General features: G+C 71.2%; 47 protein-coding genes (1 of these 47 running past the window's edge). 24 read left to right on the forward strand and 23 right to left on the reverse strand.

Annotated elements, in window-relative coordinates; translation table 11 throughout:
- Positions 1–78: 78 nt before the first annotated feature.
- Together B2K11_RS03000 and B2K11_RS03005 are read right to left on the reverse strand one after the other, a co-directional pair.
- Positions 79–1137, reverse strand: a complete 1059-nt coding sequence (locus tag B2K11_RS03000; protein WP_163616710.1) for a hemolysin family protein — start codon at positions 1135–1137, stop codon at positions 79–81.
- The gene (locus B2K11_RS03005; protein ID WP_163616712.1) at positions 1134–2465 is read right to left on the reverse strand and encodes a hemolysin family protein; all 1332 of its coding nucleotides are present in this window, start codon (positions 2463–2465) and stop codon (positions 1134–1136) included. The genes B2K11_RS03000 and B2K11_RS03005 overlap by 4 nt, the downstream gene beginning before the upstream one ends.
- Before the next feature lie 202 nt (positions 2466–2667).
- On the opposite strand from B2K11_RS03005, the gene B2K11_RS03010 reads away from it, so the two are divergent.
- Complete coding sequence (locus B2K11_RS03010; RefSeq protein ID WP_163616714.1) at positions 2668–3780, forward strand: YihY/virulence factor BrkB family protein; 1113 nt, start codon at positions 2668–2670, stop codon at positions 3778–3780.
- 51 nt (positions 3781–3831) lie between these two features.
- On the opposite strand, the gene B2K11_RS03015 is transcribed toward B2K11_RS03010, so the two are convergent.
- Positions 3832–5289: a GuaB1 family IMP dehydrogenase-related protein gene (locus tag B2K11_RS03015; protein WP_163616716.1), complete on the reverse strand. Its 1458-nt coding sequence runs from the start codon at positions 5287–5289 to the stop codon at positions 3832–3834.
- A 177-nt stretch (positions 5290–5466) separates the two neighbouring features.
- On the opposite strand from B2K11_RS03015, the gene B2K11_RS03020 reads away from it, so the two are divergent.
- On the forward strand, positions 5467–9243 hold the full coding sequence (locus tag B2K11_RS03020) for a multifunctional oxoglutarate decarboxylase/oxoglutarate dehydrogenase thiamine pyrophosphate-binding subunit/dihydrolipoyllysine-residue succinyltransferase subunit (RefSeq protein WP_163616717.1): 3777 nt from the start codon (positions 5467–5469) through the stop codon (positions 9241–9243).
- A 238-nt stretch (positions 9244–9481) separates the two neighbouring features.
- Here B2K11_RS03020 and B2K11_RS03025 read toward each other — a convergent pair whose 3' ends face one another.
- Together B2K11_RS03025 and B2K11_RS03030 are read right to left on the reverse strand one after the other, a co-directional pair.
- Complete coding sequence (locus tag B2K11_RS03025; RefSeq protein WP_163616719.1) at positions 9482–11041, reverse strand: glycerol-3-phosphate dehydrogenase/oxidase; 1560 nt, start codon at positions 11039–11041, stop codon at positions 9482–9484.
- A 72-nt stretch (positions 11042–11113) separates the two neighbouring features.
- On the reverse strand, positions 11114–11698 hold the full coding sequence (locus B2K11_RS03030) for a TetR/AcrR family transcriptional regulator (RefSeq protein ID WP_163616722.1): 585 nt from the start codon (positions 11696–11698) through the stop codon (positions 11114–11116).
- Between the two features lie 34 nt (positions 11699–11732).
- Between B2K11_RS03030 and B2K11_RS03035 the strand changes: the two genes are divergently transcribed.
- A complete protein-coding gene (locus B2K11_RS03035; protein ID WP_163616724.1) occupies positions 11733–13400 on the forward strand; it encodes an FAD-binding oxidoreductase in 1668 nt (555 codons plus the stop codon).
- Positions 13397–14302 (forward strand): diacylglycerol kinase, encoded by a 906-nt coding sequence (locus tag B2K11_RS03040; protein ID WP_163616725.1) that lies wholly within the window; start codon positions 13397–13399, stop codon positions 14300–14302. Before B2K11_RS03035 ends, B2K11_RS03040 begins: the two co-directional genes overlap by 4 nt.
- A 44-nt stretch (positions 14303–14346) precedes the next feature.
- Here B2K11_RS03040 and B2K11_RS03045 read toward each other — a convergent pair whose 3' ends face one another.
- Both B2K11_RS03045 and B2K11_RS03050 read right to left on the reverse strand, forming a co-directional pair.
- Positions 14347–14589: a zf-HC2 domain-containing protein gene (locus B2K11_RS03045; protein WP_163616727.1), complete on the reverse strand. Its 243-nt coding sequence runs from the start codon at positions 14587–14589 to the stop codon at positions 14347–14349.
- Positions 14586–15194, reverse strand: a complete 609-nt coding sequence (locus B2K11_RS03050) for a sigma-70 family RNA polymerase sigma factor (protein ID WP_204259993.1) — start codon at positions 15192–15194, stop codon at positions 14586–14588. The genes B2K11_RS03045 and B2K11_RS03050 overlap by 4 nt, the downstream gene beginning before the upstream one ends.
- Before the next feature lie 192 nt (positions 15195–15386).
- On the opposite strand from B2K11_RS03050, the gene aroA reads away from it, so the two are divergent.
- From aroA to bcp, 3 genes are all read left to right on the forward strand, one after another.
- Positions 15387–16757 carry a 3-phosphoshikimate 1-carboxyvinyltransferase gene (aroA, locus tag B2K11_RS03055; protein WP_163616729.1) on the forward strand — a complete coding sequence of 457 codons (1371 nt, stop codon included), beginning with the start codon at positions 15387–15389 and terminating at the stop codon, positions 16755–16757.
- Positions 16758–16820: 63 nt separating this feature from the next.
- Entirely contained in the window at positions 16821–17882 is a 1062-nt protein-coding gene (rsgA, locus tag B2K11_RS03060; protein ID WP_163616731.1) for a ribosome small subunit-dependent GTPase A, read from the forward strand.
- Positions 17883–17960: 78 nt separating this feature from the next.
- Positions 17961–18431 (forward strand): thioredoxin-dependent thiol peroxidase, encoded by a 471-nt coding sequence (gene bcp, locus B2K11_RS03065; protein ID WP_163616733.1) that lies wholly within the window; start codon positions 17961–17963, stop codon positions 18429–18431.
- Positions 18432–18479: 48 nt separating this feature from the next.
- Here the strand turns inward: bcp and B2K11_RS03070 are convergent, their stop codons facing one another.
- Positions 18480–18899: a histidine kinase gene (locus B2K11_RS03070; RefSeq protein ID WP_239525667.1), complete on the reverse strand. Its 420-nt coding sequence runs from the start codon at positions 18897–18899 to the stop codon at positions 18480–18482.
- 257 nt (positions 18900–19156) lie between these two features.
- Between B2K11_RS03070 and B2K11_RS03075 the strand changes: the two genes are divergently transcribed.
- Complete coding sequence (locus B2K11_RS03075) at positions 19157–19405, forward strand: WhiB family transcriptional regulator (RefSeq protein ID WP_018171995.1); 249 nt, start codon at positions 19157–19159, stop codon at positions 19403–19405.
- A gap of 345 nt (positions 19406–19750) precedes the next feature.
- Here the strand turns inward: B2K11_RS03075 and B2K11_RS03080 are convergent, their stop codons facing one another.
- Genes B2K11_RS03080 through B2K11_RS03090 form a run of 3 tightly spaced genes read right to left on the reverse strand, consistent with a single transcriptional unit; the run spans position 19751 to position 23201 of the window.
- Positions 19751–21235 carry a PAS domain-containing sensor histidine kinase gene (locus tag B2K11_RS03080; protein WP_163616737.1) on the reverse strand — a complete coding sequence of 495 codons (1485 nt, stop codon included), beginning with the start codon at positions 21233–21235 and terminating at the stop codon, positions 19751–19753.
- A gap of 23 nt (positions 21236–21258) precedes the next feature.
- The gene (locus B2K11_RS03085; RefSeq protein ID WP_239525668.1) at positions 21259–22554 is read right to left on the reverse strand and encodes a P-loop NTPase; all 1296 of its coding nucleotides are present in this window, start codon (positions 22552–22554) and stop codon (positions 21259–21261) included.
- 14 nt (positions 22555–22568) lie between these two features.
- Positions 22569–23201 (reverse strand): SAF domain-containing protein, encoded by a 633-nt coding sequence (locus tag B2K11_RS03090; RefSeq protein ID WP_163616741.1) that lies wholly within the window; start codon positions 23199–23201, stop codon positions 22569–22571.
- A gap of 98 nt (positions 23202–23299) precedes the next feature.
- Between B2K11_RS03090 and B2K11_RS03095 the strand changes: the two genes are divergently transcribed.
- Positions 23300–23581 (forward strand): helix-turn-helix domain-containing protein, encoded by a 282-nt coding sequence (locus B2K11_RS03095; RefSeq protein ID WP_204259989.1) that lies wholly within the window; start codon positions 23300–23302, stop codon positions 23579–23581.
- A gap of 58 nt (positions 23582–23639) precedes the next feature.
- Here the strand turns inward: B2K11_RS03095 and B2K11_RS03100 are convergent, their stop codons facing one another.
- Positions 23640–24248 carry a hypothetical protein gene (locus B2K11_RS03100; RefSeq protein ID WP_163616743.1) on the reverse strand — a complete coding sequence of 203 codons (609 nt, stop codon included), beginning with the start codon at positions 24246–24248 and terminating at the stop codon, positions 23640–23642.
- Between the two features lie 129 nt (positions 24249–24377).
- Here B2K11_RS03100 and B2K11_RS03105 point away from each other — a divergent pair, with 129 nt between their 5' ends.
- Positions 24378–24815 (forward strand): Rv3235 family protein, encoded by a 438-nt coding sequence (locus tag B2K11_RS03105; RefSeq protein ID WP_163616745.1) that lies wholly within the window; start codon positions 24378–24380, stop codon positions 24813–24815.
- Between the two features lie 81 nt (positions 24816–24896).
- Here B2K11_RS03105 and B2K11_RS03110 read toward each other — a convergent pair whose 3' ends face one another.
- From B2K11_RS03110 to secA, 3 genes are all read right to left on the reverse strand, one after another.
- Positions 24897–25253, reverse strand: a complete 357-nt coding sequence (locus B2K11_RS03110) for a hypothetical protein (protein ID WP_163616747.1) — start codon at positions 25251–25253, stop codon at positions 24897–24899.
- A 114-nt stretch (positions 25254–25367) separates the two neighbouring features.
- Positions 25368–26594, reverse strand: coding sequence for a pyridoxal phosphate-dependent aminotransferase (locus B2K11_RS03115; protein ID WP_163616749.1), 1227 nt, complete (start codon positions 26592–26594; stop codon positions 25368–25370).
- 251 nt (positions 26595–26845) lie between these two features.
- The gene (gene secA / locus B2K11_RS03120) at positions 26846–29680 is read right to left on the reverse strand and encodes a preprotein translocase subunit SecA (RefSeq protein ID WP_163616750.1); all 2835 of its coding nucleotides are present in this window, start codon (positions 29678–29680) and stop codon (positions 26846–26848) included.
- Between the two features lie 232 nt (positions 29681–29912).
- Here secA and B2K11_RS03125 point away from each other — a divergent pair, with 232 nt between their 5' ends.
- From B2K11_RS03125 to B2K11_RS03155, 7 genes are all read left to right on the forward strand, one after another.
- Complete coding sequence (locus B2K11_RS03125) at positions 29913–30842, forward strand: biotin/lipoyl-binding protein (RefSeq protein ID WP_163616752.1); 930 nt, start codon at positions 29913–29915, stop codon at positions 30840–30842.
- Positions 30830–31786 carry an ABC transporter ATP-binding protein gene (locus B2K11_RS03130; protein ID WP_239525670.1) on the forward strand — a complete coding sequence of 319 codons (957 nt, stop codon included), beginning with the start codon at positions 30830–30832 and terminating at the stop codon, positions 31784–31786. Before B2K11_RS03125 ends, B2K11_RS03130 begins: the two co-directional genes overlap by 13 nt.
- Positions 31783–32991, forward strand: coding sequence for an ABC transporter permease (locus B2K11_RS03135; RefSeq protein ID WP_163616756.1), 1209 nt, complete (start codon positions 31783–31785; stop codon positions 32989–32991). Before B2K11_RS03130 ends, B2K11_RS03135 begins: the two co-directional genes overlap by 4 nt.
- 35 nt (positions 32992–33026) lie before the next feature.
- The gene (locus B2K11_RS03140; protein WP_163616758.1) at positions 33027–33674 is read left to right on the forward strand and encodes a PadR family transcriptional regulator; all 648 of its coding nucleotides are present in this window, start codon (positions 33027–33029) and stop codon (positions 33672–33674) included.
- A complete protein-coding gene (locus B2K11_RS03145; RefSeq protein WP_163616760.1) occupies positions 33671–34426 on the forward strand; it encodes an ABC transporter ATP-binding protein in 756 nt (251 codons plus the stop codon). Before B2K11_RS03140 ends, B2K11_RS03145 begins: the two co-directional genes overlap by 4 nt.
- An 11-nt stretch (positions 34427–34437) precedes the next feature.
- Positions 34438–37302, forward strand: coding sequence for an FtsX-like permease family protein (locus B2K11_RS03150; RefSeq protein ID WP_239525671.1), 2865 nt, complete (start codon positions 34438–34440; stop codon positions 37300–37302).
- Positions 37303–37471: 169 nt separating this feature from the next.
- Positions 37472–39241 (forward strand): DEAD/DEAH box helicase, encoded by a 1770-nt coding sequence (locus tag B2K11_RS03155; protein WP_163616852.1) that lies wholly within the window; start codon positions 37472–37474, stop codon positions 39239–39241.
- A 121-nt stretch (positions 39242–39362) separates the two neighbouring features.
- Here B2K11_RS03155 and B2K11_RS03160 read toward each other — a convergent pair whose 3' ends face one another.
- The gene (locus B2K11_RS03160) at positions 39363–39770 is read right to left on the reverse strand and encodes a hypothetical protein (protein ID WP_163616762.1); all 408 of its coding nucleotides are present in this window, start codon (positions 39768–39770) and stop codon (positions 39363–39365) included.
- A 211-nt stretch (positions 39771–39981) separates the two neighbouring features.
- Here B2K11_RS03160 and B2K11_RS03165 point away from each other — a divergent pair, with 211 nt between their 5' ends.
- Positions 39982–41355 carry a hypothetical protein gene (locus tag B2K11_RS03165; RefSeq protein WP_163616764.1) on the forward strand — a complete coding sequence of 458 codons (1374 nt, stop codon included), beginning with the start codon at positions 39982–39984 and terminating at the stop codon, positions 41353–41355.
- A 221-nt stretch (positions 41356–41576) separates the two neighbouring features.
- Here the strand turns inward: B2K11_RS03165 and B2K11_RS03170 are convergent, their stop codons facing one another.
- The 6 genes from B2K11_RS03170 to mtrA all read right to left on the reverse strand — a co-directional run bounded on the left by B2K11_RS03170 (position 41577) and on the right by mtrA (position 48684).
- Positions 41577–42806: an amidohydrolase family protein gene (locus tag B2K11_RS03170; protein ID WP_163616766.1), complete on the reverse strand. Its 1230-nt coding sequence runs from the start codon at positions 42804–42806 to the stop codon at positions 41577–41579.
- Positions 42807–42969: 163 nt separating this feature from the next.
- Complete coding sequence (gene raiA / locus B2K11_RS03175) at positions 42970–43629, reverse strand: ribosome-associated translation inhibitor RaiA (RefSeq protein WP_163616768.1); 660 nt, start codon at positions 43627–43629, stop codon at positions 42970–42972.
- Between the two features lie 120 nt (positions 43630–43749).
- The gene (locus B2K11_RS03180; protein WP_163616854.1) at positions 43750–44466 is read right to left on the reverse strand and encodes a phosphoribosyltransferase family protein; all 717 of its coding nucleotides are present in this window, start codon (positions 44464–44466) and stop codon (positions 43750–43752) included.
- Between the two features lie 93 nt (positions 44467–44559).
- Entirely contained in the window at positions 44560–46269 is a 1710-nt protein-coding gene (locus B2K11_RS03185; protein WP_163616770.1) for an LpqB family beta-propeller domain-containing protein, read from the reverse strand.
- A complete protein-coding gene (gene mtrB / locus B2K11_RS03190) occupies positions 46266–47996 on the reverse strand; it encodes an MtrAB system histidine kinase MtrB (protein WP_163616772.1) in 1731 nt (576 codons plus the stop codon). The genes B2K11_RS03185 and mtrB overlap by 4 nt, the downstream gene beginning before the upstream one ends.
- Before the next feature lie 7 nt (positions 47997–48003).
- A complete protein-coding gene (gene mtrA / locus B2K11_RS03195) occupies positions 48004–48684 on the reverse strand; it encodes an MtrAB system response regulator MtrA (protein ID WP_163616774.1) in 681 nt (226 codons plus the stop codon).
- A 222-nt stretch (positions 48685–48906) separates the two neighbouring features.
- Between mtrA and B2K11_RS03200 the strand changes: the two genes are divergently transcribed.
- The 6 genes from B2K11_RS03200 to aqpZ all read left to right on the forward strand — a co-directional run bounded on the left by B2K11_RS03200 (position 48907) and on the right by aqpZ (position 55628).
- Positions 48907–50454 carry a glycerophosphoryl diester phosphodiesterase membrane domain-containing protein gene (locus tag B2K11_RS03200; protein WP_204259990.1) on the forward strand — a complete coding sequence of 516 codons (1548 nt, stop codon included), beginning with the start codon at positions 48907–48909 and terminating at the stop codon, positions 50452–50454.
- Positions 50445–51131 (forward strand): DUF4129 domain-containing protein, encoded by a 687-nt coding sequence (locus B2K11_RS03205; protein ID WP_163616778.1) that lies wholly within the window; start codon positions 50445–50447, stop codon positions 51129–51131. The genes B2K11_RS03200 and B2K11_RS03205 overlap by 10 nt, the downstream gene beginning before the upstream one ends.
- A complete protein-coding gene (locus tag B2K11_RS03210; protein ID WP_239525672.1) occupies positions 51128–52351 on the forward strand; it encodes a DUF4350 domain-containing protein in 1224 nt (407 codons plus the stop codon). Before B2K11_RS03205 ends, B2K11_RS03210 begins: the two co-directional genes overlap by 4 nt.
- Positions 52352–52446: 95 nt before the next feature.
- Positions 52447–53376: a MoxR family ATPase gene (locus B2K11_RS03215; protein WP_163616858.1), complete on the forward strand. Its 930-nt coding sequence runs from the start codon at positions 52447–52449 to the stop codon at positions 53374–53376.
- A gap of 5 nt (positions 53377–53381) precedes the next feature.
- On the forward strand, positions 53382–54686 hold the full coding sequence (locus tag B2K11_RS03220) for a DUF58 domain-containing protein (RefSeq protein WP_163616780.1): 1305 nt from the start codon (positions 53382–53384) through the stop codon (positions 54684–54686).
- Positions 54687–54830: 144 nt separating this feature from the next.
- The gene (aqpZ, locus tag B2K11_RS03225; protein ID WP_163616782.1) at positions 54831–55628 is read left to right on the forward strand and encodes an aquaporin Z; all 798 of its coding nucleotides are present in this window, start codon (positions 54831–54833) and stop codon (positions 55626–55628) included.
- A gap of 81 nt (positions 55629–55709) precedes the next feature.
- Here aqpZ and katG read toward each other — a convergent pair whose 3' ends face one another.
- Positions 55710–57671, reverse strand: the 3' portion of a protein-coding gene (gene katG / locus B2K11_RS03230) for a catalase/peroxidase HPI (RefSeq protein ID WP_163616784.1). 348 nt of this gene lie beyond the right edge of the window; the window shows 1962 of its 2310 coding nt (coding positions 349–2310); the start codon falls outside the window, past its right edge — the gene reads right to left on this strand; it ends in the stop codon at positions 55710–55712.

Here is a 57671-nt window from a genome sequence, read left to right on the forward strand (position 1 = left end):
CGCTCAACGACCGGGACCTGCCGGTCGTCGAGCGAGCGAGGGACGGGCGAGACCAAACGGCCGAACCCGCCGGCGACCTCAGAAGCCGCGTCGGCGGGTCGCGTCCTGCACCTCTCCGATGAGCTCCTCGATGATGTCCTCGAGGAAGAGCACCGCTGTGATCTCTCCGGCCTCGTCGCGCACCTGGGCGAGGTGACGCCCGGCGCGGCGCATGACGGCGAGTGCGTCCTCGAGATCAGTCGACTCCAGCACGGGCACCATGTGGTGGATGCGCTTGGTCGGGATCGGGAGGGCGACCTCGGTGGCGGCATCCGGTCCCTCCGCCGCCCGCAGGATGTCCTTGAGGTGCACGTAGCCGACCGGCACGCCGACCTCATCGACGATCACGTAGCGCGAGAAGCCGTGCTTCGCCACCGCGCGTTCGATCTCGGCGGGTGTCGTCGTCTCGGGGAGCGTCACGAGCTGCGACAGCGGCACCGCGACGTCGGCGGCCTTCTTGTCGGTGAACTCCAGCGCAGCCGACACGGTACCCGCCGCATCGTCGAGCACCCCCTCGATGCGCGACTGGTTCACGATCGTCGCGACCTCCTCGAGCGTGAATGTCGAGGCGGCCTCGTCCTTCGGCTCGACGCGGAACAGGCGCACCACGTGGTTCGCGATCCAGTTGAGGGTCACGATGATCGGGTGGAACAGCTTCGACACCCACACCAGCGGGGTCGCGAGCATGAGCACCGCGCGGTCGGGCACCGAGAACGCGAGGTTCTTCGGCACCATCTCGCCGAAGACGACGTGGAGGTACGACACCAGCAGGAGCGCGATGGCGAACGCGACGCCGTCGACGACCCCCTCAGACCAGCCCGTGAGGGCCAGGGGCCCCGCGAGGAGATGGTGGATGGCGGGCTCGGACACGTTCAGGATCAGCAGCGAGCAGATCGTGATGCCGAGCTGGCTCGTCGCCAGCATGAGCGTCGCGTGCTCCATCGCATACAGCGCGGTCTTGGCCGACCGCGATCCCTTCTCGGCGAGCGGCTCGATCTGCGAGCGGCGGGCCGAGATGACGGCGAACTCGGCGCCGACGAAGAAGGCGTTGGCGATGAGCAGCACCACCAGCCAGGCGATTCCGGCCCAGTCGTTCATCGGCGATCACCCGCCTCGGTGGTCGCGTCGTCGTGGGGCATCGGCGTGGGCGTGAACCGCACGCGGTCCACCCTGCGTCCTTCCATGCGCTGCACCTCGAGAGATCCGTCCTCGATCTCGAGGGTGTCGCCGGCGACGGGAATCCGTTCGAGCACGCTCATGATGTAGCCGCCGACGGTGTCGTAGACGTCGCCTTCCGGAATGCGGATGCCGGTGCGATCGCGCACCTCGTCGGGCCGCAGCTCGCCCGGGAAGATCACGGTGTCGCCGACCCGCACGATGCCCGCGCGACGGAGGTCGTGCTCGTCGAGCACCTCGCCGACGATCTCCTCGACGAGGTCCTCGAGCGTGACGACGCCCGCCGTGCCGCCGTACTCGTCCACGACGACGGCCATCTGGTACCCGCGGGCGCGCAGCTCGGCCACGAGCGCATCGAGGTGGACCGCCTCGGGAAACCGCAGCGGCTCGGTCGCCAGCGCGGCGGCGGGAACGTCGGCCCGGCGCTCGCGGGGCACGCCGACGGCGGCCTTGAGGTGCACGATGCCCGTGATGTCGTCCATGTCCTCGCCGTACACGGGGAACCGGCTGTGCCCGGTGCGGCGGGCGAGCTGGATGACGTCCTCGGCCGAGTCATCGGCGGCGAGGGCGTGGATGCTGGGCCGCGGCGTCATCACGTCGGCCGCAGACAGGCGGGCGAAGGTGAGGCTGCGGTCGAGGAGCGACGCAGTGTCCTCCTCGAGCACGCCGGCACTGGCTGAGCGTCGGACCAGGCTCGACAGCTCCTCGGCCGTGCGCGCGCCCGACAGCTCCTCCTTGGGTTCGATGCCGGCCGCACGCAGCACGCCGTTCGCGCTGCCGTTGAGGACGACCACGGCGGGACGGAACACCGTCGTGAACGCCACCTGGAACGGCATGACCAGCTTGGCGGTCTGGCGCGGGATGGCCAGCGCGAAGTTCTTGGGCACGAGCTCGCCGAGGATCATCGAGAACACGGTCGCGATCGAGACGCCGATGACGGCGGCGAGGGGCCGAGCGATGCCGGACGGGATGCCCCACGCGTCGAACACGGGTGCCAGCAGGTTCGAGATCGCCGGCTCCATTGTGTAACCGGTCAGCAGCGTGGTCAGTGTGATGCCCAGCTGCGCGCTGGAGAGGTGCGTGGATGTGATCCGCAGCGCGCTGATCGTGAGCGAGAGCCGCGTTTCGCCCGCCTCCTGGCGGGATTCGAGATCGGCCCGGTCGAGGTTGACGAGCGCGAACTCGCTCGCCACGAAGAGTCCGGTGCCGATCGTGAGCAGAAGCCCCACGCCCAACATGACGTAATCCATCACGCATCACCCCCCTGGGATCGGGGAGCGGGTCGGTGGGGCGATTGTCTGCAACTAGGAGGGTCGTCCATCGTGCCGACAAGTCTACGGCAGGGGTGCGGAGCCCAACGGGCCGATGTCAAGCCCCTCGCCGCCTCCGATCCGCCCTCGCACGATGGCTCTCCAGGCGCTTCCGCCGAGGGCAGAAGGAATCGGAGAGGTCATGACCACGACGGACCACGGACTCGATGACCGGCACGCACCGGATCCCGAGCATCCCGACAAGCCCGACACCCCACGCGAGATCGAGAAGCGCTCGTGGAAGTACGTCTTCGTCAAGACCGCACGCGAGTTCACGGCCGACGAGTGCACCGACATCGCCGCCGCGCTGACCTACTATTCGGTGCTGGCCATCTTCCCCGGGCTCATCGCCGTCTTCTCGGTCTTCGGGCTGATCGGCCGCAGCAGCCAGGCCACCGACCAGATCATCGGCATCGTCGACACCGTCGCCCCCGACGCGGCGGACGCCCTGCGAGGCCCCCTCGAGCAGGCGGCGGACTCCCCCGCCGCGGGCTGGGGTCTCGTCCTCGGCCTGGCGCTGGCGATCTGGTCGGCGTCCGGCTACGTGGGCGCCTTCAGCCGAGCGATGAATCGCATCTACGAGATCGAGGAGGGCCGGCCGTTCTGGAAGCTCAAGCCGGCGCAGATCCTCATCACGCTGATCGGCGTCGCGCTGATCGTCGTCGCCCTGGTGATCCTCGTCGTGTCGGGGCCGGTGGCCGACGCCGTCGGGTCGGCACTCGGGCTCGGGGAGGTCGCCACGACCGTGTGGGAGATCGTCAAGTGGCCGGTGCTCGCGGCGATCGTCGTGCTGATGGTCGCGATCCTCTACTACGCCACGCCCAACGCCAAGCAGCCGAAGTTCCGGTGGATCAGCCTCGGGTCGCTGCTGGCCATCCTCATCCTCGCCGTCGCGTCGGTGGCCTTCGGCCTCTACGTCGCCAACTTCTCGAACTACGACCGCACCTACGGGTCGCTGGCGGGCGTCATCATCTTCCTGTTGTGGCTGTGGATCGCGAACATCGCGCTGCTGTTCGGCGCGGAGTTCGACGCCGAGCTGGAGCGCGGGCGCCAGCTGCAGGCGGGCATCGCCGCCGAAGAGGACATCCAGCTGCCGCCGCGCGATACCCGCAAGAGCGACAAGGCGGCCGAGAAGGAGCGCCACGATGTGGAGGAGGGTCGGCGCATCCGCAGGGCGCACGAGGAGGACGAGAACGACGATGACGACGCGGATGCGAACGGCGCCGACCCCACCTCGTCCCGCCGGACGGGATGACCGATGCCCGCGCGCGTCGTCAGGTCGCCGGAGCGGCTCGCTCCGGCGCCTTCACCAGCTGACCGGGAGCGCCTTGCCCTCGTCGTAGCCGGCGGCGGACTGGAGGCCGACGCGGGCGCGGCCGTGGAACTCGGCCACGGTCGACGCGCCGGCGTAGGTGAACGACGAGCGCACCCCCGAGGTGATCATGTCGAGCAGGTCCTCGAGGCCCGGGCGGAGCGGGTCGAGGTAGATCTTCGACGACGAGATCCCCTCGGCGAACAGCTCCTTGCGGGCGAGCTCGTAGGGGTCGAGGCGGCCGAACCGCTCGTGGACGGCCTTCGTCGAAGCCATGCCCCACGATTCCTTGTAGGAGCGGCCGGCCTCGTCGACCTGCAGCTCACCGGGCGCCTCGATGGTGCCCGCGAACCACGAGCCGATCATCACGGATGCCGCGCCCGCCGCGAGCGCCAGCGCCACGTCGCGCGGGTACCGCACGCCGCCGTCCGCCCACACGTGCGCGCCCATGAGTCGCGCGGCCTCGGCGGTCTCGAGGACCGCGGAGAACTGCGGCCGGCCGACAGCCGTCATCATGCGGGTCGTGCACATCGCGCCCGGTCCGACGCCGACCTTGAGGATCGTCGCGCCGGCGGTGACGAGGTCGTGCACGCCCTCGGCAGTGACGACGTTGCCGGCGGCGATCGGGATGCCGAGGTCCAGGTCGGCGACCGTGCGCAGCGCGCGCAGCATGCCCTCCTGGTGCCCATGCGCGGTGTCGACGACGAGCACGTCGACCCCCGCCGCCGCGAGCGCTCGAGCCTTCGCGGCGACGTCGCCGTTGATGCCGACTGCGGCGGCGACGATGAGGCGTCCCGATGCGTCGACCGCGGGCCGGTAGAGCGTCGAGCGCAGAGCGCTGCGGCGTGAGAGCGTTCCGACCAGGTGACCGTGGTGCAGGACGCAGACCGTGTCCGCCTCGGCGGCGACGATGACATCGAACGCATGGCGCGCGCTCTCGATGTCGTCGGCGTCGACGGATGCCGCACGCCCGCGTGCGAGGTCACCCAGGCGCGCGTCGGGCAGGGCCGTGCCGAGTCGCGTGGCCGGCACGATGCCGAGGATGTCGTCGGCGTCCACCCGGCCGGCGGCAGCGTCCGCGACTACGATGCCGTGACCGTCCGTCGCGGGCAGCAGCCGGGCGGCGTCGGCGACCGTCGCGTCGGCGGGCAGGACCAGCGGCGTGTCCCACTCGACCGGCTGCGCCTTGACCCAGCGGATCGCGGCATCCAGCTCCTGCAGCGGCATGTCCTGTGGCAGCACGCCGAGACCCCCGCGACGAGCCAGGGTGGCCGCAAGGCGTGCACCCGTGACGGAGTTCATGTTGGCCGACACCAGCGGCAGCGTGGCCGTCGTGCCGTCGCCGGGCGAGAGGTCGACGTCGAGGCGGCTGGTGATCGCCGAACGCCGCGGGACGAGGAAGACGTCCGAGTAGGTCAGGTCGACGTCGGGTGTTTCGCCGTAGAACTCCATGACCGCCAAGGGTAGTGACAGTTCCTGTGCGGATAATCATGCGGGTTCTTTCAGGAGCCTCACCCCTTCAGGCCGGAACGGCCCACGCAGACTGGGCTAGGCTTAACTGTCGCGTGTGCGGGCTCGCAAGCCCCGCGCGCATCCCAGAACTTCACCGATGAAAGCAGGCGATTCAGCGTGTCGAGCCAGGTGACGGGCGTCGGGGTTTCGAACGAGGGAGAGTTCGGAGCCAACGAGTGGCTCGTCGAGGAACTGTACGAACAGTTCAAAATCGACCGGAACTCCGTCGACAAGGAGTGGTGGCCCATTCTCGAGGCCTACCACCCTGCCGACGGCGCAGCACCGACGGCGCCCCCCGCGCCGGCAGCAGCAGCGGCGCCGGCTGCAGCCGCAGCGCCGGCGGCGGCACCCCCGGCCGCCGCAGCACCGGCAGCACCCGCGCCGGCGGCACCAGCAGCGCCGGCCGCGACATCCGAGCCCCGCCCGGTGACGGCGCCGATTCCGGTGATCGGCGCACAGCCCGTGGCACGCACCACGGCACGGCCCGCAGCCCCGCAGCCCATCCCGGCGCAGGCGCCCAAGTCCCAGCCCTCGTCGGCTGAGGCCGAGGCCGAGGCCGACGTCGTCACGACACTGCGCGGCATGCCGAAGACCCTCGCGGCCAACATGGACGAGTCGCTGACCGTCCCGACCGCGACCAGCGTCCGCACCGTGCCGGCGAAGCTGATGATCGACAACCGCATCGTCATCAACAACCACATGGCGCGCACGCGCGGCGGCAAGGTGAGCTTCACGCACCTCATCGGGTGGGCGATCATCCAGGCGCTCAAGGAGTTCCCCAGCCAGAACGTGTTCTACGCAGAGATCGACGGCAAGCCGTCGGTCGTCGCCCCGGCGCACATCAACCTCGGCATCGCGATCGACCTGCCGCGGCCGGACGGCACCCGCGCGCTGCTCGTGCCGAGCATCAAGCGCGCCGACCGGCTGACGTTCAACGAGTACCTCACGACGTACGAGGACCTCGTCACGCGCGCACGCGGCAACAAGCTGACGGCAGCGGACTTCCAGGGCACCACGATCTCGCTCACCAACCCCGGCGGCATCGGCACCGTCCACTCGGTGCCGCGCCTCATGAAGGGCCAGGGCTGCATCGTCGGCGCCGGCGCGCTCGAGTACCCCGCCGAGTTCCAGGGCGCGAGCGACAAGACGCTCAACGAACTCGCCATCGGCAAGACGATCACGCTCACCAGCACCTACGACCACCGCGTCATCCAGGGTGCGGGCTCGGGCGAGTTCCTCAAGAAGGTGCACGAGCTGCTCATCGGCCAGCGCGGCTTCTACGACGACATCTTCGCGGCGCTGCGCATCCCGTATGCCTCGATCCACTGGGCCGCCGACATCAATGTCGACCTCGCCGAGCGCGTCGACAAGACCGCCCGCGTGCAGGAGCTCATCAACTCCTTCCGCGTGCGCGGCCACCTCATGGCCGACACCGACCCGCTGGAGTACCAGCAGCGCACCCACCCGGATCTCGAGATCGAGAACCACGGGCTCACCTTCTGGGACCTCGACCGCGAGTTCGTCACCAACGGGTTCGGCGGCAAGCGCCAGATGAAGCTCCGCGACATCCTCGGCGTGCTGCGCGACTCGTACTGCCGCACGATCGGCATCGAGTACATGCACATCCAGGACCCCGGGCAGCGCGCGTGGTTCCAGGAGAACGTCGAGATCAAGTACCAGAAACCCGGTCACGACGAGCAGCTGCGGATCCTCGACAAGCTCAACCAGGCCGAGGCATTCGAGACGTTCCTGCAGACGAAGTACGTCGGGCAGAAGCGCTTCAGCCTGGAGGGCGGCGAATCGCTGATCCCCCTCCTCGACGAGATCCTGCAGGGCGCGGCCGAAGCCGGCCTCGACGGCGCCGCGATCGGCATGGCCCACCGCGGTCGCCTCAACGTGCTGACCAACATCGCGGGCAAGACCTACGGCCAGGTCTTCCGCGAGTTCGAGGGCTCCGTCGCCATCGGCTCGAAGAGCGGATCGGGCGACGTCAAGTACCACCTCGGCACCGAGGGCACGTTCGTCGCCGACAACAAGGCCGAGCTGCCGGTGTACCTGGCCGCGAACCCCTCGCACCTCGAGACGGTCGACGGAGTGCTCGAGGGCATCGTCCGTGCGAAGCAGGACCGCAAGCCGATCGGCACGTTCACCTGGCTGCCGATCCTCGTGCACGGCGACGCGGCCTTCTCGGGCCAGGGCGTCGTGGTCGAGACGCTGCAGATGTCGCAGCTGCGGGGCTACCGCACGGGCGGCACGGTGCACGTGGTCGTCAACAACCAGGTCGGCTTCACCACCACGCCCACCGACGCGCGGACCTCGGTCTACGCCACCGATGTCGCCAAGACGATCCAGGCGCCGATCTTCCACGTGAACGGGGACGACCCCGAGGCCGTGACACGCGTCGCGCAGCTGGCTTTCGCGTACCGCGAGCGCTTCCACCGCGACGTCGTCGTCGATCTGGTCTGCTACCGCCGCCGCGGACACAACGAGGGCGACGACCCCTCGATGACGCAGCCGCTCATGACCAACCTCATCGAGGCGAAGCGCTCGGTCCGCCGGCTGTACACCGAGGCCCTCGTCGGCCGCGGTGACATCACCGAGGAGGAGTACGAGAAGGCGAAGCAGGACTTCCAGAACCGCCTCGAGATCGCTTTCGCCGAGACGCACGCGGCCGAGACCGGGTCGTCACCGGTGGTCGTCCCGGATGCCGCGGCCGAACCCGCGGCCGGGGAGCCTGAGACCACCGGGGTCGCGCGCGAGATGATCAGCCTGATCGGCGAGACCTTCGTGAACAAGCCCGGCGGCTTCACGGTGCACAACAAGCTGCAGCAGCTGCTCGACAAGCGCCTGGACATGAGCCGGAACGGCTCGATCGACTGGGGTTTCGGGGAGCTGCTGGCGTTCGGCTCGCTGCTGCTCGAGAAGACCAACGTCCGCCTCGCCGGCCAGGACTCCCGTCGTGGCACTTTCGTGCAGCGCCACGCGGTGCTGCACGACCGTGCGAACGGCCAGGAGTGGATTCCGCTGACGAACCTCAGCGAGGACCAGGGCCGCTTCTATGTCTACGACTCGCTGCTCAGCGAGTACGCGGCGATGGCGTTCGAATACGGCTACTCGGTCGAGCGCGCGGACTCGCTGGTGCTGTGGGAGGCGCAGTTCGGCGACTTCGGCAATGGCGCGCAGTCGGTCGTCGACGAGTTCATCTCGTCAGCCGAGCAGAAGTGGGGCCAGCAGTCGAGCGTGGTGCTGCTCCTGCCCCACGGCTACGAAGGCCAGGGTCCGGACCACTCGTCAGCCCGCATCGAGCGCTATCTGCAGATGTGCGCGCAGGACAACATGACCGTCGCGCGCCCGTCGACGCCGGCGTCGTATTTCCACCTCCTGCGCCGCCAGGCGTACGCGCGCCCGCGCCGCCCGCTCATCGTCTTCACGCCGAAGGCGATGCTGCGCCTGCGCGGCGCGACCAGCCCGGTCGAGGACTTCCTCAACGGCAGGTTCGAGCCGGTGCTAGACGACGATCGCGTGACCGACAAATCCGCTGTCAAGCGCGTGCTGCTGCACGCCGGCAAGATCCACTGGGATCTGCGCGCCGAGCTCGACAAGAACCCGAACCCGGCGATCGCGCTGGTGCGGCTGGAGCAGTACTACCCCGCCCCGGTCGACGAGCTCAACGCCGTCATCGACTCGTACCCGAACGCCGAACTGGTGTGGGTGCAGGACGAGCCCGAGAACCAGGGCGCCTGGCCGTTCATCGCGCTGGAGGTCGTGAAGCATCTGCGCGGTCGCACCATCAGCCGCGTGTCGCGTGCCTCCGCGGCATCCACCGCCACCGGCTCGCCGAAGGTGCACGCCGCCGAGCAGGCCGCCATCATGCAGCAGGCGCTCACCGTCTAGGCGACGCGTCTGACCGGTCCGGCCCCGGACGCCCCTCTCCGTAGGCGCGTCCGGGGCCGGTGCCGTCACACGGGCGCCGCCGTCGTGCCCACTCGAGGAGATCGTCGCCCGTCCTCAGATGAGGAGATCGTTGCCCGTCCTCAGATGGGGAGATGAGCCGAGATGCGGACCCTCACCGGCGCGCCGCCTCTCATCTCCGCTCAGGTCCTCAGTTGAGGACCGCGCCGCGACGGGCCGCTCACTCCTCGAGCGGCTCCACGCCGGCGCGATCGAATGCGGCGGCCGCGGCATCCGTCGACGCCTCGCCGTCGGTCGGGACCAGGCCGAGACGCGTGCGACGGTCGATCAGATCGGCGATGCTCAGTGCGCCCTCGACGGCGACGCCCCACTGGAGCTCCTGCGCCGTCACACCGCAGGCGCCGCCCGGACCGCCGGGCAGCGACGCCGCATACGGCGCCTCGGCGCCGAACCGGCGCACGAGGCGGCCGGGAGCCGTGATCTCGCCCAGTCGGCGCCGGGGCCACGCCCCCACGAGCGGGATCGAGCGCGTCGGCGAGGGGCGCGAGGGCAGGCCCGGATCGCGGCGGATCACGGCGTCCACGGCATCTTCCGCCATGCGTCGGTAGGTGGTGAGCTTGCCGCCGACGATGCTGAGCACGCCCGACGTCGACTCGATGATCGCGTGACGGCGCGAAAGATCGCTGGTGTCGTCGTCGTCCGCACCCGCCAGCAGCGGACGCAGGCCGGCGAACGTCGCGAGCACGTCCCCGTGGTCGAGCGGATCGGCGAGGACTGTGTTCACGGTGCCCAGGAGTGTGTCGATCTCCGCCTCGGTCGCGTGCGCCACCTGCGGGATCGGCCCGTCGGCGGGCACGTCGGTGAGGCCGATGTAGGTGCGTCCGTGCGGGGCGGGCAGTGTGAACACGAAGCGACTCGTCGACCCGGGGACCGGCACCGTGAGAGAGACGTCCGAGCCGCCGAGCCGCGCGGTCGACACCACGAGGTGGGTGCCGCGGCTGGGCCGCAGCCGCACCTCGGGGTCGAGGTCCCCCGCCCACACGCCGGTCGCGCTCACGACAGCACGAGCACGGACGTCGACGACCGCGCCGGTCACCCGGTCGCGCAGCGTCGCCGCGCGACCGGTGACCGAGACCGCCTCGACGCGGGTGAGGACGGATGCCCCGTGCCCGGCGGCCGTCCGCGCGACGGCGACGACGAGCCGGGCGTCGTCGAGGAGCTGGCCGTCCCAGCCGCGCACACCGCCGCGCAGATCGTCGGCGCGCACCGCGGGGGCCAGTCGCAGCGTCTCGTCGCGGCTGATCGCGCCGGGGCCCGGCAGGAGGGCGCCCGGCGTTCCGACGGCCCGGCGCAGGCCGTCCCCCAGTTCGTAGCCGAGGCCGATGTAGGCGCCGCGTGCGAGGTGGCCCCGCCCGTGCAGCGGTACGACCTGCGCCAACGCGCGCGTGAGGTGCGGTGCGGTGCGGGTGAGGAGGATGTGCCGCTCGAGGGCGCTCTCGCGCGCGATGCCGACCTGCCCCGACGCGAGATAGCGCAGGCCCCCGTGCACGAGCTTGGAGCTGAAGCGGCTCGTGCCGTGCGCGAGGTCGTGCCGTTCCACCAGGACGGTGCGCAGGCCGCGGCCTGCGGCATCCAACGCGATCCCCACCCCGGTGATGCCGCCGCCGATCACGAGCAGATCGATCTCCCGCTCGTCGGCAAGCGCCTCGAGCTCTCGCGCGCGCCGGGACGCGGTGAGGGCCGAGGAGAAGGGCGTGCGCCCGACGATGCGCCCGGTCATCGCTCGGGGTGCAACATAGTGAGTATCAAACACAATGTCTCAGGTACGTAATGCATGTCACCCGCCATCGCCTCACGCCACCTCGACCTCGGACCCGAGATACCCCCGCAGCGCGTGCGCGAGCTCGGTGCGCCATGCGCGCTCGGGCAGCCACTCGGCCACGAGCGGTGCGGACTGCACCGCGGATTGCGCGATCAGCAGCACCATCGCGGCGAGCTGACCCGGGTCTCCTGATCGCACGAACCCCGCCCGCTGCCCCGCCGAGATCCGGCGCGCGGTCTCGGCGTGGATGGCGCGCTGGCTCGTTCCGAGCCGGTCGAGGATGTAGTGCGCGAAGAGCTCGGGATCCGTGTCCCGCAGCCGATCGACCAGCGGCAGCCGGCGCACGCGGTCGGCGGTCTCGACGAGAAGGCCCGCGAGCTCGTCGAGGTCGGCGCACTCCCCCTGCTCCGCGGGCAGCGCCGCCACCAGCTCACGCGTGACGAGGGCGGCGAACACCGCCTGCGCATCCGGCCAATAGCGGTACAGCGTCTGCCGTGCGATTCCGCAGCGGCGGGCGATAGTGGATGCCGTCGTCCGGCGTATTCCGTGCGCCAGCACTTCCGCGAGCGCAGCGTCGAGGATCGCGGTCTCGGTGTCGGGCACTCCATCGGCCATGTGACAACCATACAGATCGTGTCATACTGTCGCCATGGCTGCGACGGCGCACACCGATCCCCCCAGCGACGCTGCTCCCCCGCGTCCCCTCGCGGTGCCGGCACCGCGTCCCCGGGGCGCCTGGGACGCCTGGGGATCGGAAGCAGCCCGTCTGCCCGCGGCGGCAAAAGCCATCGTCGCGACCGTCCTGCCCGGCAAGGCGCATCCCGTGCGGCGCCGCGCCGTGCCGGCCCTGACGCCGTCGCGGCTGTCGGGCGCCGATCTCGACGCCCTCGCCGGGGTCGTGGGCCGTGATCAGGTGACGCCCGACGACGAGGTGCGGCTGCAGCACCTCGGAGGCAAGAGCACCCCCGACCTGCTGCGCCGCCGGCTGGACGACCCCCAGGCCGCCCCCGACGCCGTCGCCTCGCCGGCCGGCCACGACGAAGTCGCCGCGGTGCTCAGCCTCTGCGCCGAACGCGATATCGCCGTCGTCCCTTTCGGCGGCGGCACGTCGGTCGTCGGCGGCGTCGACCCCGCGCGAGGCGCGCACCGCGCAGTGATCGCGCTCGACCTCACCCGCACCGCCGCCCTGCTCGCGCTCGACGAAGTCTCGCTCCTCGCGACCTTCGGGGCCGGCACCACCGGTCCGCAAGCCGAGGAGCTGCTCGGAGCGCGCGGCCTCACCCTCGGCCACTTCCCGCAGAGCTTCGCGTACGCCTCGCTCGGCGGTTACGCGGCGACGCGGTCGAGCGGTCAGGCGTCGCGCGGCTACGGCCGCTTCGACGATCTCGTCCACGCTCTCCGCGTAGCCACGCCGGCCGGTGATCTCACCCTCGGCCGCTCCCCCGCGAGCGCTGCCGGCCCCGACCTCCGCCAGCTCCTCCTGGGATCGGAGGGCGCCTTCGGTGTCCTGACCGAGGTCACGGTCCGCGTCCGCCCGATTCCGGCGGCGACCGTCTACCGCGCATGGTCGTTCCCGGACTTCGCCAGTGGAGCGTCGGCGTTCCGCGAAGCCACGCAGCGCGGCATCCGTCCCACCGTGCTGCGGCTGAGCGACGAGAGCGAGACGCGCGTGAACGCCGCGATGGGCGGGCATCTCACCCGCCTGCGCGGGAGCCTGGCCGTCGCCACCTTCGAGGGAGCGACCGCCTCCGAGGCCGAAGGCACGCGCGACGACCTCGACGCGGTCTTCACCGCACACGGCGCGACCTCGCGCGGCGAGGATCCCGCCCGATCGTGGGAGCGCGGCCGGTTCGCCTCTCCGGCGCTGCGCGACACACTCATGGACAGTGGCATCCTCGCCGAGACCCTCGAGACCGCGACCACCTGGACGCACCTGCCCGCGCTCAAGCGCGCCGTCACGGCCGCGCTGACCGAGACTCTCACCGAGATCGGCACCAAGCCCATCGTGCTGTGCCACATCTCCCACGTGTACCCCGCGGGGGCCTCGCTGTACTTCACCGTCGTCGCCGCGCTCACCGGAGATCCGCAGACGCAGTGGGCGACGGCGAAGGATGCCGCGTCCCGCGCGATCGCCGAGAGCCACGGCACGATCACCCACCATCACGCCGTGGGGCGCGACCATCGCCCGTACCTCGAAGCCGAGATCGGCGCGCTCGGGGTCGAGGTGCTCCGTGCGGTGAAGGGCGTCCTCGATCCGACCGGCATCATGAACCCCGGCGCTCTCGTGACCCCGGCCCCGACGGCCGACCGCGCATGAGGGTCGCGCTCCTCGTCAATCCCGCTGCACGCGCCGGGGCGCACACGGGCGCTGCGACCCGCGCGGCCGAACGCCTGCGCACCCACGGCGTGCAGACGTCCATCCTCAGCGGCGGCAGCGCAGCCGAATCCTCCGCGCTGCTGCGCGCCGCGATCCAGGTCGGCGTGGACGCCGTGGCGGTCGCGGGTGGCGACGGCACCGTCAACCTCGCGATCCAGGAGGTCGCGGGCACCGGCATCCCGCTGGGCATCGTCCCGTCCGGCACCGGCAACGACTTCGCCGCCACCCTCGGGCTGCGTGAGCTGGACGTCACGGCGGCCGCCGACACCATCGCCGGTGGGCGCACGAGGCGCATCGACCTCGCCCGCGTGACCCGGGGCGACGGCTCGACGCAGTACTTCGGCTCGGTGCTGGCCAGCGGCTTCGATTCGAAGGTCAACGACCGCGCCAACGCGATGCGATGGCCGCGCGGCGGCTCGCGGTACAACATCGCGATCCTCGTCGAGTTCCTGACTCTCGCCGGCATCCCGTACGAGGTCGACGTCGAGCTGGCCGACGGCACACGAGAAACTCTGAGCGGCGACCTCGTGATGGCGACGGTCGGCAACGGGCGCACCTACGGGGGCGGCATCCCGATCTGCCCGGACGCCGACCCGGCCGACGGGCTGCTCGATCTCGTGCTGGTGCGCCCGGCCGGCCGTCTGCGTCTGCTGCGGCTGCTGCCGCGGGTCTACCGCGGCACGCACGTCGGGGTGCCCGAGGTGTCGATCCGGCGCGTGCGCTCGGTGCGACTCTCGTCACCGGGCGTCACGGCCTACGCGGACGGCGACCCGATCGGGGCGCTGCCGCTCACGATCGACGTGGTGCCCGGCGCGCTCACGATCTTCACACCGTCCGGCTGACGGCCGGCGCCACCGCGCCGCACCGCGGCTGCGAACGCCGCGCGTCAGTGCGTCGCCTGGACCGCCCGCAGCTTGGCCAGCACCTGATCGCGGAGCTCTTCGGGTGCGCTCTCCTTGCATGCCCGGGCGATCACCTCGGTGAGCGTCCGTGCGACGAGAGCCTCGTCTCGACAGCCCGCACAGTTCTCGAGGTGCTCGGCGATGTCGCCCTGCTCGGTCTTGCAGACCTCGTGTCGCAGGTACTCCTCCAGGTCGCGCCGCGCCTTCTCACAGCCGCAGTCGGTCATTTCGTGCTCCTCGTGGCGGCAGTCGCGATGCCGCGCTCTTTTGCGTAGTCGGCCAGTAGTTCACGAAGCATCCGCCTGCCACGATGCAGACGGCTCATGACCGTGCCGATGGGGGTCTTCATGATGTCGGCGATCTCCTGGTAGGCGAAGCCCTCGACGTCGGCGAGGTACACCGCCAGCCGGAAGTCCTCCGGGATGGACTGCAGCGCGTCCTTCACGACCGACGCGGGCATGTGGTCGATCGCCTCTGCCTCGGCCGAGCGGGTGCTCGACGCGGTGGTCGACTCGGCGCCGCCGAGCTGCCAGTCCTCGAGGTCGTCGATCGTGCCCTGGTACGGCTCGCGCTGCTTCTTGCGATAGGTGTTGATGTAGGTGTTGGTCAGGATGCGGTACAGCCACGCCTTGAGGTTCGTGCCCTGCGTGAACGTCTTCCACGAGGCGAAAGCCTTGACGAAGGTCTCCTGCACGAGGTCGGCCGCATCCGCGGGGTTGCGAGTCATGCGCATGGCGGCGGCGTACAGCTGGTCCATGAAGGGCAGTGCCTGCTCTTCGAACTGCGCGCGCGGATCCTGCACCTGGTCCGTCTGGTCGATCGGGTCGCTCATCACGCGCCAGTCTACGGCGGCGGCCTCCAGGCCGCCGGGGCCCGGCGCGACGGGCCCGCTGTGCAACAGCGGCGCCTCGAGGTCGAGGCGGTCGAGAGTGGCGAACATCCAGCTCCATTCGGTGAGTGGCTCGCGGCCCGTGTCGACCTGCATTACGCGTCCTATCGGAGCCGTTCAGTAGGGTAGAACCCGATGACAGCCGACGCGTATTCCCCGACCTCCGCGCCGATCGAGCGCGGCCATTGGCACGCCCCCGTCGCGGACGGTCCGCTGCATGCGACGGTGACCGTCCCCGGCTCGAAATCCCTGACGAATCGCGAGCTCATCCTCGCCGCACTCGCCGACGCTCCGAGCCGCCTGATCGCGCCGTTGCACTCCGACGACTCGGCGCGCATGATCGACGCCCTGCGCTCGCTCGGCGTCGGCATCGAGCTCGTCCCCGGCGCCGGACTGTACGGCGACGACATCGAGGTGACGCCGGTGTGGCCGCTGCGCGGCGGCACCGAGGTGAACTGCGGACAAGCCGGCACCGTCATGCGCTTCGTCGCCGGGCTCGGCGGGTTCGCCCGCGGCGACGTCACCGTCACGGCGCACGAGAGCGCCCTGCACCGCCCGATGGGCGCGATGATCACGGCGCTGCGCGACGTCGGCGTCGACATCGACGACGGTGGCCACTGGTCCCTGCCGTTCAGCATCCGCGGGCACGGTCACGTCCGCGGCGGCGAGGTCACGATCGACGCCAGCGCCTCGAGCCAGTTCGTGTCGGGCCTGCTGCTCGCCGCCCCGCGATTCGACGTCGGCCTGCAGCTCCGCCACGCCGGCGCGCGGCTTCCGAGCATCCCGCACATCGACATGACGGTCGAAGCACTCGCCCACCGCGGCGTGCACGTCGAGCGTCCGGGCGTCGGCGAATGGATCGTGCCGGCAGGCGCGATCCGCGGCAAGGATGTCGCGATCGAACCCGACCTGTCCAACGCGGCGCCATTCCTCGCCGCGGCGATGATCGTCGGCGGATCGATCTCCGTCACCGGATGGCCGGCCCACTCGACGCAGCCGGGCGCCATGCTCACCGAGATCCTGTCGCTGATGGGCGCCCGCGCCGTCCGCCGCGGCGGCGCACTCACCGTCACCGGGAGCACGGGCATCCAGGGCGTCGACCTCGACCTGTCGGCCGCGGGCGAGCTCACCCCCACGATCTTCGCGCTGGCCGCCTTCGCCGAGTCGCCCTCGACCCTCCACGGCATCGGCCACATCCGCGGGCACGAGACCGACAGGATCGCGGCGCTGGTCGCTGAACTGCGCGGCCTCGGCGGCGAGGCAGAAGAGCTGCCCGACGGCATCCGCATCGTGCCGCGGCCGTTGCACGGCGGTGTGTGGCACGCCTCGCATGACCACCGCATGGCGACGACCGGTGCCCTCATCGGGCTCGCCGTGCCCGGCGTCGAGGTGGACGACATCGGCACCACGGCAAAGACCATGCCCGAGTTCCCGCAGATCTGGCAGCGCATGCTCGACGGCGAGCATGCGGACGGCGTGTCCGAGGAGACGATGCGCGCCTCGTGAGCGGCAGCGGAGTCGGTGGCGGAGCGATCGGGATGACACGGTGAAGCGACCCAGGACGACGGAATGAGCTGGCTCGACGACCTCGACGACGACGACGATTCCGAGTTCGACGAGGCCGACATCCGGATGCGGCCCAACCCCAAGGCGAACCGCCCCCGCACGAAGCGGCGGCCGGCGCACAGCGACGCCCAGATCGCCCGCGTGCTCGGCGTCGACCGCGGCCGCTACACGGTTCTCCTCGACGAAGACCTGCCCGAGGAGCGCACGGTGCTCGCCGTGCGTGCGCGAGAGCTGCGCAAGACCCCGATCGTCAATGGCGACCGCGCCCGCGTCGTGGGCGACGCGACCGGCGACGAAGGCACCCTCGCCCGCATCGTCGGCATCGAGGAGCGCACGTCGCTGCTGCGGCGCAGCGCCGACGACACCGACCAGGTGGAGCGCGTCGTCGTCGCCAACGCCGACCAGATGCTCGTCGTGGTCGCCGCTGCCGACCCCGAACCCCGACCGCGGCTCGTCGACCGGTACCTCGTTGCGGCACTGGATGCCGGCATCCGTCCCCTCCTCGTCGTGACGAAGACCGACCTCGCCGACCCCGCGGCGTTTCTCGCGCACTTCGACGGGCTCGACCTGGTGGTGTTCACCAGCGGGCGCGACGAAATGCCCCTCGGTCGGATCGGCGCAGCGCTCGAGGGGCACTCGACCGTGTTCGTCGGGCACTCGGGCGTCGGCAAGTCGACGCTCGTGAACGCCCTCGTGCCGGACGCACGGCGGGCGACCGGCCACGTGAACGTGGTGACCGGGCGGGGTCGTCACACCTCGAGCTCGACGGTGTCGCTGCGCTACCGGGGCGACGGCGGCAACGGCTGGGTGATCGACACCCCCGGGGTCCGCTCGTTCGGCCTCGGCCACGTCGACCCCACCAACATCCTGCGTGCGTTCACCGACCTCGCCGAGGTCGCCGAGGAGTGCCCTCGCGGCTGCACGCACCTGCCCGACGCTCCCGACTGCGCCATCGTCGAGGCGGTCGAAGAGGGGCGGCTCGGCCCCGGCGGGCCGGCACGCCTGGACTCGCTGCAGCGACTCCTCGAGACGTTCGCCGAAAAGTCCCACAAGTCCGGCTCATAATCCGCCGCCCGGACACATCCCCGGCCGGCCCTGCCTGGCTCAGCGGTTCGTCGGCGAGCCCGCGCCTAGAGTGGAAGCGTGACCACGACGCGCCTCGAACCCGGCTCCCTCGCGCCCGCCTTCACCCTCGTCGATCAGGATGAGCGGGCCGTGACGCTGAAGGACCTCCGGGGTGGGCCGGTGATCCTCTTCTTCTATCCCGAGGCGATGACGCCCGGGTGCACGAAGGAGGCGTGCGACTTCCGCGACAGCCTCGCGCCGCTGCAGGCCGCCGGCTACACGATCTTCGGCATCTCGCGCGACCAGCCCGAGAAGCTCCGGCGATTCCGCGAGCGCGACGGCCTGACCTACGACCTCTTGAGCGACCCCGACCACAAGGTGCACGAGAAGTACGCCGTGTGGGGCGAGAAGGTCAACTACGGCAAGACCTTCATGGGCGTCATCCGGTCCACCTTCGTCATCGACGAGAAGGGGCGCATCGCACACGCGCTGTACAACGTGCGCGCGACCGGTCACGTGGCGCGCGTCCGCACACTGCTCGGCGTCTGACGGCTCACGCTCCGTGACGGCGGCCGAGCCGTCGGTGCAGAGACGGGATCAGCGGGATGCCGCACCCGGCGCATCGCCGTCGGTCTCGCGACTGTCCTGCCGTCGTGCCGCACGTCCGGCGTCGCGCACTGCCAGCACGAGCAGCACCAGCACGATGAGCGCCGGGATGGCGAGCGCCCAGGCGATCGACGGATCGGCGAAGCTGCCGGTGGCTGCACCGAAGGCGACCGCCAGGATCAGCAGCTGGGTGACGATGCCGCCGGAACGCCCCCAGGACTGGCCGCGCCAGATGGCCAGGGCGAAGGCCAGCACGGCCGCGGCGCCCACGAGCGTCAGCACGGCGAGCGCGATCGCACTCTCGATCGATCCGGTATCGCCCGCCGCGATGGCGACGACCTCGCGCACCGTGAGCGCCATCAGGCCCAGTCCCTCGAGCCCGACCAGCACCGCGGCGATCTTTCCGGACACGTTTGTCCGCATTCTCCGTCGACTTCCTCTCACGCCGGCCAGTGGTTTGTGCGAACCCTCCACACCACAGGGGGAACACTCAGCAAGTCCTACACAAACCCGCCGATCAACCCTTGATTCAGGTAAACCGCTATGGGACGATTGGTGAAGCCGTGTGCTCCCACAGCGACGTGGGGCGAGTCAATCTCGCACATCCCACAGGGTATCGGACCCGAACCGAACCCGAATCCCACCCCTCTGTTACAAGGAGCACCACCATGGACTGGCGCGACAAGGCCGCCTGCCTGACCGTCGACCCCGAACTGTTCTTCCCCGTTGGGAACACCGGTCCGGCCGTCGATCAGATCGAGAAGGCCAAGTCGGTGTGTGCTCGATGCACAGTCACCGAGATCTGCCTGCAGTACGCCCTCGAGACCGGACAGGACTCGGGCGTATGGGGAGGCCTCTCCGAGGACGAGCGCCGCGCCCTGAAGCGCCGCGCCGCTCGCGCCCGCCGCGCCTCCTGACGCATTTTCACGACGACACCCGGCCGCCTCGGCGCCCGGGTGTCGTCGCGTGTGCGGCCTGCGCGCGCGGAGCCTCCTCGCTCCGGACGCCAGGGCCGCTGCTTCGGCGAGCCAGGAGATTCCCGTCGATACCGAGCGCGATGTCCCCGGTCTCGCCGCGAATCCCCCGGCTCGGTGAGAGCGAGCCAGAATCTACGGACGCCGGGGGCCCGGGCGACCGCCGGGCGAGGCACACGCCGGGGCCGTGGCTACGCCGGGCGAGCACACGCGGACCTTGGCGGCGGCGGGCCGCGGCCTCGCCGAACGCGGCGCCACAGGGCGCCGCGGCATTCGCTTCTCTCGTGCTCAGCCGGGGGTGCGGTCGATGTAGCGCAGCGGAATGTCGATCGTCACTTCGGTGCCGCTGCCCATGATCGTGTGCCAGTCGATCGTGCCGCCGAGCTCACCCTGGATGAGCGTGCGCACGATCTGCGTCCCCAGACCGCGGCCGACCTGGCCTTCCGGCAGTCCCGAGCCCGTGTCGCGCACGCGCACCTCGAGCCGCTCGTCGCCGCGTTCGGCGATGATCTCGACGTCGCCCTCCTGACCGGCCAGCCCGTGCTCGACCGCATTGGTGACGAGCTCGGTGAGAGCGAGCGCCAGGGGCGTGGCGTACTCGCTCGGAAGCGTGCCGAAGCGTCCCGACGAGTGCGTGCGCGCACGGGTGTTGGGAGCCGCCGCAACCTCGGCGACGAGCTTCAGCACGCGCGCGAACACCTCGTCGAAGTCGACGTTCTGCGCCAGTCCCTCGGACAGGGTGTCGTGCACAACGGCGATGGCCGATACGCGGCGCATCGCCTGCGTGAGCGCCTCGCGCGCCTCCTCGCTGTGCGAGCGCCGCGCCTGGATGCGCAGCAGCGACGCGACGGTCTGCAGGTTGTTCTTGACGCGGTGGTGGATCTCGCGGATCGTGGCGTCCTTGGTGATGAGCTCCTGCTCCTGGTGGCGGATCTCCGTCACATCGCGGCACAGCACGATGGCGCCGATGCGCGTGCCGTGATCGCGTAGCGGGATGGTGCGCAGCGACACCGTCACGCCCCGCGCCTCGAGGTCGGCGCGCCAGGGGGCGCGCCCGGTGACGACCACCGGCAGCGACTCGTCGAACTGGCGCTTCGTCGGCAGGATGGCGGTGACGACCTCGACGAGCGACTCCCCCTCGAGCTCATCGTCGAACCCGAGTCGGTTGAAAGCCGACAGCGCGTTGGGGCTCGCGAACGTCGTGATGCCGTCCACGTCGAGCCGCACCAGGCCGTCGGATGCGCGAGGGGCGCCGCGGCGCGGCGAGGTGGGCGCGGCGAGGTCGGGGAAGTCGCCCGACGCGATCATTCCGAAGAGGTCGTCCGCGCAGTCGTTGAAGGTGATCTGCTGGCGTGAGGGGATGCGCGCCTCGCCGAGGTTCGTGTGCCGGGTGAGCACCCCGATCACCGTCGCGGCCGTGCCGCGCTTGCGTGTGACGGGAACGGCGCGCACCCGCGTCGGCGTCTCTTCGAACCAGTCGGGCGAAGAGGAGTCGACGATGCCGCCGGTCTGGAACGCCTCGCGCACCTGCGTGCGCCACTGCGGCCGCACCCGGTCGCCGACGATGTCGCGGTAGAAGAGAGTGGCCGCGCCCCCCGGCCGCGTGTGGGCCACGGCGACGAACGAGTCGTCGGATGTCGGCACCCAGAGCACGATGTCGGCGAACGCCAGATCGGCGAGGAGCTGACCATCCCCCGCGAGACGGTGCAGCCACTCCACGTCTTCTTCGCTGGAGCGGCCCTGGGCGTAGACGAGATCGCTGAGGGTCGACACCCATCCAGCCTAGAGCGCCGGGCTCACCCCACCGGCGCGCCGACGCGAGCGACCTCGTCGGCGCCCGGGCGCGCGGCGCGACGGCCGCGCCCACTGCCGACGCCGCGGCGGCCGTTGCTCGCCGCCCGCTGCGGCTCGGGCGCGGGCACGACCGCCTCGCCGACGAAGCGACGCAGCGCCAGGGTGAGCGGCGAGCGCGGCGCCAACTCGGCGATCGGCAGCGATGCGAGGATCGCGGCATCCGTCGATCTGGGATCCTGCGGCAGGAACCAGACGTCTTCGATGCCGCCGAACCGGTCGAGGGTCCTCCGCACCTGCCCGCGGGCGTCGATGCCGAGGGTGCCGGGACGGAGTCGGTTTGCGACGACCGCCACAGGCGTCGCCCCGATGGTCGCGCGCAGGTCGGCGTGACCCCGGAGGAAGCGGGCGATGCCGACGGGATCGGCGGCAACGACGGCGACGACGAGATCGGCGCTGCGCAGTGCGGCGAGGGTGGCCGCGTTTCGCCGTGGACCGTCGAGGTCGCTCACGATCTCTTCGTCGCGCTCCAGCGACGACGCCACGTCGACCACGGTGTAGTCGGCCCATTCGCGGCAGGCGGCGAGCGCCGCGGCCACGCGCCGATCGCTCAGCTCGGGCCAGCGCGACGGCCTGTTGATGCCGGTGAGGACGTCGACACCGGTGCGACCGAGCGGCACCGCGATGCGGGTGAGCTCGCGGGCGTCGAGGCCGCCGAGCTCGGCCTGCCGGCAGGCCGCGGCGAATCCGGGCCCCTCGTCGGCGAGGCCCAGTGTGAGAGCGAGCGACGGCGCGTGCGTGTCGGCGTCGACCAGCGCCACGTGGCGGCCTCCGCGCGCGAGCTCGACGGCGAGCTCGGTGGCGACGGTGGAGCGGCCGGGAGCACCGGCCGCTCCCCAGACGGCGATCACGCGCGGCTGCGGGCGGGGTGCGGGCGAGGGCGCCGACGCAGCCGGAGCGGCGGACAGCGCCTCGGCGATGCGCCACGGCTCGATGTGCCGGCTCAGCGGCGCTTCCAGCCCGCACGCCGCCGCGACGCGCTCCCCCGCCGCATCGTCGACCAGCGGCACGACGCGTGTGCCCGCACGGTCGCAGAGGGCGACGACGGTCGGCGACATGGTCGCGCGCGACACCGAGACGACCAGGGCGTCAGCGTCGGCGAGGGCTCGCAGCAGCGTCTCGGCGTCGGTGCCCAGCATCCCGTCCGCCGCGGCGAGGGCGGGCGCGCCGGCCGTGACCACCGCGATCACGTCGATGCCCTCGCGGCGCAGTCCCTCGACGAGCAGCACCGCGTCATCCACGGCCACGACGACTCTCACGAGCCGGCGCCCATCGTCGGCACGACCGAGAGGGCCGACTCGTCGGACATCGCGGCGAGCGTCGCCGGCACGTCCGCCCTCGGGATGACCAGCTCGAGGGCGGCAGCCCCGCCCCCCATCATCGAGTCGTCGCGCGTCACCGACACCACGGTCGCGTCGGCGACCAGGATGCGCGGCTCGTCGTAGGCGCCCTGCTCGAGGAGCGGAGCGGACCACAGCTCGACGATGGTGCCCGCCTCGACCGACGCCGGCACATCGACGGCGCTGCGGACGACGACGCTCGTGGTGCGCGCGTCCGACGGATCGCCGACGGATGCCGCGGGCACCAGCTCGCCCGCCTCGATCGTGCGCGTCGCGACCTGGGCGCCGTCGAGGTCGTCGGCGGTGAGGTACGTGCCGGCCAGCGGCCCGAGCGCGACGTCGACCACCGTGAAGTCGCCGGCACCGATCGCCTCGCCGGGCACGATCGTGTGCGCCGCCGCGTACACCGGCACCGTCTGCCGCGCCGCTGAGACCACGAGCCACACGCCGATGACGGATGCCGCCACGAGAAGCACGCCGAGGAAGAAGCGCGCGTCGCCCCAGAAGGCGCGTCGCGGGGTTCGGACAGGGTCGCTGTGGGCCGTCATGGGTCCATCGTCCTCGACTCGGCCAGACGACGTCAGCCGTTATCCACAGGGCGCCGGGCCCCGGATCCTCCTCAGGGGGGCGGGTCCATAATGGGGGCATGTCCGATGACCCGACGTCGAACGTGCGTCTGCTCGCCCCCGCTCAGGTGGGCGAGGTGCTCGGCGTCTCCGTCGACGAGGTCATGGCACTCGTGCTCGAGGGTCGCCTGCGCGGCCTTCGGGTGGGCGCTCCCGCGCGCTGGCGCGTGGAAGCGGCGAGCGTGGGCGAATACCTCGACGAGCAGGCGGAGGAGGCGCGGCGGATGGCGCTGTGGCGGCAGTCGCAGACCGCCAGCTTCCCGGAACTGTGGGGCAGCGGCTTCGTCCGCAAGCAGGACTGAGCCGACTCACCTCCCCGTGTGGCCGCCGACGCTGCCCGCGGGCGACCCGGTGGGCCGGTCAGGGCAGCGAGGGCGCCTCGTCCGCCCGGATCCAGGCGATCGAACCGAACGGCACTAGGCGGTAGCCCGCGACGGCGTCGCTCCGCCGTGGCGCCCCGGCCTCGTGCAGCGCCAGGTCCAGGTGGTCGGCGCCGGCGCGGTCGATCGTGCCGGTGAGCAGTCGCCCCGACACGAGGTGCACGACCACTCCCGCACGGCGCCGTACGAGGTCGCGCAGCACGAACCCGAAGGTCAGCCGGTCGGCCAGCGGGGATCGAGGCGGCGCCGGTCGTGCGGTGCGTAGCAGATCGGCATGCGGCATCCCGATCGACGAGATCGCCGAGAACGGCACGATCACCGCGCCGCCGGGCCCCTCCGCCAGCGCGAGCCCCACCCAGTCCGCACCCACTCCCGTGACCACGGCGCGCACGGTCGCGCCGTCCGCGAGGTCGAACGACGCCACGGCGGGGGCGGTCGCATCACGCACCGTGAGCAGGGTCAGCCGCTCGGCGAGCTGCACGCGCGAGAGCCGCAGGCGCTCGGCCTCCGTGTCGAGGGCGGCGCGCTCGGCCTCCCATTCGGACGCGAGCTGATCCTCGAGGTCGTCGAAGAATCGGTCCCAGCGCACTCAGTGAGAGTAGGGCAGGCCACGGAATCGCCCGGTGAGTTATCCACAGGTGCGCCGTGCCGATTTTCCTGTGAGTTCGCCGTGTGTTCTACTGTGCGGAAGACATCCCCCCTGTCGAGATAGGAACCCATGGCAACGATGCCCGCGGGCACCGCCCGCGCACCCCACGCGTTCCGCAGTACGCAGCTCGCGGAGTTCTTCGCGCCGCAGCGGACGCCCTCCACAGCGCTCCCCGTGCCGGAGCCCTTCCTGCGCAACCTCACCGTCGGCGTGCTCGAGGTCTTCGCGGGTGTACGCGAGGTCGACCAGCTGGCGCGCTGGCTCACCGAGGACGCGTACCGCAAGCTCGTCGCGCGAGCGAACCTGGCGGCCAGAGCGCGCAGCGCGCGCGGCGTCGCGGCCAAACGACCGGTGCACACGATCCTGTCGGTGCACGAGTCCTCGCCCGCCGACGGCATCATCGAAGCGGTCGTCGTCGTGCGGGGTCCCGCGCGCACGCGAGCCCTCGCGGTGCGGATCGAGGGCATGGACGGGCGCTGGCGCGCGACATCCCTCGCGCTCCTCTGAGACCGCGCACCCTCCGCCGCGGACGACGCGGCAGCTGACCCGGCGGCGGAGCCGGCCTCGACGATGCGGCCGGCCCCGCCGTCAGTCCCCCTTGTCCTTGTCGATGAGCTCGAGGAGCGACCGCAGCGCGTCGCGGATCTCATAGTGGTCGTATTGGCCGGCGCGGCTCTCGGCCGAGATCACGCCCGATCGATGCACGCGCGTGAAGTCGCCGAAGGGGAACGAGTACGCCTTCTTGGTCTCATCGTTCTCTCGTCGGTCGACCCCGAGATGCCAGTGGGAGTACTGGGTCCATCCTTCTCGCTCGATGAACGAGTTCTCCTCCTCGGCTGTGGGTGCCGCTTCCGACCAATCGTCGCGTTCGTCGCGAACGACCTTGCCGTCCCGGATGAGCGCTCGCGCGTGGCGCAGCGCCGGCTGGTTCAGTTCGATGGACATGCTGCGACGGTATGTCGGCGGCCGGCTGTCGGCGAGGCTCTTGACGGACGCCGCGGCCCGCGGCATCCTCTCCCCTGCTCATCTGCGGGTCCGCTCGCCGAGCCGACCCCATCCTCACTGCTTGTAGGACGACAGGAAGTTGCCGAGCCGCTCGATCGCCTCCGAGAGCACGCGAGCCTCCGGCAGCGTGACGATGCGCAGGTGGTCGGGAGTCGGCCAGTTGAAGCCGGTCCCCTGGACGAGCAGCACGTGCTCGGCGACGAGGAAGTCGTAGACGAGCCTGGCGTCGTCGCGGATCTCGTAGACGTTCGGATCGAGTCGCGGGAAGGCGTAGAGCGCGCCCTTCGGCTTGGAGCAGGTCACGCCGGGGATGCGCTCGAGGCCTTCCCACGCGGCATCCCGCTGCTCGTGGAGCCGGCCATCGGGGGCGATGAGCGCGTCGATCGACTGCACCCCCGACAAGGCCGCCTGCACCGCGTGCTGCGCGGGCACGTTCGGGCACAGCCGTGTCGAGGCGAGCAGCTGGATGCCCTCGAGGAAGCCCGCGGCGTGGCGCTTCGGCCCGGTGATCACAAGCCAGCCCGACCGATAGCCCGCGACCCGATAGGTCTTCGAGAGGCCGTTGAAGGTCAGGCACAGCAGGTCCGGCGCGAGCGTCGCGAGCGGGATGTGCTGGGCGTCGTCGAAGAGGATCCGGTCGTAGATCTCGTCCGAGAGGAGCAGCAGCGAGTGCTCGCGCGCGATCTCGACGATGCCCTGGAGCACCTCGCGCGTGTACACCGCGCCTGTGGGATTGTTGGGGTTGATCACGACGATCGCCTTGGTGCGCGGCGTCACCTTCGCGCGGATGTCCTCGAGATCGGGCTGCCAGTCGTCGTCGGGGTCGCAGCGGTAGTGCACCGGCGTGCCGCCCGCGAGGCTCGTCATCGCGGTCCACAGCGGGTAGTCGGGCGCCGGGATGAGGACCTCGTCGCCCTCGTCGAGCAGCGCCTGCATCGTCATCGTGATGAGCTCGGAGACGCCGTTGCCCAGGTACACGTCGTCGGGGTCGAACTGCGGGAAGCCGGCCACCTGCTCGTACCGAGAGACGACGGCGCGCCGGGCCGACATGATGCCCTTGCTGTCGCTGTAGCCGTGCGCGTGCGGGACCGCCTCGATCATGTCGCGCACGATCTGGAACGGCGCCTCGAAGCCGAACACCGCCGGATTCCCGGTGTTGAGCTTGAGGATCGTGTAGCCCTCGTCCTCCAACCGGTCGGCCTCGGCCAGTGCCTGCCCACGGATCTCATAGAGAACGTTCTGGAGCTTGCTCGACTGATCGAGGGTGCGGAGGGGACTCATCGCTTCAGGATATCCGCGGCCGGCGAGGGCCAATGAACGCCCCGTGGCTCGCGACCCAGGCGGTCGCGAGATCAGGTGATCTCACCGGCGTAGGACGATCTGCGCGAAATCGTCCTACCTCCGCGAAATCACCTGATCTGGAGGCGTGGATGCCGCGAGCCGGCGTCGAAGCGCGGCCGACGTCGACGAGGCCGGTCGTGGAGACGGGATGCCTCGGCTCGACGTCGTACGCCGTGCCGAGGCATCCTCCCTTACTTCTTGCGCTGCTCGGCGGCGCGGCGCTGGGCGCGGTTCAGCGGAGCCTGCTGCGCCGCCGGAGCGTCGGCTTCCGTGCGCTGGCCGAAGGCGCCGCGCTGCGGCTCGGCCGCGGGGGCCTGCTGCTGCGCCGGCGTGGCGGCAGCGGCCGCAGCGGCCTGACGCAGCCGCGTCGCCGCCTGCTCCACCTGCCCGCGGTCGTTGCGCACCTCGACCTCGCCGGCGTCGTTCGCCGCGGTGTACTGCAGCCGCTGGCTCTCGACGGGCTGCGCGCCGAGGCCCTTCGCCTCGACCTGGGTGACCTGCTCGGCGCCGGCTTCGCCCTGACGGCGCACCTCGACCTCGAGGTTGTAGAGGTAGCCGACCGACTCCTCCTTGATCTGCCCCATCATGGCCTGGAACATCTGGTAGCCCTCGCGCTGGTATTCGATCAGCGGGTCGCGCTGGGCCATGGCGCGCAGGCCGATGCCGTCCTTGAGGTAGTCCATCTCGTACAGGTGGTCGCGCCAGCGGCGGTCGAGCACCTGCAGCACCACGCGGCGCTCGAGCTCCCGCGTCGCCGCCTCGCCGAGGGTCGTCTGGCGATTCTCGTACGCGATGCGCGCGTCGGAGAGGATCTCGCGCTTGAGTCCTTCGGCGGTGATGCCGCCCTTGCGTCCCGCTGCCTCGGCGACCACCTCGTCGATCGTCACACCGACCGGGTAGAGCGTCTTCAGCTCGGTCCACAGCGCGTCGAAGTCCCAGTTCTCGCTGTGACCCGACCCGGTGTGGTCGTCGATGACGGTGTTGATCGCGTCTTCGATGAAATGCTGCACGCGGTCGGCGATGTCGTCGCCCTGCAGGATGTGGCGGCGGTCGGAGTAGATCGCCTCGCGCTGCCGGTTGAGGACGTCGTCGTACTTGAGGACGTTCTTGCGGATCTCGGCGTTGCGCGCCTCGACCTGACTCTGCGCGGACTTGATCGCTCGCGTCACCATGCCCGACTCGATCGCGACGTCGTCGGGGAAGTTCGTGCGGGCGATGATCGCCTCGGCGGCGCCCGACTGGAACAGCCGCATGAGGTCGTCCGTCAGCGACAGGTAGAAGCGGCTCTCGCCCGGGTCGCCCTGACGGCCGGAGCGACCGCGCAGCTGGTTGTCGATGCGGCGCGACTCATGGCGCTCGGTGCCGAGCACGTAGAGGCCGCCAGCCTCTACGACCTTGGTGGCCTCGGATGCCACGAGGTCGCGGGTCGCCTCGTAGACCGAGCCCCACGCGGCCTCGTACTCCTCCGGGGTCTCCTCCGGGTCCAGCCCCTTGGCCTTGAGCTCCTGCACCGCCAGGAACTCGGCGTTTCCGCCGAGCATGATGTCGGTGCCGCGGCCGGCCATGTTGGTCGCGACCGTCACGGAGCCCAGGCGCCCGGCGCGGGCGACGATCTCGGCCTCGCGCGCGTGGTTCTTCGCGTTCAGGACCTCGTGCTTGATGCCCTTCTTCGCGAGCAGGCGCGACAGGTACTCGCTCTTCTCGACGCTCACGGTGCCGACCAGCACCGGCTGGCCGGACTCGTGGCGGCGCGCGATGTCTTCGACGACCTGGGCGAACTTCGCCGTCTCGTTCTTGTAGACGAGGTCGGCCTGATCCTTGCGGATCATCGGCTTGTTCGTCGGGATCGGCACGACGCCCAGCTGGTACGTCGACATGAACTCGGCCGCCTCGGTCTCGGCGGTACCGGTCATGCCGGCGAGCTTGTCGTACAGGCGGAAGTAGTTCTGCAGCGTGACCGTGGCGAGCGTCTGGTTCTCGGCCTTGACCGGCACGGCCTCCTTGGCCTCGATCGCCTGGTGGATGCCCTCGTTGTAGCGGCGGCCGACCAGGATGCGGCCGGTGTGCTCGTCGACGATCATGACCTCGTCGTTCATCACGACGTAGTCGGTGTCGCGCTTGAAGAGTGCGAGCGCCTTGATCGAGTTGTTCAGGAACGAGATGAGCGGGGTGTTCGCCGACTCGTAGAGGTTGTCGATGCCGAGGTAGTCCTCGACCTTCTCGATGCCGGGCTCGAGGACGCCGATGGTGCGCTTCTTCTCGTCGACCTCGTAGTCGACGCCCGCCTCGAGGGTCTTGGCGATCTTCGCGAACTCGACGAACCAGCGGTTCGCCTCGCCCGACGACGGACCCGAGATGATGAGCGGGGTGCGGGCCTCGTCGATGAGGATCGAGTCGACCTCGTCGACGATCGCGTAGAAGTGGCCGCGCTGCACGAGGTCTTCCTTGCGCCACGCCATGTTGTCGCGCAGGTAGTCGAAGCCGAACTCGTTGTTCGTGCCGTACGTGATGTCGGAGTTGTACTGCTCACGCCGCACTTCGGGCGTCTGCCCGGCGACGATCGTGCCGGTGGTCATGCCGAGCGCGCGATAGATGCGGCCCATGAGCTCGGACTGGTACGACGCGAGGTAGTCGTTGACGGTGATGACGTGGACGCCCTGGCCCGCGATCGCGTTGAGGTAGACGGGGAAGGCGCCGGTGAGCGTCTTGCCCTCACCGGTCTTCATCTCGGCGATGTTGCCGAGGTGCAGTGCCGCGCCGCCCATGATCTGCACGTCGTAGGCGCGCTGGCCCAGTGTGCGCTTGGCCGCCTCGCGGACCGCGGCGAACGCCTCGGGCATGAGCTGGTCGAGTGTCTCGCCGGCCTGATAGCGGGCCCGCAGCTCGGCGGTCTCGCCCCGGAGCTCTTCGTCGGTGAGGTGCTCGTAGTCCTCTTCCAGGGCGCCGACGGCCTTCACGACCTGCTGGAGCCGCCGGAGGATGCGACCCTCACCGGCGCGAAGCAGTTTCTCGAGGGGGTTGGCCACGGAGTGTCTCCATCTTCAAGCTTCGGGGTGCGGCTGCAACGCCGCCGACGCTGCCCAGGCGCATGGCCCCAGGCATACCTGCCTATGTTATCCACCCGTGACCTTGGTGTGCGCTGGGTGTGGAGTCGTCCCCGCCGCGCGACGCGCGGGAAACCCGTCGATGTCATTGCATTCCGGGTATGCATATACTCGGTGACTACATACTGGGTATGCCCTGACCGAAAGGTACGACATGGTTGTCTGGCGGCGATGGATCTTCCCGATCCTGATGGTGGTCATCCTCGGGGCGGCAGCAGCCGCCCTCGTGAAGATCGCGTTCTTCCCGGATGCCGCACCGGCCGCCGCCGTCAGCCCCTCCGCGCAGATCGCCGATCCCGTGGTGGCCGTGGAGCGCGCCGAGGTCGCCAATGCGCTGAGCCTGCCGGGAACGATCGCGCGGGATGCCGCCTACCCGCTCCGCTCCGAGATCGATGGGACGGTCACCACCGTGCATGTCGCCAACGGCCAGGCGGTCGTCGCCGGGCAGAAGCTGTTCACCATCAAGCAGGCCGACCCCGTGAAGAATGTCGACGTCGTCGCGGCCGAGGCGGGAGATGTGAGCGAGCTCGCCGTCGTCAAGGGTCAGCCCGCGTCGATCGGGGGTGAGCTGGCGAAGCTGACGCCGGCGCGCTATCACGTGCAGGCCACGGTCGAGCCGGTGCAGCTGTACCGCCTGCAGGGAGCGCCCGCCGAGGGGTCGGTGACGATCCAGGGCGGCCCCGCGCCGTTCACCTGCACCGGGCTGAGGGTCGAGGTCGCCGAGGACGGCACCACGACCGTGACGTGCGCGGTACCCGGCGACCAGACGGTGTTCGCGGGACTCCAGACGCAGCTCGACATCGACCTCGGCACCGTGTCGGACGTGCTGGTCGTCCCGACGACCGCGGTGAAGGGCGGGGACGGCACCGGAGTCGTGTGGGTGGATGCCGGCGCGGGCGAACTGGAGGAGCGGGATGTCGCGCTCGGCGTGAACGACGGCACCATCGTCGAAGTCACGAGCGGCCTGCAGGAGGGCGAGCAGGTGCGCCAGTACGTTCCCGGGATCGCCGCCGACGACGAACCGGTCTGCTATGACGACGGCATGGGCGGCGAGTACTGCGAGCCGCAGGGATGGAACTGGTGAGCCTCGTCCGGCTCGAGGGGGTCGCCAAGCACGTGATCCTGCCCGACGACACGCGCCTCGACATCCTCCGCGGCATCGACCTCGAGATCGCGGCGGGCGATCACGTGGCCATCGTCGGACGCAGCGGCTCGGGCAAGTCCACCCTGCTCAACCTGATGGGCATGCTCGACGCCCCCTCGGAGGGCAGTGTCGCGTTCCGCGGCGAGCCGGTGCGGCGCATGCGCAAGGCCCGGCTCGACCGGCTGCGCGGACGCAACGTCGGCTTCGTCTTCCAGCAGTTCAACCTGCTCGCCGGGCGCACCGCGCTCGAGAACGTGATGATGCCGCTCGGGTACGCCCGCGGACGCGACTTCTGGACGCGCCGCACGGCGGCGACCCGCATGCTCGAGCGCGTCGGACTCGGCCACCGCATCGAGTCCACCCCGGAGCAGCTCTCCGGCGGCGAGCAGCAGCGCGTCGCCATCGCACGGGCACTTGTGCGCCGGCCGGCGCTCATCCTGGCGGACGAGCCCACGGGCGCGCTCGACGTCGAGACCGGGGCATCCGTGATGTCTCTGCTCGACGAGATCGCCTCCGAGGCCGACGCTGCGCTGGTCACGATCACCCACGACCTGAACGTCGCCGCCCGCGCCCGCCGCCACTACCGCCTGGACGCCGGCGTGCTCACCGCCTTCGCGCTCGACATGCCCGCCAACGCGGCCGCGGCAGACGCGTCGGGGCTCGCCGCCAGCGTCGAGGAGGTGCCGGTCCCGGGCAGCGCCGAGCCGGTGCCCGACGGTCCCGGACCTTACCCCGTCGCGGACACCGAGCCCGATTCCGGCGGCCACGCTGATCCGGCTCCCGTCCCCGACGCCGAGCCTGGTGCCGTCGCCGACACCGAGCCCGACGGCGCCGAGCCCCAGCCCGCCGCCAAGGCGGCCGACCCCCTCGAGGTGGCGTCGTGAGCGGCCTGGTCGGCGCGCTGGGCGAGGCGTGGTCCGAGATCCGTCATCACAAGCTGCGCGTGCTGCTGAGCCTCATCGGCATCGCGGTGTCGGTCGGGGCGATCACCGCGGTGGTCGCGCTCAGCGAGTACCAGCAGCAGCAGATGACGGAGCAGTCCGACCGGTTTGGCGGGCGCCCGGCGACGATCCAGTTCATGGCGAACAGCACCGACGGCGCGCCGATGGACTGGGAGGAGTTCGGGGCGCACGTCGACCGGGTGGTCGAGAGATACGAGTTCTCTCATTTCACGCGGATCGTCGATCCCGTCATGCTCCCGCTCCAGACTCCGGAGCAGGTGCGACAGGTGTCGACGCGTCTCGTCGACCCGGCCTATCCGGTGATCCACCGCACGCCGCTCCTCGAGGGGCGCTGGTTCACCGAGGCTGACGCCGACCTCGCCTCTCCCCCGGTCGTCATCACCGAGGCGCTGTGGAACGTGTACGGCAGCCCTGCGCTCGCCACGGGCTTCGCGCTGCAGCTCCAGGGCGACGTGGGCGGGTCGTACACCGTGGTCGGCGTGACGCCGCGGGAGTACATCGGCGACGAGGACAAGCACGTGACGATGCTGTTCGGCGACTACACCGAGCGCCGCGGCATCCTTCCTCCCGACATGGCTGTCATGTGGGAGGCGTGGGTGCCCGAAGACATGGCGGCGGATATCGGCCCGGCGCTCGCCGCCGACCTCCGCGCGGGTCTCGACGGCGTCGACGTCATGGTGAGCCGCACCGACTGGGCGTCGCGACCGGATCAGGCCCAGTACGCCCAGACGTTCGAGCTGGTCACCGGCGGGATCGCGGGGCTCGTGCTGCTGCTGGGTGGCCTCGGGCTCGTCAACATCCAGCTCGTCGCCATGCGCCAGCGCATCCGCGAGATCGGCGTGCGGCGCAGTTTCGGGGCGACGGGAAGCCGAATCTTCTCGTCGGTCATGCTCGAGTCGGTCGTGGCGACTGCGGTCGCCGGCATCGTCGGCATCGCGATCGCGGTCGCGATCCTCAAGGCCCCGTTCGTCCTCGACATGTTCCAGGGGATGCAGGACATCCCGCCGTTCCCGATGCGTGCCGCCGTCATCGGTCTCGTTGCCGCCGTCGCGATCGGCGCCCTCGCCGGATTCATCCCCGCCCTCGTCGCCGTCCGCTCGAACGTGATCGACGCGCTGCGCTTCTAGCCGAGGCGCCGACGCTCCATCCCGAAGGAGAACCCATGTCCGTTCGTCAGAGTCTGCTCGCCATCCTCGATCAAGGGCCGTGCTACGGCTACCAGCTGCGCGCGGAGTTCGACCGCCGCACCGGCTCGACGTGGCCGCTCAACGTCGGCCAGATCTACAACACGCTCGACCGCCTCGAACGCGACGGGCTGGTCGAGAAGGGCGACATCGACGAGCATGGTCACGTCTACTGGGAGATCACGGATGCCGGGGCCGACGAGGTGCGGTCGTGGCTGGCCTCGCCGGTCCAGCGCGGGCACGGCACGCGCGACGAGCTGGCGATCAAGCTGGCTGTGGCGGCGACTCTGCCGGGGGTCGACGTGGCGGACATCGTCCAGACGCAGCGCCGCGCGTCGCTGGCGCAGCTGCAGGAGCTGAACCGCGCGAAGTACGCCGGTGCCAATCCGGACGGCCCGGAGGAGCTCGCCTGGTCGCTCGTGGTCGACTCGATGATCTTCGCCGCCGAGGCCGAGGTGCGGTGGCTGGATCACTCCGAGCAGCGCCTGGCGCTGCATCCCGATCACGCCATGACCCTGGAGCTGTCGACCGACAAGCCCAAGCGCGGACGCCCCGCCAAGGAGCCCGCGGTCGTCGGCCGAGCGAAGCGGGACGACACGCCCACGGCCACGGGCGCGGGGCGATGACCGCCGTCCGACCGGTTGCTGAGCCTGTCGAAGCGCAGGCTCCGGTGCTGCGCCTGATCGGCGTGACGCAGCAGTACGGCACCGGCGCGACCGCGGTCTCGGCGCTGTCGGGCGTCGACTTCGAGGTGCAGCCGGGCGAGCTCGTCGCCGTGATGGGACCCTCCGGCTCGGGCAAGTCGACCCTGCTCACGATCGCCGGCGGGCTCGCGATGCCGACGACGGGCGAGGTCGTGATCGAAGGGGCCTACCTCAGCGAGCAGTCGCCGCGGGAGCTCGCCCGGCTGAGGCGGCGGTCGCTGGGCTTCGTCTTCCAGGACTTCAACCTCATCCCGACGCTCACGGCGCTGGAAAACGTGACGCTCCCCCTCGAGCTCGACGGCTTCCGCCTGCGCGTCGCCCGCCGCGCCGGCCGCGACGCGCTGGCCTCGGTGGGGCTCGAAGCCAAGGCGGACGCGTACCCCGACGACCTGTCGGGCGGTCAGCAGCAGCGCGTCGCGATCGCGCGCGCCGTCGTCGGCGGGCGGCGGCTGATCCTCGCCGACGAACCGACCGGCGCACTCGACTCGATCACGGGCGAGATGGTGCTGAAGGTGCTGCGTGCGCGAGTGGATGCCGGAGCCGCCGGCATCCTCGTCACGCACGAAGCCCGGCATGCCGCCTTCGCCGACCGCATCGTGTTCCTGCGCGACGGGCGGATCATCGACGAGTCGCGCCGCCCGGACGCCGAGACACTGCTGTCGGGGGTGCGGTGACGGACGGCCCGATGACCGCGGTGCTCGACGCGCCGAAGGTGAGCGGCACGCAGGCACGGCCGGTCACCGCGACCCTCGGCTCAGCCGCCAGCCGGTGGCGCGTGGCGATCCGGCTCGCGCGCCGGCAGGTAGGCCGCACCAAGCTGTCGAGCCTGCTCGTCGTGACGCTCGTGGCGCTTCCCATCGCGGCGATGACCGCTTACGGCATCTTCGCGGCGAGCACCCTCGGCACGCCCGCAGACCGGGTGCGGGCCGAACTGGGTGAGATGCAGGCGTGGATCACCCCCGCGGGCGTCGCGGGCGAGGGGTTCTGGCAGGCGCCCACCCAGCCGCAGTGGACCGGATATCCGGCGGGCGCCGACGGCAGCTGGGAGGTGCCCGACGGCGCGATCCCCGACGATCCGATGGCCGCACTGCCGGCGGGCACCGAGACGATCCTGCTCACGAGCGCCAGTGCGCGCATCGAGACACGCGACGGACTGGGCCTCGTTGCGGCGTGGACGGGCGACGCCTGGGATCCCCGTTTCTCCGGCGCGTTCGACCTCGTCGAGGGCGAGCGTCCGACCAACGCCACCGAGGCGATGGTGACCCCGGCGACCCTCGAGCGGCTGGGCGTCCTGATCGGCGGAGATCTGACCCTCGCCGACGGCGCCGGCACCTTCGAGATCGTCGGAACACTGGATGCCGCGATCCTGCCCGATGCCGCCGGCGCGGTGTTTCTGCCGGGCACCGCCGAACTGCGCGGCGTGATCGGCGGCGAACGAAGGTGGTACCTGCCCGAGCCCGCGCTGTCGTGGGCGGACGTGCAGACGCTCAACGAAGAGGGCGTCGTCGCCTACTCGCGTGCCGTCGTGCTCGATCCGCCGACCGCGCTGCGTGAAGAGGTGCGCGGCTCGGTGCTCGACCAGTGGGCGAACGTCTGGCCGACCGTGCTCGTGGTGTCGGCCGGCGGCCTGTTCGCCGCGTATGTGGTCGTCATGCTGGCCGGCGCCGCCTTCGCGGTCGCGGCGCGCCGTCAGCAGCGGTCGCTCGCCGTGGCCGCGAGCGTCGGGGCGAATCGCGGCGACCTGTCGCGGATCGTCCTCCTTCAGGGCACGACCCTCGGCGCGCTCGGGGGCGTGACGGGACTGATCCTCGGCGTCGGAGTGGCCGCGCTCGTCGTCGCCGTCACGGCGGACGGCAGCGCCACGCAGTACTGGGGCTTCCACGTGCCCTGGCCGGGCCTGGCTGCGATCTTCGTGTTCGCGGTGGTGGTCGGCACCGCGGCCGCTCTGGTGCCGTCGCGCACGGTCGCGCGCACCGACCCGCTGCGTGCGCTGCGGGGCGCCCGCCGCCCGCAGAAGCCGGGAGTGGCGCGGCCGGTGTGGGGATCCATCGTGCTGCTCGTCGGCGTCGCGACGACGATCGTGTGCGCCTTCGTCGTCGCTGCCGTGAACGTGTCCGACCTCACCGGCGATTCCCCGCTGCGGTACATCCCCGCCCTGGGCATCGTCGTCGGTCCGATCCTCACCCAGGTGGGCATTCTCATGTCGGGCGGCTGGCTCCTGTGGACGACGTCCCGCCTCCTCTCGCGCGTCGGGCTTGCGGCGAGAATCGCGTCGCGGGATGCCGCGGCCAACGCGGGCCGCACGGTGCCGGCATTCGCGGCCATCGCGGCGACGGTGTTCATCGGGGTGTTCGCGGTCGGGCAGTCTTCGATGCAGACGGCTCAGAATGCCCGCACCTGGTACTACGCCGCCCCGCTCGGGAGTCTCTCGATCAGCATCTGGCCGGGTGCCGCCAGCACGACGGGGGTGGTCGACCCGGATGCTGCCCGCACCGGTGCGGGCGCCGCGGTGGACGTGGCGGAAGACGCGGGCGCGACCGACGTCGCCGTCGTCGCACGACAGTCGCCGACCCACTGGAACTACGGCTCGCCCGCGGAGGTTCCGGACGAGCTCACCCTCGCGATCGCGCTGCTTCCGCCGGAGCACCTGCTCGACCCTGAGGTGGACGACAGCTACACCTCGAACGGCCAGGATCCCGACAATCCGCTCTCGGTCGTGCGACCCGACGACCTCGAGACGGTGCTCGGCGTCACGCTGACCGCCGGCCAGCGCGCCGCCTACCGCGACGGCGCGGCGATCGTCGCGGACCGCCGCTTCGTCACCGACGGCGAGATCTCCATCGCGGCGTGGTCCGGCGGCGACCTGATCGACGGGATGCCGAGCAATGTGTGGATCCCCTGGACCGGTCAGCGGATCGCCGACCCCATATGGGAGGAGCGGGTGGACGCGATCCTCGTCGATGCCCCGCTGCAGCCGACGGCGATCGCGATCGCCCCGACGACGGCCGACCGGCTGGGCATCGCCGCTTTCCCCGAGCGCGTGATCGCCACCGTCGAGGCGCCGCCATCGACGGAGGGGCGCGATCGCCTGCAGGCGCAGCTGGAGCTTGCGAGCGGCGAGGATTTCACGCTGTCGTACAGCTTCGAGGCAGGGCCGCCGAGCGACGCCACTTGGATGGTCCCTCTGCTGTCGGTCGTCGGCGTCCTCGTGCTCGGAGCCAGCGCCGTGGCGCTGGGTCTCGCCCGCTTCGAGCGCCGGCCCGACGACGCGACCCTCGCCGCGGTCGGCGGCACGCCGGTGCTGCGCCGGAACATCGGATTCTGGCAGGGCCTCATTATCGCCGGCTTCGGCACGATGGCAGGCGCCATCGCCGGCATCCTTCCGCCGATCGGCTTCGCGACCCAGTCGCGGGGTGCGCTCGTGCTCAGCGACATCCCGTGGCAGCTCCTGGTGATGTTCTGTCTCGGCCTGTCGCTCGCGATCGCACTCGTCAACTGGCTCGTGCCGCCGCGGCGCCCCGACCTCACCCGCCGCACGGCGATCACTTGACGGGGTGCGCTCCACGCTCGCACGGCGACGGCGGATGCCGGGCCTCCAGGCCACCCAGATCACCTGATGGTGCGGCATCCTGTCGCCTCACAGGCGTGTCCCGCTACGCTTAACTGTGCACACGAACGCCGACCAGATCGAAGACGAGGCTCAGACCGAGCCCGCAGCGATGACCTTCTCCGACCTCGGGCTGAGCCAGCCCGTCCTCAAGGCGCTGAAGGGCATCGGCTACGAGACTCCCTCGGCGATCCAGGCGGCGACCATCCCGACGCTGCTGGGCGGCCGCGATGTGGTGGGCATGGCACAGACCGGAACGGGCAAGACCGCCGCGTTCGCGCTGCCGATCATCGATCGCCTCGACCTGTCGCAGAAGACCCCGCAGGCCCTCGTGCTCGCCCCCACGCGCGAGCTCGCGCTGCAGGTGTGCGAGGCGTTCGAGAAGTACGCCGGCCACCTGAAGGACGTGCACGTCCTCCCCGTCTACGGCGGCCAGGGCTACGGCGTGCAGCTGTCGGCGCTCCGACGCGGCGTGCACATCGTCGTCGGAACGCCCGGCCGCATCATCGATCACCTCGAGAAGGGCACCCTCGACCTCTCTGCGCTCCAGTACCTGGTGCTCGATGAGGCCGACGAGATGCTGAAGATGGGCTTCGCCGAGGACGTCGAGACCATCCTCGCCGAGACCCCCGCCACCAAGCAGGTCGCCCTCTTCTCGGCGACCATGCCGGCTCAGATCCGACGCATCGCGTCCCAGTACCTTCGCGACCCCGAAGAGATCACGGTCAAGTCCAAGACCCAGACCTCGGCGAACATCTCGCAGCGCTACCTCATCACCGCCTGGCAGCAGAAGATGGACGCCCTCACGCGCATCCTCGAGGTCGAGAACTTCGACGGCATGATCGTCTTCGGCCGCACGCGCAGCGTCACCGAGGAGATCGCCGAGAAGCTCCGCGCACGCGGCTACTCCGCCGCCGCGATCAACGGCGACATCGCCCAGCCGCAGCGCGAGAAGACGGTGAACCAGCTGAAGTCGGGCAAGCTCGACATCCTGGTCGCGACCGACGTCGCGGCTCGCGGCCTCGACGTCGAGCGCGTCTCACACGTCGTGAACTACGACATCCCGACGGATGCCGAGTCCTACGTCCACCGCATCGGCCGCACCGGTCGCGCCGGCCGCACCGGCGACGCCATCAGCTTCGTCACGCCGCGCGAGCGCGGCCTGGTCAAGATGATCGAGCGCGCCACCCGTCAGCAGCTCACCGAGATCCCGCTGCCGAGCGTGGACGAGGTCAACGTGACCCGCCTCTCGCGCTTCGACGACCGCATCACCGCGGCCCTCGGCGAGGCCGAGCGCATCGAGGCGTTCCGCGACATCGTCGCCCACTACGTCCGCAACCACGACGTACCCGAGGCCGACGTGGCCGCGGCCCTCGCCGTCGTCGCGCAGGGTGACACCCCGCTGCTCCTCGAGCCCGACGCCGCGCCCGCCGCACGAGAGCGCACCGAGCGCCCCGATCGCGGCGACCGTCCGGAGCGCGGCGAGCGCCGCGCCCCGCGCGAGGGATTCGCGACCTACCGGATCGCTGTCGGCAAGCGTCAGCGCGTCGAGCCCCGCCAGATCGTGGGCGCGCTCGCGAACGAGGGCGGCCTCCGCCGCGATGACTTCGGCGCGATCAAGATCATGCCGGACTTCTCGCTGGTCGAGCTCCCTGCCAACCTGTCGCGCGAGGCTCTCGACCGGCTTGCAGACACCCGCATCTCCGGGCAGCTCATCGAGCTGCGTCCCGACAGCGGACGCCCGCAGCGCCGGACCGACGGAGCATCCCGCCCCCGCGACGACCGGGGCTCGAGCGGCCGCGGCTACGGCGACTCGGCGGCACGCGGCTCGTACGACGACCGTCCGGCGCGCAAGCCCCGGCACAAGCGCACCGACGGCTGAGGCATCCGTCGTCCTCCCCCGTACGTGACGGCGGATCGGGCGACGTGTCGCGCCGTGCGCGACAGCGCGCGCAAGGCGGGCGGGACCACCATGGCCCCGCCCGCCTTCCGCGTCCGCGATGTCAGATGTCGCCGCGCACCGTGAGGAAGATGTTGATCAGGTCGTCCTCGAACGCGTGGAAATAGTGATCGATGCCCTTCCCGTCGGTCGAGTGCGACTCCGGCGCATTGCCCTTGGGCAGGGTGTCGCGGGCGAACGTCGTGAGTGACGTCGGGATGCCCCGCGCCGCGGTCATCTCCACGGCCTCCTGCACCTGCTCGGGCGTGAGCGCCTCCCCTCCGAGGAATTCGTGCGCGCCCACGAACAGCTCCGAGATATCGAGCGTCACCCAGTTCTTCGAGTGGCTGGCGCCCGCGTTGCCCTCGTCGGAGCGGTGCGGGATGTAGCACTCGTGCGCCGATGCGACGCCCGCGCCGGCGAAGACGAGCGCGGCACTCAGGGCCGTGGCCCCGATGATCTTGCGGATCATGGTGTTTCCGTTTCTCCCCGGGGCGCATGGACACGCCCCACCCGGTTGCGAGAGCATGCACGGCGCCCTCCTGATACAGCGAGCCGGGACGGATGCCGCAGCCGTCGCCGGACGCCGCCCGATGCCGCTCCCGCCCACGCTGTGCGCGAACATCCCACTCCGCGGCCCCCGCGCTTCAGGTTGCTCCCAGCGGCGCCCGTAGGATCGATCCATGGCCGGATTCTGGGGCAAACGCAAGCGCGAGCAGGAAGAGCTGAACACGCAGGACGCCGATCTGGCGCGCCGGGCGCAGCAGGCGCTGGTAGCTGCGGACGAGCGCCTGCGACTCACCACCGACGAGCTCGCCTTCGCCGAGGCCGAACTCGGCGCCGGTCCCACGTCGGATCTCCGCGAGGCGGTGGCGGCGGTGCGCACCCACCTGCAGGAGGCGTTCCACCTGCACCAGCTGAACCACGACGAGATCCCCGACACCCCCGAAGAGCTCCGGACGCGCAACGCGCGCATCGCGCAGCTCTGCGAGTGGGCCGAGGATCTGCTCGACGACCGCACCGAGACGCTCGCGGCGCAGATCGAGCGGGCGCGTCGCGCTCCCGAGATCATCGCGCGGGTCCGTGCGGATGCCGCGCTGCTGCGGTTGCGTCTTCCGGATGCCCGCTCGACCGTCGAGCGCCTGGCGGTCCGCTACTCGTCGCACGCTCTCGCTCAGATCGACGCGAACCCGGCGGAGGCCGAGCAGCTGCTCGGCTTCGCCGAGCACAGCGCCGGCGTGGCGGAGCGGCGCCGTGAGGCTGGGCAGCGCGAGCAGGCGAACATGGCCCTCGAGGCCGCCACCGAGTCGGTGCGCCGGGCCGAGACGCTGCTCGACGCCGTCGAGACGTTCGAGGTCGAGGCGCTGCGCGCCGAATCGACGCTCGCCGCCATCGTCGAGGACTCGCGCGGCGACCTCGTGGTCGCCCTCAGAGAGCCGCAGACCCCCGCCGTCAGCGCCGCGATCAGCGAGCTCCAGGCCGCCCTCGCCGCGCTGCCGGCGGCAGGGGTGAACACCGATCCGTTCGAGCAGCTGACCCTCCTGCGAGAGGCGAATGCCGGACTGGACGCCGCGATCGCCAAGGCCCGCGAGCGCGCCGCGCGCCCGATTCCTCCGCTCGAGCACGTCCGGCACGCGATCGACGACGCCGACCGGCAGCTTGCCGTGTCGCGCGACGTGATCGCCGGGCACCGGGGCTGGATCGGGGCCGATGCCCGCACCCGCTTCGCCGAGGCTGAGCGCGTTCGTCTCGACCTCGATCGCTACCTCGGCGCCTCGGCCGCCGCAGTCACGACGATCGACGAAGACCATCGGGAGCAGGCGTTCGCCATGGCCCGCCGCGCGGCGTTCCTCGCAAGCGAAGCACTGCAGCTGGCCCAGCGCGACATCGACGCCGCCCGCCCGCAGCCTGAGCAGTGGGGTGCGCCGGGTTACGGTCAGCAGGGCTACGGTCAGCAGGGCTGGGGCGGCGGTCGCCGGGGCGGCGGGAGCGACCTCATGGGCGGCATCCTCGGCGGTCTGGTGATCGGCAGCCTCCTCGACGGCTTCATCGACTGACGCCGGCCGACGGCGCCGCTGCTCTGAGGCGCTGCCATCGTGTGCGCGGGTCCACCGCGTCCTGCCCTGATGCGAAAAGCATGGTCGGTCACGGCGACACGCCGGGCCACGGCATCCGTCCTCGGCGTGTCCGGTGACCAGCCCTTGGTTTGCAGCCCCACTGACTGAGGGGAACCCGCCGCGCCGGCGCGGCGCAACGCTCCCCGGTGACGACTGGGCTCTCAGATGGCGACGACGCGCAGGCCGTCGGCCACGACCCGGCCGTCGTGGAGGACGGTGCGGTCGGCACCGCGGTCCATCACGGCGCTCGTCGGGGTCTCGCCGTCGACGAGCACGAGGTCGGCGCGGTCGCCGACGGTGACGCCGGGACGATCGCCGACGCCCGTCACGCGCGGCGAGGCATTGCTCATGATCGACGCCCCACCCATCGTGGCGACCGCGAGCGCGAGTTCGATGTGGTCATCTCGACGGAAGCCGTTGACGAACGCGAGCTGCCATGTGCGGTCGAGCATGTCGCAGTTGCCGTAGGGGCTCCAGTAGTCGCGTTGGCCGTCCTCCCCGAGGCCCACCCGCACCCCGGCCTCGATCAGGTCGACCAGGCGCAGGTGCCCCGTCGTGGAGGGGGCGATGGTGGCCATTGCGACATCCAGCTCGGCGAACTCGTCGATGAGGCGTCGGCTCACGGCGTCCGACACCGAGCCGAGGTCGTAGGCGTGTGAGATCGTGACCTTGCCCTGCATGCCGAGCGCACGCGTGCGCTCGAGCACGAGCTCAGTGCTGAAGACGCCGAGGGCACCCGGCTCGTGCAGGTGGATGTCGACCTCGATCTGGTACTTCTCGGCCAGCCCGAACACGATGTCGAGGTGCCTGACGGGGTCCCGGTCGAGTTGGCTCGGATCGATGCCGCCCATGACATCGGCACCCTGCTTGAGTGACTCCTCGAGGTAGTCGACCGTGCCGGCTTCGCGCAGGATGCCGGCCTGCGGGAACGTCATGATCTGCACATCGGCGTGGCCGCGGAACTTCTCCTTCGCGGCCAGCACCGAGTCGAACTTCTCGAGCTTGCAGTCGACGTCGACCTGCGCGTACGTGCGCACACGCGTCGTGCCCTTCGCGATCATCTGCTCGAGCGTGCCCGCGACGATCTCGGCGTGCGGCACGTCGGTGTGGCGCCAGTTGTCCCGGTCGTTGAGCATCATCCCCCACACCCCCGGCGCTCGCCCATTCTCGCCAACGGCACTGTGCGGGCGGAAGGGGAGGCCGATGCGCGAGGAGTCGAGGTGCACGTGCACGTCGCTGAACGACGGGAGCACCAGGCGTCCCCGCCCGTCGACGTCGTCCGCCGCCGGTGCCGTCGCCGCGTCGTGAGGCGCGATCGCGGCGATGCGGCCGCCTTCGATGACGATGTCGGCGACGTCAGCGCCCCACGGGCGCACGTTGCGGATGATCACGGGGAGTCCTTCCGGAGGGGGATGCCGCCGGCCGCGGCGCGGCCGGGAGCCTGGTCCGCGCACCGACAGCGCGAGGGGTGCGACCGAACCGGCCGCACCCCTACATTCTCCGCCAGGTCGTTCGCTCCTCAGCGCACCGCCGGCTGGACGGATCGGCGCCGGCTCAGGAGGCCAGCTCCTCCGGCTGCGCCTGCGTGGTCAGCGAGATCACACCGTAGTCCCAGCCCTTGCGGCGGTACACGACACTCGGGTGGTCGCTGCGGGCGTCGATGAAGAGGAAGAAGTCGTGCCCGACCAGCTCCATGCGGTCGACGGCCTCCTCCACCGACATCCATTCGGGGTGGAACTCCTTCGTCCGGATGACGACCGGCGTATAGCCCTCTTCCTCTTCGTTGCCGGTGACGATCGGGATCTCGCCGGTCGCGACGGCACGGAGCACGTCGACGGACGCCGGCTGCAGATCGATCCCCTGGATCGCGCCGCTGCCCTTCTCGAACTTGGCTCCGCGAGGATGGTTGCGCGCGTCGACGCGCTTGTCCTTCGCACGACGCAGCTGCTCGCACAACTTGTCGACCGCGAGGTCCAGAGCGGTGAACTTGTCGCCGTCCGTCGCCTCGGCCCTGATCACGGGGCCCTTGCCGTTGACGGTGAGCTCCACTGTCTCGTCTTCGACACGGCCGTTGTGATAGGCGCGGTGCGTGACCTTGACATCCACGCGTTGCGCGCGGGGGGCGAGATTCTCGATGCGGGCGGCCTTCTCTTCGACGACCCCGCGGAAGCGATCCGTGATCCCCACTCCCACGCCGACGATGCTGGTTTCCATCCCTGCCTCCTTGTTCCGGTCCGCCCGGCCAAGGGCGGACCATCAGTCGCCTTGTCATCCCCACGGTAGCCCGGCGTCCGGACTCTGTCACCTGTGAGTTTCGAATGCGACGGGTCCCGTTCACTCAGGTCTGCCATGCCGCCGCGGGGTCGCTGCGAGGGCGACCGCAGCCACCACCTCGACGCCCGCGGCCCGCAGCGCACGAACCGCCTCTGCGAGGCTGGCACCCGTCGTCACGACGTCGTCGACCACCACGACCCTCAGAGCCGCGCCCGGCCCCGGGTGACCGGAATCCCCCGTGATCTCGCCGCCCTGGGGAGCGGAGCGGGACGTCGTCGTCACCATGCTGTGCCCGACATTGCGGTGCCGACCGTCGCGATCGAGGCCGCGCTGGTCGGCCGTGCGGCGCGCGTAGCGCAGCAGGCGACGCCCGGGGCGACCGGCCCGGCGGAGCAGCAGCTCGGGCACCCGGAACCCGCGGCGGCGGTACGCCGCCCGCGACGTGGGCATCGGCACCACCAGGCAGCCGGCCGCGCCCGCCCGATCGAGGACGGCGGCGAGCGTCGGCGCCAGTGCGGCGGCGAGGCCGGTGCGGCCATCCTCCTTGATCGCTCGCAGCACCCGCGCCGCGACACCGTCGAACGCGAGCCCGCTCCACACCTCGATTGCTCCCCCGGGCGCCTCCACGACCCGACGTCGGACGTCGGGCTGCAGCGCGAGTGCGCACCGCTCGCAGAGGGCGATATCGGGCTCGTCGCAGCCCGCGCACCAGACCGGCAGAAGCAGCGCCAGCGCGTCGGCGCATGCCTCGCGCAGGACGATCGAAAGCTCCCTCATCACGGGAACAGCCTGGCCGTCGGGATGCCTCTCAGAGGCCCCGAAGCCGCCTCCGGTGGAGAATCCGCCGAAGCTCCTCGCTGGGGAGGAGCGCTACTGCGGCGCCCCCTGCTGCGTCGCGAGCAGAAGGATGCCGGTGGCCGTAGGCTGCCAGGCCGTGCCCCGCTTGACGTAGAGTGTGCCGTCGTCGGCCCGCAGGCGCAGGCTCGAGATGCCGGTGCCACCCGCGATCGACGCTATGTCGGACGCGGCCGTCGAGAACGACGTCGGTCCTCCGACGACCTGTTCGAGGACGGCGGATTCGGCGTCACCGCTGCTGAGCACGCCGACCGTCACATCGTCGATCCACGTGACCCCGATCCGCGTGACACCGATCACCGCACCGCCGACCACCGCAAGTTGCGGCACGGGGGTGCCCAGTCGTACGGGCAGTCCGTCCTCGTTGCGCACCACTCCCGCGACCCACAGCGCCGCGCGCCCGCCGGCGCTCACGACGGCGGCGATGCGCGTGCCGTCTCGCGAGAGCGCCATGGCCGCGATCTCGGTGGCCCCGCTCCACGCGTCAGCCACCTCCACCACATCGCCGCCGGGCAGGTAGGCATGCACCGCACCGGGGTCGTCACGTGGAACGCTCCACACCGTCCCGTACCCGTCGATCGTGGGGTCCACCAGCCCGCTGCGTGTGTCGAGGGTCTCGGCTTCCGTTCCGCCGGCGTTGAGCCGGACCACGGCGCCCGAATCCAGTCTCGCGGCCGCGAGGTCCCGCTCCGGGCCGATCTGAACGCTGATGGCCGGCACGTTCTCGACCGCCGCGGAGAGCCCGGGGATCTTGTCGATCTCGTCGCCGGTGAGGAAGCCGAAGCCCGCCTCGGTGAGCACCAGTGGCGCCGCCGGCACACGGGTCGAGCGCACAGCCACCGGCTCCGCGTCGACCGGGGTGGACTCGACGGTCATCACGACCTCCGTCACGCCGGCCGTCCTCAGGCTCTCCTCCAGCTGCGTGAGCATGCGGTCGAGCGCCTCCCGATTCGCGCCGAGCACGCCGCCCAACAGCGCGACCTCCGCCACTCCGTCGTCGTCGACGAGGACGGACGGCACCACCGTCACACCGTCGGGGAAGGCGGTGTAGATCGAATCCACCAGCCACTCGCTCGGGGGCTTGTTCACGAGGGCGTCGGCGATGCTTCCCGCCGCCTTGGTCACCGGGAACCAGCGGACGTCGGGCACCAGATACTGCCACGAACGATCGAAGTACATCAGCGGGTAGCGGTGGAACACCGTGGGGAACTGCGCCTCGTCGAGCCAGATGCCGTTGGGGGCTTCCGTGATGCGCCACTCGCCGTCGGACTGCTTCTCGAGGCGGAACGACCAACTTCCCGGCGAGAGGTCCGCGCGCTCGTATGCGCCTTTGTCGTCGACGCTGGCGACGACTTCGGACGCGAAGTCGACCACGCCCTCCTGGGTCTCGACGTAGTCGCGTTCGGCACGCTCATCGACGATGACGCTGACCTCCGGCGCCCAGTCGTCGGCGATCGAGGGCGCGAGGAACTCCCGGGCGACGTCCCAGTTGCCGGTGACACCCGGCCCGGAACCGGCGTCGATGAAGCCCTCGACGATCTGCTGCGGCGTGGCACCCGGCTGCGGCCGGTTCGGGATGAACGCCACGTTCTGCGAGCCGTCGCCCGTTCCGCCGTTCTCCATCCCGTACTCGGGCGGGCCGCCCGTCGGGAATCCCGCACAGCCCGTGACGATCACCGTGCACAGCGCCAGCAGGAGCGCGAGGATGCCGCGTGTCCGTGTCATGCGATTCCTCCTCGCGGTGCGGCGGCGGTACCGAGCCCCGGGCCTCCGCCGGCGCCCGATGCCGGGGGCACATCGATCGGCGCGGTGATTCCCAGATCATCCAGCGGGGCGACCGCGTCCTCGCCTGGATCGATCGGGATCGGGGACGCGCCGTTGAGGGGCACTGCCTGGCGTGGCAGCGTCAGCACGAAGTTCGTGCCCCTGCCGGGCTCCGACCACAGCGCCAGCTCGCCGCCGTGGAGCTTCGCGTCCCCCAGGGCGATCGACAGGCCGAGGCCCGTACCGCCGATGGTGCGCTTGCGTGACGGGTCTGCACGCCAGAAGCGATCGAAGACGTGCTCGATTTCTTCCGGCTTCATGCCCATCCCGAAGTCGCGCACCCCGATGGCGACGGCCTGCTGATCGCTGTCGACGGTGACCACGATCGGCCGGCCCTCGCCGTGCTCGATCGCGTTGCCGAGCAGGTTGCGCACCACGCGGCGCACGCGGCGCGGGTCCATCTCGACCGGGGAGTACCCGCCGGGCGCCACCAGACGGACGTCGGTGCCATGCTGCTCGGCCAGCTGCTGCATCGAGCCGATGACGTCTTCGGCCAGGTGTGCGAGGCTCGTCGGCTCCAGCTCCAGCTGCACCGATCCCGCGTCGTAACGGCTGATCTCCAGCAGATCGGTCAGCAGCGTCTCGAACCGCTGCACCTGGGCGTTCAGCAGTTCGGCCGCCCGCGCGGTGGCGGGGTCGAAGTCCGCCCGCTGGTCGTTGATCATGTCGGCGGCCAGGCGGATCGTCGTCATCGGCGTGCGCAGCTCGTGGGAGACGTCAGACACGAATCGCTGCTGTACGAGCGAGAGCTCGGCGAGCTCCTTGATCTGCGATTCGATGCTGTCGGCCATCGCATTGAAGGAGCGGCCGAGAGTGGCCAACTCGTCCTCGCCGTGCACCTCGAGTCTCACGTCCAGCTGCCCGGCCGCGAGCTTGGCGCTGGTGTCGGCAGCCTCGCTGATGGGGACGGTGACCGATCGCAGCACGAACCACGCGATTCCGCTGATGAGCAGCACCAGCCCGATGCCCACGACCCACAGCGTGCGCTGCACGAAGGTCAGCGTCTGCGGAGCGTTGGCGAGGTCGTACGCCAGATACAGCTCGTACGAGGCGACGCCGTCGATGGCGAGCTGCTGGCCGACCATGATGCCGGGCACGCTCGTGTCGGCACCGTCGGGCAGCGCGACCGGCTGCCAGATCTGCTGATCGGGGTTGGTGCGCACGAGCGCGCGCATGGACGTGGTGAGCAGGTCGGACATCACCTCTTCGGCCGTGCTGAAGTCCTGGGGCGCGTTCGGCACAGGAGGCCCGATCCGATAGGCGGCGACCATCGCGGCCGACGACTGGTCGCGGAGCGTCGTGAACGCCAGGGTCATGACGTTCTGCATCGGAACGGCATCGCTCTGCACCGCGGCGTCGAGGGTGCGCTGCGCCGCCGCGCGCGCCTGCTCCGCATCGATGAGGACCTGATCCTTGCGCGAGGTGAAGAGGTCGTTCTGGATCGCCAGGCCCATCCACACGCAGGCGACGACGACGGCGAGCGCGGTGAGGCCGATCGTCACCAGCAGCGTCCGGAAGCGCAGCGACCGCCGCCACAGCCCGGCGATGTTGCCAGGCCACGCGCGCCACAGGCGCCACCACGCGACGCGCGCACGGGTCGGGGCCACGCCCGTGATCGGCGCTGTCATGGCGCGCCTAGACGACGGCGCCGGCGCGGTATCCGACGCCGCGCACCGTCGTGACGATCTTGGGGTTGTCGGGGTCCTTCTCGACCTTCGCCCGCAGGCGCTGCACGTGCACGTTCACCAGGCGCGTGTCGGCCTTGTAGTGGTAGCCCCAGACCTGCTCGAGCAGCATCTCCCGGGAGAACACCTGCTGCGGCTTCGACGCCAGCGCCACCAGCAGCTCGAACTCGAGGGGCGTCAACGCGATCGGTCCGTCGCCGCGGCGCACCTCGTGGGCGGCGACATCCACCGTCAGATCGCCGATGCGCAGCGAGTCGTTCACCTGCTGGCTCGCCGGGCGCAGTCGCGTGCGGATGCGGGCGACCAGCTCTTTGGGGTTGAACGGCTTGACGATGTAGTCGTCGGCTCCCGACTCGAGGCCCTTCACGACGTCGGCCGTGTCGGTGCGTGCGGTCAGCATGATGATGGGGATGCCGGACTCGGCGCGGATGCGGGTGCAGATCTCGATGCCGTCCACTCCGGGCAGCATCAGATCCAGCAGGATGAGGTCGGGGCGCTCGGTGCGCCAGACGTCGACCGCCTGGGCGCCGTCCGCGCAGAACACCGTCTCGAAGCCCTCCGTGCGCAGCACGATTCCGATCATCTCGGCGAGGGCGGTGTCATCGTCGACCACCAGGATGCGTGAAGTCATCGCGCGCGCTCGTTCCTTCTCTCCAGGCACAGACGGCACGCGCCGTCCCCATGCGCTTCCCACAGAGTAGTCGACACGGGCTGTGCACCGGCCGTGCCTCGCCCGAACACACGCCGGGAGCGCCGCGCGCGCGGCGGGTGCGGCATCCGGTCGATGTGGAACGATAGGAACAGCCGACCATCGCCGCGCACCGACCGCCCGGCGCCGACGGAGAGGGGAACCGTGACCGCGTACCCGGCCTGGACGCCGGCGTCCCGCCCCGGGATCATCCCGCTGCACCCGCTGTCGTTCGGGACGATCCTGGGCCGCTCGTTCGCCGCCCTGCGCCAGAACCCGCGCGTGCTCCTCGGCTTCGCACTGGTGGTGCAGACCCTGGCCTACGTCGTGGTGCTGGGAGGCGTGCTCGCGGTCACGTGGGCGACGTTCTCGCGCCTGGACACGGTGCCGCAGGGCACCGAAGAGTACGACACGATCCTGGCCGGCTCGATCGCCCTGACCGCGATCGCGGGCATCGTGCTGTCGCTTGCTGCCGGCGCCCTCAGCGTCATCGTGCAGGGCATCGTGGTCGTCGAGGTGACGCACGCGGCGGTCGCCGAGAAGCTCTCGCTCGGCGCGCTGTGGCGACAGGTCAAGCCGATCGCGTGGCGGCTGATCGGGTACTCGCTGCTGGTGATCCTCGCCGTGGCGGCCCTCGTCACCGTCGTCGTGCTCGCGATCGTGGGCATCGCGATGGCGGCGCTGCCGGCGGCGATCGCGCTCACGATCCTGGTCATCCTCGCCGCGATACCGCTCACGTGGTGGCTGATGGTCAAGCTGCTGCTCGTGCCCGCGGTGATCATCGTCGAGCACGCCACGATCCTGCAGGCCGTGTCGCGCTCCTGGACGCTCACGCGCCGGCGCTTCTGGCCCGCCCTCGGGGTCATCGTCGTCATCAGCGTCATCTTCGCCGCCGTGGCGCAGGTGGTGAGCCTGCCGATGAGCTTCCTGTCGATGGGCCTGACCACGATCATCGCGCCGACCGGCGACCCCGAGCCGACCGCCATCATCGGCTTCATCGCGGCGGCCCTGCTGACCCAGGTGCTCACCCTGCTGCTCCAGTCCGTCGCGGTCGTCGTTCAGTCGACCGCGACCGCCTTCATCTACATCGACTGCCGCATGCGGCGCGAGGGACTCGATCTCGACCTGCTGGCATATGTGGAGCGGCGGGATGCCGGGGCCACCGGCCTCGCGGACCCCTATCGCGAGCACATCGGGCGTGCGATCGCACCGCGGGGCGTCCCGGGCGCGTTCCCGGGGTATGCGGGTTACCCGACGTACCCGCCCGGATACCCGGCGCCCGCACAGCCGCTCTATGGCGCGCAGCCCGGGCAGGGCGTCCCCCCGGCGTACGGCGCACCACCTGCGTACGGCGCACCACCCGCGTACGGCGCACCACCTGCGTACGGCGCACCACCCGCGTACGGCGCACCACCCGCGTACGGCGCACCACCCGCGTACGGCGCACCACCCGCGTACGGCGCAGCGCCGATGCCTCCCGCATCCCCGGCTCAGCCAGGGGTCTCGAGTCCGTCCGGCTCCCCGGCTGCGGCGGCCGCCGGGGCAGAGACTTCGTCGCCGCCGGACGGCGCCGCAGAACATGCGGTCCCGGCAACCGACGCGACCCCGGACTTCCCCGACGCCGCCCCGCCCGCGGAGCCGCCCTCGTCCACCGCCTGGACCGCACCCGGCGCCGCGCCCGGCGGCACCGACCGCGACGCGCCGTGGGCCTGACCTCCCTCGTGCTGCCGGCGCTCCGGCGCACCGCCGACGCCGTGCCGCCTCTCACGCCGGACGGCGACGAAGCGCGGCGCTGGGCGGAGGAGGAGCTGTCGGATCCTTCCTACGACATCGCCGAGCCGACACCGTTCGACCGGATCGCGCGTGCGATCGGCGACTTCATCGCGTCGTTGCTGAACCCCGATGTGTCAGGCGGGTGGGGCTCGACCTTCGCCCTGGTCGCCGCCATCGTGGTCGTGGTGATCATCGTGGCGGCGTTCCTCGTGTGGGGTGTGCCGCGGGTGACGCGCCGTTCGGCCCCGCGCACTCGCCTGCTCTTCGGCGACGCCGAGCACCGCTCCGCGGCCGAGCTGCGCGACGCCGCCGGCGAGCGCGCCCGGGCGTCCGACTGGGACGCGGCGATCGTGCTCCGTTTCCGCGCCCTCGCGCGGGGGTGCCTCGAACGCGGCGTCGTCGACCCGCCCCCGGGCGCGACCGTGCACGCCTTCGCGCGCGCCGCGGCGCGCGCCTTCCCTGCGCTCGCCACCCGGCTCGAAGACGCCGCGACGGCGTTCGACGACGTTCGCTACCTGCGGCGCCCCGGCACGGCGGAGCTCTACCGCCTCGTCGCCGGGGTTGACGACGCGGTCGTCTCGGCGCGGCCGACGGCGCGCGAGGAGGTGCCCGCGTGAGCGCGACGGCCAGTCCCCCGCTGCCCGAGACCGGACTGCCTGACACCACCGCGGCGCCCGCGCTCTCGCGCCGCCGCCGCGTCACCGCGTGGGTCGCCATCGCCCTCGCCCTTCTCGTGGTGGGCGGCATCGGCGGCGCGGTGTCGGCCGCCAATCAGTGGGCCCAGCGCGGCGCACTGGACCCCGACTCCACAGGCCCCGCCGGGACGCGCGCCATCGTCGAGGTGCTGCGGGATCACGGCATCGATGTCGTCGTCGCGCGCGATCGGGCCGCGGCGTCCGAGGCCCTCGGAGCGGGGCCGGCGACCCTGGTGCTGCCCGACGCACCCGCGCTGTCCGACGACGCCGTGGCCGGCCTCGCCGAGGCCGCCGACGATGTCGTGCTCATCGAACCGCGTGCTCGGACGCTCGACCTCCTGCTGCCGGGGTCGGCCCCTGCCGGCGTCGCCCCGGGCGGCACGGATGCCGCGAGCGTCGAACCCGACTGCGAGGTGGAGGACGCCGTCCGTGCCGGCGCGGTGGCCCCGGGCGGCCTCTACAGCGCGGGCGACGGCGCAGCCGCCTGCTATCCGGCCGCCGGCGGCTTCGGGCTGCTCGTCCGGTCCATCGAAGGCGGCCGCGTCGCCGCCGTCGACGCAGGCGCCCTCTTCACGAACGAGCACCTCGCCGAGAACGGCAACGCCGCGCTCGCGGCGAACCTGATGGGGCGGCATCCGCTCGCCGTCTGGTACGTGCCCGGCCTGGGCGACACCGACCTCGCCGACGCGAACCCCTCGCTGGGCGAGCTCACCCCGCCCTGGGTGAGCCCCGTCATCGTCCTGCTGCTCGTCGCGGGTGTGGCCGCGGGCATCTGGCGCGGCCGCCGGTTCGGCCCGCTCGTCGCCGAGCGCCTGCCGGTGACGGTCCGGGCGTCCGAGACGACCGAGGGCCGTGCGCGCCTCTACGCACGCGCCGGAGATCCGCTGCACGCCGCCGACCGCCTCCGGATCGGCGCGCTGCGGCGCCTCGCCGCCCCGCTCGGGCTGGCCGCGAACGCCGCCGCCCCCGAGATCGCCGACGCCGTCGCCGGGCGCACCGGACTCGACCGCCGGGCGGTGCGCGGCATCCTGCTCGACGAGATCCCCCGCAGCGACGCCGACCTCGTCGCCCTGAGCACACGCCTGAGAGACCTCGAGGACGCCGCCCGCGCGGCCGTCCGCCCCGAAAGGAGTCCCCGATGACGGATACGCCACCGGCACCGAGCACGACCACGCCCGACGGCACCGCCCCCACGTCTGCGCCCGAGGCACTGGACGATGCCGCACTCCGCGAGGCGATGAACCGCGTGCGCCTCGAGGTCGGCAAGGCGGTCATCGGCCAGGACGGCACCGTGACCGGACTCCTGATCGCGCTGCTCGCACGCGGGCATGTGCTCCTCGAGGGCGTTCCGGGCGTGGCCAAGACGCTGCTCGTGCGGGCGTTCTCGACTGCCCTCGGCCTGGACACCACCCGCATCCAGTTCACGCCCGACCTCATGCCGGGCGATGTGTCGGGCTCGCTCGTCTACGACGCGAAGACGGGCGAGTTCGAGTTCCGCGAGGGCCCGGTGTTCACGAATGTCGTGCTCGCCGACGAGATCAACCGCACGCCCCCCAAGACGCAGGCGGCGCTGCTCGAGGCGATGGAGGAGCGCCAGGTCTCGACCGATGGCGTGACTCGGTCGCTCCCCGACCCGTTCCTCGTCGCTGCCACGCAGAACCCGATCGAGCACGAGGGCACGTACACGCTGCCCGAGGCGCAGCTCGACCGCTTCCTGCTCAAGCTCATCGTCGACGTGCCGGCACGGGATGCCGAGCTCGCCGTCCTGCGCCGCCACGCGAGCGGCTTCGACCCCCGTGACCTCGCCGGTGCCGGCCTCGGCCGCGCCGCCAGCGCGGCCGAGATCCGCGCGGCACAGCGGGCCGCGGCATCCGTCACCGTCTCGGACGACGTGCTCGGCTACATCGTCGATCTCGCGCAGGCCACCCGCAGCAGTCCTTCGGTGCAGCTCGGCGTCAGCCCGAGGGCGGCGACCGCGCTCCTGGCGGCGTCGAAGGCCTGGGCGTGGCTCGGCGCGTACCCCGCGATCACCCCCGACCACGTGCAGACGATGCTGCTGCCGACCTGGCGACACCGGATCCGGCTGCGGCCCGACGCGGAGCTCGAGGGCGTCTCGGTCGATGCCGTGCTCGGCTCGGTGCTGCAGCAGACACGCGTCCCGATCTGACGCCCATGTATGTGACCGGTCGCCTGCCGCTGCTCCTCGCCCTCGGAGCGGTGCCCGTCGTGCTGCTCTCGGCGGCGGGCGTCGACGCGTGGCTCGCGGCGGCGGCATGGGTGCTGCTGTGCCTGATCGCGGCGCTCGGCGACGCGGCGGCAGCGCCGGATCCCCGCCGGATCACCGTGCAGCGACGGCTGCCGCGCCGCGTGCTGCTCGGACAAGCCGTGCGCGCCGAGCTCGTGCTCCGCAACGGTGCGAACGACCGCACCGTGCGCGGCCGCGTGCGCGACGCCTGGCAGCCGACCGCGGGCGCGCCGCCCGAGCGCCCGGCGATCGACATCCCGCCCGGCGAGTCACGGACGATCGCCATCCCGCTGCTGCCCCGTCGTCGCGGCGAACTGCGGTCACGCTTCGTCGTGGTGCGCTCGGACGGCCCGCTGCGCCTCGCCGGACGCCAGGCGCGCATCGACGAGCCCGGAGCACTGCGGGTGCTGCCGCCGTTCACGGCGCGGCGTCATCTGCCCTCACGGCTCGCGCGGCTGCGTGAGCTCGACGGCAACACGAGCGTGCAGGTGCGCGGACAGGGCACCGAGTTCGACTCCCTTCGGGAGTACGTGCGCGGCGACGACGTGCGCTCGATTGACTGGCGCGCGACGGCGCGGTCGAGCACGACGATGCTGCGCACCTGGCGCCCCGAGCGCGACCGCCACGTCGTGATCGTGATCGACACAGGACGCACGGCGGCCGCGCGCGTCGGCGACGGCGTGCGGATGGATGCCGCGATGGAGGCGGCGCTGCTGCTGGCGGCCCTCGCGACCCGGGCCGGCGACCACGTGCACCTGCTGATGTTCGACCGCACCATCCGGGCCCGCGTCACGCGCGTCGACGGCCCTGGCCTGCTGCCGGCGCTCGTCGACGCGATGGCTCCGGTCGAGCCGCAGCTCATCGACACCGACTGGGACGCCGCGTTCGCCCAGGTGCGCGTGCTCACCTCCCGGCCCTCGCTCGTGGTGCTCCTCACTGCGCAGGATGCCGCGGAAGCCGCGCGCGGGTTCCTCGGCTCGCTGCCGGCGCTCGCGCGCGGCGCGCACGTGCTCGTCGGCGCGGTCACCGATGAGCAGGAACCGCTGCCGGAGCGTCCGGATGCCGCCGACGTGTATCGCGCCGCGGCTATCGAGCGCGCGGCCCAGGACGCCGCTGTCGTCGCCGCCGCCATCGGCCGCGCAGGCGGCGAGGCGATCGCCGCCACGCCCGAGGACCTGCCGCCCCGCATCGCCGACCGCTACCTCGCGCTCAAGGCGGCCGGACGCCTCTGAGTCGCAGCGGAACAGCCGGCCACGAATGCCTGAACACGAAGGGAAATCGCGTGAGATCGGGCGTCACACGCCGACACTCCGCGCGGGGTTCCTGGGAATCCGCTGTGCGGACCGCTAGCCTCGCGACGAGGAAAGGAGTCCGCCATGTCGGATACCACCATCCCGCCCACCACGGCGAACAGGCTCGTCGCGGAGGCTCTGGGAACGTTTCTGCTCGTCTTCGGCGGCGTCGGCACCGCCCTCTTCGCAGCCAACTTCCCGGCAGACGCAGAGAGCAATCCCCTCGGGGTCGGCTTCGTCGGCGTCGCCCTGGCATTCGGCCTGACGGTCGTCGTCGGCGCCTACGCGTGGGGCCCCGTCTCGGGTGGCCACTTCAACCCGGCGATCACGCTCGGACTCGCCGCCGCGGGCCGCTTCGAGTGGAATAAGACGATCGGCTACATCATCGCGCAGCTGATCGGCGGCGCCCTCGGCACGACGCTCATCGTGCTGATCGGCATCTTCGGCACTGACAACTGGCTCGCGAACGCCCAGGACGGCGGCTTCGCGTCCAACGGCTACGGCACCGGCGACTTCGGCTCCCCCGGCGGGTTCGGCCTCGGCGCCGCGATCATCGCCGAGGTGCTGCTGACGGCGATCTTCGTGCTCATCATCCTGGGCGTGACCCACTCCACCCGGGGCACCGCGGCACTCGCGCCGCTCGCGATCGGCCTGACGCTCACCCTCATCCACCTGATCTCGATTCCGATCGACAACACGTCGGTGAACCCGGCACGTTCGATCGCGGCGGCGATCTACGGCGGCCCCGGCCCGCTGTCGCAGCTGTGGGTGTTCATCGTGTTCCCGATCGTCGGCGGTCTGCTCGCGGGCGTCCTGCACCGCGCGCTCTTCGAGCCCAAGGGCACGCTGCCGCCGGTACAGGCCACCGCACGCCTCCCGTAGGCACGGCACCCGCAGTCACGGCACGTACCGCAGAGCGGCCCGCCCCCTTCCGGGGACGGGCCCCTCTCACGTGTGATGAGGTCAGACGAGGTCGAAGCGATCGAGCTCGGTCACCTTGCCCCACGCCTTGACGAAGTCGCGCACGAACTTCTCGTTCGCGTCGTCCGAGGCGTACACCTCGGCGACCGCGCGCAGCTCCGAGTTCGAGCTGAACAGGAGGTCGACGCGGGTCCCGATGCCGGCCGGCTCACCGGAGCCGTCCTTGGCGCCCGAGAACGCGTGCGCCCCCGGGTCCAGCGGCTTCCACGTGGTGCCGAGGTCGAGCAGGTTCACGAAGAAGTCGTTCGTCAGCACGCCCTTGCGGCCGGTGAAGACGCCGTAGTCCGAGTCGTCCCAGTTCGCACCGAGCACCCGCAGCCCGCCGACGAGCACCGTGAGCTCCGGAGCGCTCAGTGTGAGCAGGTTCGCCCGGTCGATGAGGTGGTGCTCCTCGGGCATGAACGCGCGCGGCCCGTAGTAATTGCGGAACCCGTCGGCGATCGGCTCGAGGAACACGAACGACTGCACGTCGGTCTGCTCCTGCGTGGCGTCGGTGCGGCCCGGGTGGAAGACGACCTCGGCCTCGACGCCCGCGTCTGCAGCGGCCTTCTCGACCGCCGCGTTGCCCGCGAGCACGATGAGGTCGGCCAGTGACACCTTCTTGCCGTCGGTGCGACCGTCGTTGAACTCCGCCTGGATCTGCTCGAGCTTGGCCAGCACCGTCTGCAGCTGAGCGGGCTTGTTGACCTCCCAGTCCTTCTGCGGGGCCAGGCGGATGCGGGCGCCGTTGACGCCGCCGCGCTTGTCGCTGCCGCGGAACGAGGATGCCGCAGCCCACGTCGTCTCGACGAGCTCCGAGATGCTCAGGCCCGACTCGAGGATCTGCGCCTTGAGCGCCGCCGCGTCGTCGGCGTCGATCAGGTCGTGGTCGACGGCGGGAACGCGGTCCTGCCAGAGCAGCTCTTCGGCCGGCACCTCGGGGCCGAGGTAGCGGTCGATCGGACCCATGTCACGGTGCGTCAGCTTGAACCAGGCGCGGGCGAACGCGTCGGCGAACGCCTCGGGGTCGTCCTTGAAGCGGCGCGAGATGGCGTCGTACGCCGGGTCGGTGCGCAGCGCCAGGTCGCTGGTCAGCATGCGCGGCTCCCGACGGCCGTTCGAGTGCGCCAGCGGCACCATGTCGGCACCGCCGCCGTTGATCGGACGCCACTGGTGGCCGCCGCCCGGGCTGCGCATGAGCTCCCACTCGTACGCGTAGAGGATGTGGAAGAACTCGTTGTCCCAGCGGGTGGGGTGGTACGTCCACGTGACCTCGAGGCCGGACGTGATGGTGTCGTCGCCGTGCCCGGTGCCGTGGTTGTTCTTCCAGCCGAGGCCCTGCTGCTCGAGGCCGGCGGCCTCGGGGTTGTGCTCGATGTTCGTGTCGGGCGCGGCGCCGTGCGTCTTGCCGAACGTGTGGCCACCCGCGATGAGCGCGACGGTCTCCTCGTCGTCCATCGCCATGCGGCCGAAGGTCTCACGGATGTCGCGGGCCGATGCCAGCGGGTCGGGGTTGCCGTTGGGGCCCTCGGGGTTGACGTAGATGAGGCCCATCTGCACGGCCGCGAGAGGCTTCTCGAGCTCGCGGTCGCCCGAGTATCGCTCGTCGTCCAGCCAGGTGGTCTCAGGGCCCCAGTAGACGTCGGCGTCGGGCTCCCACACGTCGGCGCGACCGCCCGCGTAGCCGAACGTCTCGAAGCCCATCGACTCGAGCGCGACGTTGCCCGCGAGGATCATGAGGTCGGCCCACGACAGGGACTGGCCGTACTTCTTCTTGACCGGCCACAGCAGGCGGCGCGCCTTGTCGAGGTTGACGTTGTCGGGCCAGCTGTTGAGCGGAGCGAAGCGCTGCTGTCCGGCGCCGCCGCCGCCGCGACCATCGGTGACGCGGTAGGTGCCCGCGCTGTGCCAGGCCATGCGGATCATGAGGGGGCCGTAGTTGCCGAAGTCCGCGGGCCACCAGTC

This window comes from Microbacterium sp. B35-30 (assembly GCF_010634855.1).
GTDB lineage: Bacteria > Actinomycetota > Actinomycetes > Actinomycetales > Microbacteriaceae > Microbacterium.

What these genes read in the sequence shown, in the direction of transcription:
- B2K11_RS03010 (WP_163616714.1), top strand. Translation starts at nt 2,668, where the DNA reads ATGACCACGACGGACCACGGACTCGATGACCGGCACGCACCGGATCCC.
- B2K11_RS03155 (WP_163616852.1), top strand. Translation starts at nt 37,472, where the DNA reads ATGACCTTCTCCGACCTCGGGCTGAGCCAGCCCGTCCTCAAGGCGCTG.
- B2K11_RS03130 (WP_239525670.1), top strand. Translation starts at nt 30,830, where the DNA reads ATGGAACTGGTGAGCCTCGTCCGGCTCGAGGGGGTCGCCAAGCACGTG.
- B2K11_RS03105 (WP_163616745.1), top strand. Translation starts at nt 24,378, where the DNA reads ATGGCAACGATGCCCGCGGGCACCGCCCGCGCACCCCACGCGTTCCGC.
- B2K11_RS03145 (WP_163616760.1), top strand. Translation starts at nt 33,671, where the DNA reads ATGACCGCCGTCCGACCGGTTGCTGAGCCTGTCGAAGCGCAGGCTCCG.
- aroA (WP_163616729.1), top strand. Translation starts at nt 15,387, where the DNA reads ATGACAGCCGACGCGTATTCCCCGACCTCCGCGCCGATCGAGCGCGGC.
- B2K11_RS03035 (WP_163616724.1), top strand. Translation starts at nt 11,733, where the DNA reads ATGGCTGCGACGGCGCACACCGATCCCCCCAGCGACGCTGCTCCCCCG.
- B2K11_RS03090 (WP_163616741.1), bottom strand. Translation starts at nt 23,201, where the DNA reads ATGACGGCCCACAGCGACCCTGTCCGAACCCCGCGACGCGCCTTCTGG.
- B2K11_RS03045 (WP_163616727.1), bottom strand. Translation starts at nt 14,589, where the DNA reads ATGACCGACTGCGGCTGTGAGAAGGCGCGGCGCGACCTGGAGGAGTAC.
- B2K11_RS03140 (WP_163616758.1), top strand. Translation starts at nt 33,027, where the DNA reads ATGTCCGTTCGTCAGAGTCTGCTCGCCATCCTCGATCAAGGGCCGTGC.
- B2K11_RS03125 (WP_163616752.1), top strand. Translation starts at nt 29,913, where the DNA reads ATGGTTGTCTGGCGGCGATGGATCTTCCCGATCCTGATGGTGGTCATC.
- B2K11_RS03220 (WP_163616780.1), top strand. Translation starts at nt 53,382, where the DNA reads ATGTATGTGACCGGTCGCCTGCCGCTGCTCCTCGCCCTCGGAGCGGTG.
- B2K11_RS03025 (WP_163616719.1), bottom strand. Translation starts at nt 11,041, where the DNA reads ATGACCGGGCGCATCGTCGGGCGCACGCCCTTCTCCTCGGCCCTCACC.
- rsgA (WP_163616731.1), top strand. Translation starts at nt 16,821, where the DNA reads ATGAGCTGGCTCGACGACCTCGACGACGACGACGATTCCGAGTTCGAC.
- aqpZ (WP_163616782.1), top strand. Translation starts at nt 54,831, where the DNA reads ATGTCGGATACCACCATCCCGCCCACCACGGCGAACAGGCTCGTCGCG.
- B2K11_RS03030 (WP_163616722.1), bottom strand. Translation starts at nt 11,698, where the DNA reads ATGGCCGATGGAGTGCCCGACACCGAGACCGCGATCCTCGACGCTGCG.
- B2K11_RS03110 (WP_163616747.1), bottom strand. Translation starts at nt 25,253, where the DNA reads ATGTCCATCGAACTGAACCAGCCGGCGCTGCGCCACGCGCGAGCGCTC.
- B2K11_RS03000 (WP_163616710.1), bottom strand. Translation starts at nt 1,137, where the DNA reads ATGAACGACTGGGCCGGAATCGCCTGGCTGGTGGTGCTGCTCATCGCC.
- mtrA (WP_163616774.1), bottom strand. Translation starts at nt 48,684, where the DNA reads ATGACTTCACGCATCCTGGTGGTCGACGATGACACCGCCCTCGCCGAG.
- B2K11_RS03040 (WP_163616725.1), top strand. Translation starts at nt 13,397, where the DNA reads ATGAGGGTCGCGCTCCTCGTCAATCCCGCTGCACGCGCCGGGGCGCAC.
- mtrB (WP_163616772.1), bottom strand. Translation starts at nt 47,996, where the DNA reads ATGACAGCGCCGATCACGGGCGTGGCCCCGACCCGTGCGCGCGTCGCG.
- B2K11_RS03115 (WP_163616749.1), bottom strand. Translation starts at nt 26,594, where the DNA reads ATGAGTCCCCTCCGCACCCTCGATCAGTCGAGCAAGCTCCAGAACGTT.
- B2K11_RS03150 (WP_239525671.1), top strand. Translation starts at nt 34,438, where the DNA reads ATGACCGCGGTGCTCGACGCGCCGAAGGTGAGCGGCACGCAGGCACGG.
- B2K11_RS03005 (WP_163616712.1), bottom strand. Translation starts at nt 2,465, where the DNA reads ATGGATTACGTCATGTTGGGCGTGGGGCTTCTGCTCACGATCGGCACC.
- B2K11_RS03050 (WP_204259993.1), bottom strand. Translation starts at nt 15,194, where the DNA reads ATGAGCGACCCGATCGACCAGACGGACCAGGTGCAGGATCCGCGCGCG.
- B2K11_RS03095 (WP_204259989.1), top strand. Translation starts at nt 23,300, where the DNA reads ATGTCCGATGACCCGACGTCGAACGTGCGTCTGCTCGCCCCCGCTCAG.
- B2K11_RS03215 (WP_163616858.1), top strand. Translation starts at nt 52,447, where the DNA reads ATGAACCGCGTGCGCCTCGAGGTCGGCAAGGCGGTCATCGGCCAGGAC.
- B2K11_RS03160 (WP_163616762.1), bottom strand. Translation starts at nt 39,770, where the DNA reads ATGATCCGCAAGATCATCGGGGCCACGGCCCTGAGTGCCGCGCTCGTC.
- B2K11_RS03075 (WP_018171995.1), top strand. Translation starts at nt 19,157, where the DNA reads ATGGACTGGCGCGACAAGGCCGCCTGCCTGACCGTCGACCCCGAACTG.
- B2K11_RS03185 (WP_163616770.1), bottom strand. Translation starts at nt 46,269, where the DNA reads ATGACACGGACACGCGGCATCCTCGCGCTCCTGCTGGCGCTGTGCACG.
- B2K11_RS03180 (WP_163616854.1), bottom strand. Translation starts at nt 44,466, where the DNA reads ATGAGGGAGCTTTCGATCGTCCTGCGCGAGGCATGCGCCGACGCGCTG.
- raiA (WP_163616768.1), bottom strand. Translation starts at nt 43,629, where the DNA reads ATGGAAACCAGCATCGTCGGCGTGGGAGTGGGGATCACGGATCGCTTC.
- B2K11_RS03015 (WP_163616716.1), bottom strand. Translation starts at nt 5,289, where the DNA reads ATGGAGTTCTACGGCGAAACACCCGACGTCGACCTGACCTACTCGGAC.
- B2K11_RS03165 (WP_163616764.1), top strand. Translation starts at nt 39,982, where the DNA reads ATGGCCGGATTCTGGGGCAAACGCAAGCGCGAGCAGGAAGAGCTGAAC.